This window comes from Streptomyces antioxidans (genome assembly GCF_000968685.2).
In the GTDB taxonomy this organism is placed as follows: domain Bacteria; phylum Actinomycetota; class Actinomycetes; order Streptomycetales; family Streptomycetaceae; genus Streptomyces; species Streptomyces antioxidans.
Genome location: NZ_LAKD02000030.1, coordinates 1 through 57,671, shown reverse-complemented (window position 1 = coordinate 57,671; position 57,671 = coordinate 1). Strand labels below are relative to the sequence as shown.

40 protein-coding genes and 3 pseudogenes (1 of these 43 running past the window's edge) are annotated in these 57,671 nt (G+C 67.8%); 17 read left to right on the top strand and 26 right to left on the bottom strand.

Going from position 1 to position 57,671, the window contains the following annotated elements; all coding sequences use genetic code 11:
- Positions 1 to 1,085 carry the 5' portion of a hypothetical protein gene (locus VT50_RS12690; protein ID WP_206269401.1) on the bottom strand. The gene continues 937 nt to the left of window position 1, outside the view, so the window shows 1,085 of its 2,022 coding nt (coding positions 1-1,085); the start codon lies at positions 1,083 to 1,085; its stop codon lies beyond the left edge, outside the window.
- 696 nt (positions 1,086 to 1,781) lie between these two features.
- Here VT50_RS12690 and VT50_RS12685 point away from each other — a divergent pair.
- Both VT50_RS12685 and VT50_RS12680 read left to right on the top strand, forming a co-directional pair.
- Positions 1,782 to 3,305, top strand: coding sequence for a hypothetical protein (locus VT50_RS12685; protein WP_158083203.1), 1,524 nt, complete (start codon positions 1,782 to 1,784; stop codon positions 3,303 to 3,305).
- A complete protein-coding gene (locus VT50_RS12680; RefSeq protein ID WP_143645213.1) occupies positions 3,298 to 5,961 on the top strand; it encodes a hypothetical protein in 2,664 nt (887 codons plus the stop codon). The genes VT50_RS12685 and VT50_RS12680 overlap by 8 nt, the downstream gene beginning before the upstream one ends.
- A gap of 155 nt (positions 5,962 to 6,116) precedes the next feature.
- Here the strand turns inward: VT50_RS12680 and VT50_RS12675 are convergent, their stop codons facing one another.
- From VT50_RS12675 to VT50_RS12650, 6 genes are all read right to left on the bottom strand, one after another.
- A complete protein-coding gene (locus VT50_RS12675) occupies positions 6,117 to 9,920 on the bottom strand; it encodes a CHAT domain-containing protein (protein ID WP_078840707.1) in 3,804 nt (1,267 codons plus the stop codon).
- An 88-nt stretch (positions 9,921 to 10,008) separates the two neighbouring features.
- On the bottom strand, positions 10,009 to 10,944 hold the full coding sequence (locus tag VT50_RS12670; protein WP_046086182.1) for a hypothetical protein: 936 nt from the start codon (positions 10,942 to 10,944) through the stop codon (positions 10,009 to 10,011).
- A gap of 148 nt (positions 10,945 to 11,092) precedes the next feature.
- Positions 11,093 to 11,335, bottom strand: coding sequence for a hypothetical protein (locus tag VT50_RS12665; protein WP_046086181.1), 243 nt, complete (start codon positions 11,333 to 11,335; stop codon positions 11,093 to 11,095).
- 253 nt (positions 11,336 to 11,588) lie between these two features.
- The gene (locus VT50_RS12660) at positions 11,589 to 12,530 is read right to left on the bottom strand and encodes a beta family protein (protein WP_240529151.1); all 942 of its coding nucleotides are present in this window, start codon (positions 12,528 to 12,530) and stop codon (positions 11,589 to 11,591) included.
- A 320-nt stretch (positions 12,531 to 12,850) separates the two neighbouring features.
- Entirely contained in the window at positions 12,851 to 16,015 is a 3,165-nt protein-coding gene (locus tag VT50_RS12655; RefSeq protein WP_158083202.1) for a type ISP restriction/modification enzyme, read from the bottom strand.
- 667 nt (positions 16,016 to 16,682) lie between these two features.
- Complete coding sequence (locus VT50_RS12650) at positions 16,683 to 17,159, bottom strand: ATP-binding protein (RefSeq protein ID WP_078840706.1); 477 nt, start codon at positions 17,157 to 17,159, stop codon at positions 16,683 to 16,685.
- 296 nt (positions 17,160 to 17,455) lie between these two features.
- Here VT50_RS12650 and VT50_RS12645 point away from each other — a divergent pair, with 296 nt between their 5' ends.
- A complete protein-coding gene (locus tag VT50_RS12645) occupies positions 17,456 to 18,331 on the top strand; it encodes a helix-turn-helix domain-containing protein (protein ID WP_053048556.1) in 876 nt (291 codons plus the stop codon).
- A 3-nt stretch (positions 18,332 to 18,334) separates the two neighbouring features.
- A complete protein-coding gene (locus tag VT50_RS12640; protein ID WP_075200342.1) occupies positions 18,335 to 18,559 on the top strand; it encodes a DUF397 domain-containing protein in 225 nt (74 codons plus the stop codon).
- A gap of 151 nt (positions 18,560 to 18,710) precedes the next feature.
- On the opposite strand, the gene VT50_RS12635 is transcribed toward VT50_RS12640, so the two are convergent.
- The 3 genes from VT50_RS12635 to VT50_RS12625 form a co-directional block, all read right to left on the bottom strand.
- Positions 18,711 to 21,038: an ATP-binding protein gene (locus tag VT50_RS12635; RefSeq protein ID WP_078840704.1), complete on the bottom strand. Its 2,328-nt coding sequence runs from the start codon at positions 21,036 to 21,038 to the stop codon at positions 18,711 to 18,713.
- 94 nt (positions 21,039 to 21,132) lie between these two features.
- A complete protein-coding gene (locus VT50_RS12630; RefSeq protein ID WP_046086177.1) occupies positions 21,133 to 21,768 on the bottom strand; it encodes a DUF6879 family protein in 636 nt (211 codons plus the stop codon).
- Complete coding sequence (locus VT50_RS12625; RefSeq protein WP_046086176.1) at positions 21,761 to 22,030, bottom strand: hypothetical protein; 270 nt, start codon at positions 22,028 to 22,030, stop codon at positions 21,761 to 21,763. Before VT50_RS12625 ends, VT50_RS12630 begins: the two co-directional genes overlap by 8 nt.
- Before the next feature lie 250 nt (positions 22,031 to 22,280).
- Between VT50_RS12625 and VT50_RS12620 the strand changes: the two are divergent.
- Positions 22,281 to 22,697, top strand: a pseudogene (locus VT50_RS12620) (hypothetical protein); the annotation flags it as partial.
- Between the two features lie 49 nt (positions 22,698 to 22,746).
- Here VT50_RS12620 and VT50_RS12615 read toward each other — a convergent pair.
- The 8 genes from VT50_RS12615 to VT50_RS12580 form a co-directional block, all read right to left on the bottom strand.
- Positions 22,747 to 22,995 carry a hypothetical protein gene (locus tag VT50_RS12615; protein WP_046086175.1) on the bottom strand — a complete coding sequence of 83 codons (249 nt, stop codon included), beginning with the start codon at positions 22,993 to 22,995 and terminating at the stop codon, positions 22,747 to 22,749.
- The gene (locus VT50_RS12610) at positions 22,992 to 27,338 is read right to left on the bottom strand and encodes an RHS repeat-associated core domain-containing protein (RefSeq protein WP_476714037.1); all 4,347 of its coding nucleotides are present in this window, start codon (positions 27,336 to 27,338) and stop codon (positions 22,992 to 22,994) included. Before VT50_RS12610 ends, VT50_RS12615 begins: the two co-directional genes overlap by 4 nt.
- Positions 27,335 to 27,709 (bottom strand): hypothetical protein, encoded by a 375-nt coding sequence (locus VT50_RS12605; protein WP_046086174.1) that lies wholly within the window; start codon positions 27,707 to 27,709, stop codon positions 27,335 to 27,337. The genes VT50_RS12610 and VT50_RS12605 overlap by 4 nt, the downstream gene beginning before the upstream one ends.
- A gap of 727 nt (positions 27,710 to 28,436) precedes the next feature.
- Complete coding sequence (locus tag VT50_RS12600) at positions 28,437 to 29,735, bottom strand: restriction endonuclease subunit S domain-containing protein (RefSeq protein ID WP_046086173.1); 1,299 nt, start codon at positions 29,733 to 29,735, stop codon at positions 28,437 to 28,439.
- Entirely contained in the window at positions 29,735 to 31,210 is a 1,476-nt protein-coding gene (locus tag VT50_RS12595; protein ID WP_240529144.1) for an N-6 DNA methylase, read from the bottom strand. Before VT50_RS12595 ends, VT50_RS12600 begins: the two co-directional genes overlap by 1 nt.
- Positions 31,211 to 31,236: 26 nt before the next feature.
- Positions 31,237 to 31,407, bottom strand: a complete 171-nt coding sequence (locus VT50_RS12590) for a hypothetical protein (RefSeq protein WP_240529152.1) — start codon at positions 31,405 to 31,407, stop codon at positions 31,237 to 31,239.
- Positions 31,408 to 31,764: 357 nt separating this feature from the next.
- A complete protein-coding gene (locus VT50_RS12585; RefSeq protein ID WP_046086171.1) occupies positions 31,765 to 33,102 on the bottom strand; it encodes a 7-cyano-7-deazaguanine synthase in 1,338 nt (445 codons plus the stop codon).
- Complete coding sequence (locus VT50_RS12580) at positions 33,099 to 33,710, bottom strand: hypothetical protein (RefSeq protein WP_046086170.1); 612 nt, start codon at positions 33,708 to 33,710, stop codon at positions 33,099 to 33,101. The genes VT50_RS12585 and VT50_RS12580 overlap by 4 nt, the downstream gene beginning before the upstream one ends.
- Before the next feature lie 704 nt (positions 33,711 to 34,414).
- Between VT50_RS12580 and VT50_RS12575 the strand changes: the two genes are divergently transcribed.
- The 5 genes from VT50_RS12575 (at position 34,415) to VT50_RS12550 (ending at position 44,255) form a co-directional block, all read left to right on the top strand.
- Positions 34,415 to 35,167, top strand: coding sequence for a hypothetical protein (locus tag VT50_RS12575; RefSeq protein WP_143645211.1), 753 nt, complete (start codon positions 34,415 to 34,417; stop codon positions 35,165 to 35,167).
- 613 nt (positions 35,168 to 35,780) lie between these two features.
- Complete coding sequence (locus tag VT50_RS12565) at positions 35,781 to 37,409, top strand: TIGR02677 family protein (RefSeq protein ID WP_046086168.1); 1,629 nt, start codon at positions 35,781 to 35,783, stop codon at positions 37,407 to 37,409.
- The gene (locus VT50_RS12560) at positions 37,406 to 38,731 is read left to right on the top strand and encodes a TIGR02678 family protein (protein WP_046086167.1); all 1,326 of its coding nucleotides are present in this window, start codon (positions 37,406 to 37,408) and stop codon (positions 38,729 to 38,731) included. The genes VT50_RS12565 and VT50_RS12560 overlap by 4 nt, the downstream gene beginning before the upstream one ends.
- Complete coding sequence (locus VT50_RS12555) at positions 38,728 to 42,984, top strand: TIGR02680 family protein (RefSeq protein ID WP_046086166.1); 4,257 nt, start codon at positions 38,728 to 38,730, stop codon at positions 42,982 to 42,984. Before VT50_RS12560 ends, VT50_RS12555 begins: the two co-directional genes overlap by 4 nt.
- The gene (locus VT50_RS12550; protein WP_046086165.1) at positions 42,981 to 44,255 is read left to right on the top strand and encodes a TIGR02679 family protein; all 1,275 of its coding nucleotides are present in this window, start codon (positions 42,981 to 42,983) and stop codon (positions 44,253 to 44,255) included. The genes VT50_RS12555 and VT50_RS12550 overlap by 4 nt, the downstream gene beginning before the upstream one ends.
- A 685-nt stretch (positions 44,256 to 44,940) precedes the next feature.
- Here the strand turns inward: VT50_RS12550 and VT50_RS41335 are convergent.
- Positions 44,941 to 45,591 (bottom strand): annotated as a pseudogene (locus VT50_RS41335) (DUF72 domain-containing protein); the annotation flags it as partial.
- A 523-nt stretch (positions 45,592 to 46,114) separates the two neighbouring features.
- Here VT50_RS41335 and VT50_RS12540 point away from each other — a divergent pair.
- The gene (locus tag VT50_RS12540; RefSeq protein WP_075200340.1) at positions 46,115 to 46,783 is read left to right on the top strand and encodes a lytic polysaccharide monooxygenase auxiliary activity family 9 protein; all 669 of its coding nucleotides are present in this window, start codon (positions 46,115 to 46,117) and stop codon (positions 46,781 to 46,783) included.
- Between the two features lie 60 nt (positions 46,784 to 46,843).
- On the opposite strand, the gene VT50_RS12535 is transcribed toward VT50_RS12540, so the two are convergent.
- The 4 genes from VT50_RS12535 to VT50_RS12520 form a co-directional block, all read right to left on the bottom strand.
- Positions 46,844 to 47,938, bottom strand: a complete 1,095-nt coding sequence (locus tag VT50_RS12535; RefSeq protein WP_046086163.1) for a beta family protein — start codon at positions 47,936 to 47,938, stop codon at positions 46,844 to 46,846.
- 214 nt (positions 47,939 to 48,152) lie between these two features.
- The gene (locus VT50_RS12530) at positions 48,153 to 48,614 is read right to left on the bottom strand and encodes a hypothetical protein (RefSeq protein ID WP_046086162.1); all 462 of its coding nucleotides are present in this window, start codon (positions 48,612 to 48,614) and stop codon (positions 48,153 to 48,155) included.
- 120 nt (positions 48,615 to 48,734) lie between these two features.
- Positions 48,735 to 49,133 (bottom strand): DUF427 domain-containing protein, encoded by a 399-nt coding sequence (locus VT50_RS12525; protein ID WP_046086161.1) that lies wholly within the window; start codon positions 49,131 to 49,133, stop codon positions 48,735 to 48,737.
- A 72-nt stretch (positions 49,134 to 49,205) separates the two neighbouring features.
- On the bottom strand, positions 49,206 to 49,817 hold the full coding sequence (locus VT50_RS12520; protein WP_046086160.1) for a MarR family winged helix-turn-helix transcriptional regulator: 612 nt from the start codon (positions 49,815 to 49,817) through the stop codon (positions 49,206 to 49,208).
- A gap of 121 nt (positions 49,818 to 49,938) precedes the next feature.
- Here VT50_RS12520 and VT50_RS12515 point away from each other — a divergent pair, with 121 nt between their 5' ends.
- A complete protein-coding gene (locus VT50_RS12515) occupies positions 49,939 to 51,456 on the top strand; it encodes an MFS transporter (RefSeq protein WP_046086159.1) in 1,518 nt (505 codons plus the stop codon).
- 929 nt (positions 51,457 to 52,385) lie between these two features.
- Here the strand turns inward: VT50_RS12515 and VT50_RS40385 are convergent.
- Positions 52,386 to 52,625 (bottom strand): annotated as a pseudogene (locus tag VT50_RS40385) (glyoxalase/bleomycin resistance/dioxygenase family protein); the annotation flags it as partial.
- Between VT50_RS40385 and VT50_RS12500 the strand changes: the two are divergent.
- The 5 genes from VT50_RS12500 to VT50_RS39955 all read left to right on the top strand — a co-directional run bounded on the left by VT50_RS12500 (position 52,616) and on the right by VT50_RS39955 (position 55,593).
- Positions 52,616 to 52,966 (top strand): ArsR/SmtB family transcription factor, encoded by a 351-nt coding sequence (locus tag VT50_RS12500; RefSeq protein WP_046086157.1) that lies wholly within the window; start codon positions 52,616 to 52,618, stop codon positions 52,964 to 52,966. The pseudogene VT50_RS40385 and the gene VT50_RS12500 overlap by 10 nt on opposite strands.
- A complete protein-coding gene (gene arsB, locus VT50_RS12495; RefSeq protein WP_046086156.1) occupies positions 52,963 to 54,069 on the top strand; it encodes an ACR3 family arsenite efflux transporter in 1,107 nt (368 codons plus the stop codon). Before VT50_RS12500 ends, arsB begins: the two co-directional genes overlap by 4 nt.
- Complete coding sequence (locus VT50_RS12490) at positions 54,062 to 54,481, top strand: arsenate reductase ArsC (protein ID WP_046086155.1); 420 nt, start codon at positions 54,062 to 54,064, stop codon at positions 54,479 to 54,481. Before arsB ends, VT50_RS12490 begins: the two co-directional genes overlap by 8 nt.
- Entirely contained in the window at positions 54,478 to 54,987 is a 510-nt protein-coding gene (locus VT50_RS12485) for a GNAT family N-acetyltransferase (protein ID WP_046086154.1), read from the top strand. The genes VT50_RS12490 and VT50_RS12485 overlap by 4 nt, the downstream gene beginning before the upstream one ends.
- Before the next feature lie 327 nt (positions 54,988 to 55,314).
- Positions 55,315 to 55,593, top strand: a complete 279-nt coding sequence (locus VT50_RS39955) for a hypothetical protein (protein WP_046086153.1) — start codon at positions 55,315 to 55,317, stop codon at positions 55,591 to 55,593.
- 109 nt (positions 55,594 to 55,702) lie between these two features.
- Here VT50_RS39955 and VT50_RS12475 read toward each other — a convergent pair whose 3' ends face one another.
- Together VT50_RS12475 and VT50_RS12470 are read right to left on the bottom strand one after the other, a co-directional pair.
- Positions 55,703 to 55,957 (bottom strand): hypothetical protein, encoded by a 255-nt coding sequence (locus VT50_RS12475; RefSeq protein WP_046086152.1) that lies wholly within the window; start codon positions 55,955 to 55,957, stop codon positions 55,703 to 55,705.
- Positions 55,958 to 56,061: 104 nt separating this feature from the next.
- Complete coding sequence (locus tag VT50_RS12470; RefSeq protein WP_075200339.1) at positions 56,062 to 57,321, bottom strand: MFS transporter; 1,260 nt, start codon at positions 57,319 to 57,321, stop codon at positions 56,062 to 56,064.
- Positions 57,322 to 57,671: the final 350 nt, after the last annotated feature.

The following is a 57,671-nucleotide window of genomic DNA, read 5'->3' as shown; positions in this document are numbered from 1 at the left end:
ATATCGGCCAGTAAGACCTTGCCCTCCGCCGCCGAGACGGGACCGCGCGTGAGCGTCCACAGCGCGGGACGGTGGCCGGGACGGAAGGGCAGGACCCCGCCGGGAAGCGCGATGACCGACTCGACGATGTTCTCACGCAGGAGGGCGGAGCGAAGCTGGGCGGCCTCGGTACTCTTCAGTTCGTCGACGAGCGCGTCGGCCGGTCCGAGGACGATGGCCGTGCAGCCGGGACGGAGGAGGTAGGCGACGCGTTCGAGCTCCGTCAGGGCGGCGAGCACCGAGCGGTCCTCGCCGGGGCGGTACGGGAGCTGGGTGACGACGAGGTCCGGGTCCGCGAAGCGTTCCTCCAGATCGGTGCCGGTCTGCACGTCCAGGTCGAGTTCGCTGACGCCCGCCAGCAGGAGGCGGCGGCGGGTGATGCGAGTGAGCCGCTCGTCGGGGTCGGCGGCCAGGACGGTGACGCGGTCGCGGTCCTCCGTGGCGTCGAGGAGCGCGGCGAGCAGGTCGCCAGCCCCGGAGTGTGGGTCGGCGAGGGTGAGGGACTCACCTTGCTCAAGGCGGATGCGGAGGTCGGTGAGCTGGGTGAACAGGCTCCGCAGCTCCGGGGTGACTGCGTCGGCGGCGAGGGAGTCCAGTCCGAGCCGGGAGCGGGCGGCGAGCAGCCACTCGTACGCGCCGCGCTCATCGTAGGCGGACTCGATCAGGTCCTCGGCGAGGCGGGCGAGCGGGGCCGCCGTGGCGTCGATGGCGCGCAGCTCGCGGAGTACGAAATCGTCCTCGGCGTCGATCCGTTCGGCTCGGCTCAGCAGCTCGGACCAGAGTGCCTCGTCCGCTTCGGCGTCGGGCGGGAAGGCGTTCGCGCCGCCGTCGGCCAGTGGCCTGCCGTCGAGCCGGCGCAAGCACAGCAAGCTACCGAGCGTCTCGACCAGCTGCCACGGCGTGAAGCGGTCTCGCAGTGCGACGATGCCGAAGAGGGCCAGCTCGGATCGGAGCTCCGTCGGGGCGGCGTTGCCCAGGCCGGAGGTGATCAGCCAGTCGGTTACCTGGGCGCCGTCGAACAGCGGCCGTCCCGAGTTCTCGGACACGGCAGCGGGGAAGTCCGGGTGACGTCGGCGCCATGTGGACACGACAGGGCGCTTCACTCGGGCGAAAGCCGCAATATCGGACATCGATACCAGGAGGAGCAGTGACGCTGGAGGGCGAAGCGCCGGGTCCGGCAGGCCAGTGACCACGGTGTGCATCCCTCCCCGCTCATCTATCGTCGCATCAGCCGCTTCGGCCGTTGGACCGGGCGTTGTCTCACGTCACGGCTCCGCTTGCAGCGGATTCCCGTCCGACGCCACAAGACGATACGCGGATCCAGGAGGCAGGGGCACACCTTCCCCTGATAACGATGGTTATCAGATCTGCTCGACTCACCCACCCTGCCAGGCGCTCCCGTAGTCGAGGGTCGATGACGATCAGGACTCTTCGTGCAGAACCACCATCCACGACTAAGCGCCACAGTCCCATCGAACCGTTCCATCCGGCTGGGTGAGTCGCACCCGAAGTACCGATGCCCCCGTTGAGATACGCCAGAATGACGGATCAGTTTCCCGACTGAACAGCATTGAGGAGGTGGCAGCGGGAAATGGCCGAGCGCAGCCGTGGTGCAGCCGGATTGAGGCAGCTCCGTTCCTCAGCAGCCGTGACGCCCACATGGGTGGGAGGACCGTCTTGCCGCAAAGTGCTCGCTACGCGCCACACCCACCGGCCGGTGGCGCCCAGCTCCTCTCGCTCCAATGGTTGAGCGGATGATCGCCGTCGGTGGGAAGGAACAGGCACCGGAGCTCGTGTGCGGACCGGGCTGGAGCCGTCCTGGGTTGGACGTCGCCGCGGGCCGTTATCCGCTCTCGGTGGAGCGACATGTGATGCGCATGGTCGACCACCTGGTGCCCGGAGTAACCGCGGTGACGCCGCACTCGCGTTACTACGCTCTGCACGGGCTGATCGCGGCACAAGCCGCTGCGGATGACCTGACGGTCCCGGCCGCCCAGACTCTACTGCGACGTGCGGAAGTGGCGCTAGCCGCCGTGTCGTTCGCCCATCATCAGCAGGCTCTGGAATGGCTGCCGCGTGCTCATGGGGTCGATGCCCTGGCCCGGCGGCTGCACGCCGGGACGATCAGCATGTCCGAGGCCGAGGTTCCGGGCAAGGACGGGTACGTAGGCAACTCGTGGGGGTTCTGGGGACCGTACGCCGGATCCGAGGTCGCGCTCGGCGTCCTCGACACGGGCCCCATGCCGGTTCCTGGACCGCGGCTCGAGACGGCGGCACTACGAGCCGGACTGGGCGGGTTGCTCGAGCTGGCCGCCGAAGACACGCTGAACGTGGATGATCTTGCCTCTTTCGGCGACCGGCTGTGCGTGTGCATGGGCGGCGAGCACCCTGACGGGGCGTGGCTGGCGAACCTGATGTGCGAGCCCGGCGCGCCGGACGAAGCAGGCTCCCGCTCGGCAACACGACGACAGACGATTCAGCTTCTGGCTCGTGTGGTCGCCACACATCCCGTCCGACATTTCACCCGCGACATCGGTCATGTGCTCGCCTTCGGCGATTTCCTGACCGCTGATGCCGTGACCCGCGGCATCGACGCGGCTGGTGCCTGGCGCGGAGTGGTGCTGCGGAACTACTCCGTCGGAGCGTGGCGCCGCCTGTGGTCCTGGCTCGTGGAGCAGGTCGACGGGCTGCTACCGATCGAGGAAGTGGCCGACCGCTTCGCTGCGGAGCTGCCCGACATGACGGTGGACGCGTTCCTGTCCTCACTTCCCGCGACGCAGAGCACGACCGGTGCGCCGTTGCCGGCCGAGCAGGACCTGCGTAGGGAGAGTGATCCCTTGCCCTTCACCGAGCTGCGGGTGCTCGCCACCAGTGCCCGTCGGGTGGACGAACTCACCGGCCGGGTCCGGGACGCGTTTCTCGGCCAGCGCGGTGTAGAGCTCGGCCCGGAATGGGTCCAGCGGCGGCTTGACGAAGCCCGGCCCATGAAACTGCACGATGTCGCCCGCCGACTCACCTACGACCTGGTGGCGCGGTCGCAGCGGATCGCGCTGGCCAAGGCCCGTCGACGGGCCGACGGCACGCTGTGGTTACCGACCCGGCTGCACGAGCGGGGCGGGCTGCTGTACCGGACCAGCCAGGAGGGACGCGGTGACGTCGGCCTGCGGCTGGACCAGCTCGGGACCGTCCTGGCCACCTGCGGTGTACTGCATTACCAAGACCAGCACTGGTCGGTGACCGCTAGCGGGAGGGCTCTCGTTGGCTGAGACCGCACCGGCACCGGAAGTGGTGGAGCCGGCCATCGCGTTCGCCTCTCCGCTGTCCCTCATCCTCGACGAGGAGCACAGGGGTGGACAGAGGCTGGAGGAAGCACTCTTCCTCAGCTTCACCGCCGATCTCGGCTTCTTCGAGGAGGTAGCCCTCGGCGTCACCCAGGCCACCGGCGCAAGGGTCACGGTCGCGGGAGATGTCTCCATGGCCCGGAACGATCCCCGCTCCGTCCGACGGGCCGGCCGCAGCTACCTCGCCGGTCTGGCATACGCACCCGGTGCCGCGTTCCACCCCAAGCTGATGGTCCTCGCCGGACCGGAGCACGCCACCATCGCCCTCGGCTCCGGCAACACCACGCTGGCCGGCTGGCAGGCCAACGCCGAGCTGTGGACGGTTCTGCGAGTGGACGGCGAGCGGAGTCCCACCGCGGTCCCGGAGGTGGCGGCATGGCTGCGCGGCCTGCCGGAAAAAGTGAGGTTCTCCGCTGGTGTGCCACAGGCGCTGGGTCGGGTCGCAGCGCTGCTGGACAGGCTTCACGGCGAGAGGACACCCACGGCGCCGCAGGTCCGCGTCGTCAGCAGCCTGCATTCGCCCATCATCGATCAGCTGCCGCACGGGCCCGTCGACGAACTGGCTGTATTCGCGCCCTTCTACGACCAGCGGTCCATGGCACTTCGGCAGCTGCTTGAGCGCTTCCGTCCGAGCCGGTTCACCCTCGCCTACCAGCCCGGACTCAGCGATCTCGACGGCCCGTCCATCGCTGCCCTGGTGAAGGCATACGACGGACGCGTCATCAGCGACAACGACCAGCGGTACCGCCACGGGAAACTCGTCCAGTGGGCCTCCGAGGGGCAGCGATGGGCCCTGACCGGCAGCCCGAACCTTTCCGCCGCAGCCCTGCTGCTTTCCCAGGGCGAAGGCGGCAACTGCGAACTCGGCGTTATCGCTCCCATCCCCACCACCCTCCTTCCGGACGGCATCGAAGAGCCCACCGCCCGGCTGCGCTCGGCCGCGCCCCTCCCTCGCCCTATCGTCGGGCATGGACCGATGCTGCTTGGTGCCCTACGCGTATCGGGCGGCCTGGAGATCAGCGTGGCCCGGCCCCTATCCGACGCCGCTCAACTGGAGTTGTCTCAGGCGACAGCACCGCCGGAGGCATGGGAGCGCATCGCCGACATCCCGCCCGGCCAGGCCACGCTGACGGTGACGGCTCCCGCGGACGCGGGTAGCCGGGTGCGCTTGGTCGTCGTCGACAGCGACGGCGTACCGAGCTTCGGCAACATCGTGTTCGTCGTCGACCCTGACCGCGCGCTGCGCCGAATGACCCCGGCCCAGTCCCAGACCCCCACGACACGGCCACCCGACCTGTTCACGGACCCCCGGCTCGCCGAACGGTTCCTGGGCGACCTGGAAACCCTCCGTACGGGGTTGATCTCCACCCCAGCGGGTGTATCCGCGAGCAGCAGCACTGACGGTACGGTCGTAACTGCCCCGCCGGACGACGACGAGAACGGCTGGGAGCGTTATCTGGACGAATGCGCCGGGCGCGTCGGGCACCCTCTCATACGCTTCGCACTCGGGCTCCCCATGCCCACCGACACCGGCACGCCCTTTCAGGACCTGCTGCCCGTCTCCTGGGACGAGCGATTCACCGACGACATCGAAGCCGCCCTCGACGAGGACGACGCCGAGGTCGTGGCCGCGGAGCACGACCCCGAGGCAGCCGGTGCCGAAACGGGCACTACCACACTCCCTGACCTCGGGCAGACCGACCAGGAAGTCCGCCGCAGATACCGGCGCTGGGTGGAACGCCTCGTCGCCATCGCTCCCGACCTGGACCCTCCGGAACGCATGCTCGTCGTCCGGCTGACCCTGTGGACCGTCGCAGCAGGCGCCTGGCCTCCGGCACACACCGACTGGCTGCCACTGCTGTCCCGCGCCGTCCGCGCACTGAATCGGAACGATCTCCCCGAGCGGATCGAGCCCCAGGTCGGCAGCCTCGCCGCAGTCGCCCTCGCCGTACTCCGAAGCCACGCCCCACGCTACGAAATCACCCCTGAAACCCTCGCCTTCAACGAAGCCTCCCAGGCAGTCGGCCACCTGCTTCCCGCAGTGGATTCCGCGTACGTCACGGAGTACACGGCGCTGCTCGACGCAGCCTTCGGCCCGTCCGTCAACCAGGCAGCGGTGCTCGATGTCGCGTCGGACGTCGTCCAGGACGACCCCCTCACGGATGCCGTATGGACTCTCACCGAGAAGAACCGCGACGTACACCGCCACGGGAAGTCGCTACTCCACGTCACCGGCCGCTTCAGCAACCCCGCACTGGTGGCACTCGAAGCAGTCGGCGCCGCCGAAGACGCGCCCCTGGTCGGAGCCTGGGCTGGCTCGGACTCCGGCGAGGGAGCCTGGGCGCTGGTCATCTGGCGTCGACCCGACCTCATCGTGGTCGATGCCCGCCGGCCCACTCCACTCTGGCGGCACCACCGGCTCACCGGCCTGGTCGGGCCGAGAGCTCTCGCAGCACAGCGCAGCTTCGAATCCGCCAGCTCCGTACCCCACGGCCCCCGCAACCAGCCCTTCGAACTGGCCAGCCAAGTCCTGTCGGACCTCAGCTTGGCCGGACCCCGACCACCGCAGTGTGGGCTATAAGCCTGGGAAAGTCTCTGCGTGTCCGTCTCGGAAGGTCCGTGTCACGGACACCCGATCACCACGCACGCGCGTCCAGTCGTGGCCAAGGTGCGAGCGGCATCGGCAGCAATGCGCATGTCGGTGCCGCGGCTCAGCAGCCGCGGCACCGCCCGCTTTCAGATCCCGGCGTGCAGGTGGGCCGCCCAGAGATACGGGGACTTTGGATATCGATCACGGACCTTACGCACGGTGTGGTGCAGAGCACGGGCCGCCGTATCTGTGTCGAGGCCACCATGCTGGCCGGTGACCCCGCCGAGCTCAGCATAGAAATCAGCTGCCATATGCGAGGCCACCTCGTCGTTTATCTCCCAGAGGGTGCCGATCACATGAGGAAAACCCGCGAGCTGGAAGGCCGATGTGAGATGGATGGCCTCGTCGATCAGCTCCACGGATCCCATGAACGCCGTTCGGCACGCTGACAGGTAGGCCAGTTGGGCCGAGTCCATCCTGATTTCTGCAAGGCTCGCCACCGTGAGCGGATCACGTTCGTGGTCGTGCAGAAGCAACAGGCTCTGGGACGGATCGTCGGGATCGTGGGCACCGTGGCATGCGAAATGAACGATTCCGCAATCGGAGAGGGTCTTCAGGACCCGAGCCTTGGTCGGTCGTGTCTCCGGCCCTGGGGCGGTCATGTCGTCAGCCTCTGTATCCGACTCCATAAGGAGCGTCGGCTCGGGCAGTAGGCCGCACAACAGTGCGGCTTCTTCCGAGACGTGGTCCAAGCGGCCTCGGACGCCCGGAGTTGTGGGCATGGCCACGATCAGTGACCGGCTCACAGTCGGCGTAGAGGTGAGATGACGGCGCGCGTGGTGAAGTGCGCGGATAGTCGTGGTGTATGAGGAGACGACGCGGTCCATGACTGTCCGCGGTTCCCTGTCTTGCAAGCCAGCCCGGGGCGGCTCGAGGTGATGGCCAGCAGCGTGCAGGGGTAGCAGTGAGAGGAGACCGCCAGGCGCCCACCAGACGCGGGGCCACGACTGTCCGGGAGAGGGCTCACCGGTAAAACCGAGGCTATGCAGGACCGGTTCGGCCGCCGTGTCCCATAGCCACTCCAAGACAGCGTGAAGCGTCGCTTGCCCCTCTCTTCGCGCGAGGGGCATCGCGTGCGGATCCGCAACGGTTCCCAGGGCCCTGTGGAAAGTCTGGATCCGGTCGATGACGAGGTCGTACGTGAGATCGGGCAGGTTCAGGGACTCGATTCCATCGGACGTCAACAACAGCGCATCGCTGCGGTAGTGGCTTATGTTAAAGCTCACCACAGGACCGAAGGCGGCTTGTGCCAAGAGCTCACCGACGGCGGGAGGACGAGCGAAACTGGCGAATCCGTCCTTCGCTCGAATGCGGTCCAGCGTGACCTGGAGCTGGCCGACGAGGCCACGTCGACGTTCCTCGGCGTCGACCGCACGTACGGCGGTGCTGATTTGCCCCATGGGATCCGCGGGGAAAGCTGTCGTGTCCGTGGGCCGGTCCAGCTCGTCCCGGAGTACCTCAAAGCGACGGGCCAGGTCGGGATGGCACTCACGAAGCTCAGCAAGGTCGCTCCGCATGTCCAACGCTTGGCTGTGGAGAACACCGCGACCCGCCTCGAGCAACTGGAGCGCCCGCACTGCCCGATGGATGGATGTGTCTTCGTGAGAAGCAAGAGCCAGTGCCGCAGCGTCTCCAGCCAGCCCGGACCATTTGCCCATGGCGTGCTGCTGGTCACCACGGCTCAGTCGGCGGTCTGCCACTTCGGGCAGCAGACGTATGGCACCGGCCAGGAGATCGGCTGCAAGATCAGGATCCGCCCGTCCGGTCAGTGAGGCCGCTGCCTGAGCGGCCCGAATCCGGGTCGAGGGCCTGGCCCCGTCGGCTCGCGCGCCTTCCATGTGTGCGGCCAGGGCACGATCAAAGTCGTGTCGCGAGTGATTCCGCTCATACCGGCTTTGCAGAGCTGTCCCGAGCTGGAACAGGTAGTCGGTGCGCTCCGGATGTTCTGCGGGCGAGATGTCGAGCGCGGCCTGGCACGCAACCACCGCGTCATCGAGATCCGCTACAGACCCGGTCGCCTCGAACCTGACGGTCAGCACACCTCCCAGCAAGGACAGGTACTTCGGGCGCTCAGGATTATGGGACGGGACGTTGGCGGTCGCGTCATGTCCCGCCGCGACCGAATCGTTCAGGTCCCCAAGGTTTCCAGTGCGCTGGAAGCTGGCGTGCAGGGCGGTGCAGAGATTCGCAAGAAAACGAGGACGGTCGGGACTGTCTGCATCCACAATCCTGAGGACCTCGCGGTTCTTTCGGATCACCTCGTCGAGGTCTTGTGGGTCCCCGTTCCGTTCGTAACGTTGCAACAATACAGCACCGAGATTGGACAGCATCGCTGCAAAGGCGGTGTGTTCAGGAGATGCTGTCTTCACAGCTCTATGCGTGAAATCAATCGCGGCGTCCAGGTCCGGCAGCGCCCCGGTGTGCTTGAACCGAGTCCATAACATCAGACCGGCATTGGACAGACGAGTCGGCCGGTCGACATGACCGTCCGCAGTGGCCTCGGCAGAAGCGCGACTGACACTGATCGCTTCGTCCAGGTCGGACATACGGCCAGTGCATTCAAATCGCTGTCCCAGAGAGTTGGCCAGGTTGTTGAGAACCGCGTTGAACTCGGTCTTTTTCGGGGAGAATTCCTGGGAGGCGGCACGGTTCATCTCAATTGCCGCATCGAGGTCAGACCTGTCCCCACTAAGGCGGTACCGCGTCAGGAGAGCTTGGCCCAGGCCGGAGAGGCGAAGCCCTCGAGCCCGGTGGCCGGGCGGGAGCATCCCCAGAGCTTCCCGGAAAGCGTTGATGGAACACTCCAGATGGCCTGTTTCTCCAGTACGCTCGAATCGTGTCAGGGCGGTACTGCCGAGCCCGGACAGAATTATGGCGCGCCCAGGATGTTCCTCAGGGGCAGCCTCGACGGCGGCCTGGCAACATTTCATCGCGTTCTCCAGATCCGCCGGGACACGGGTGCTTTCGTATCGGTCCCGCCATGCGATCCCCAAATTGTAGAGAACTCCCGCCTTGTCGTGGTTCTCGACAGAGAGGTCTGCCGCCTCCTGGAAAGCATGTATCGCCGCGTCCAGGTCCGACAATACGCCTCTCTCGGTAAACCTAGTCTTCAGAGCAGTGCCCAGGTTTTTGAAGCCGCCAGCCCGGTCACCAGAGGCAGCCACTGCCGATTGGACTGCCAGGCGACCAGTCTCAATCGCATCGTCCAGGTCTGCCGCCGTACCTGCATGGGTGAAACGCTCCATCAGCACACCTGACAGATTGAACAGCATGACCGACCGGTCCGGGTGTCCTGTTGCCGCACTTTCCACCGCGCCCCACGCAGCGTCGATCGCCGCGTCCAGATCGTCCAGTTCGCCACCGGCATCGAAGTGGGTTTTCAGAATAACGGCGAGATCGGATAGCGTTTGTGCGTGCTCGCTTTCGCCACGCGGGATAACGGCCGCGATTCGCCGCAGGAGATCGGTCACCCTTGCGCGCAGCTCCGGGCTTGGCAAAGTGGTCATTCCTTGCTGGCTTCTCCAGACGAAGCCGAGCGCGTGCTGGGCTATATCTGGGAGTAGTTCGCCGGGCAGATCCTCCACGCCGGCACCGTTCACGAAGCAGTGCGTAAACCTCTTTAGGGCCTCGCCTTTGTCCGGCTGTCCATCCCCTTCGGGAAGTGCCATGTACCTGAAGATATGCAACCAACCGAGGGCGTAATGACCCTCCAGGTCGGACACGCCGTTTCGGAGAATCGCGGCAAGTCTGCGGGCTTCGGCGGATGCTTCCGGTTCCAGCACCACACCAAAGTCTTGCTCGCGGGCCACCCGGTCCAGCCGTGCCCCCACTACGGCAATCCGTCGCTCCAGTTCCTCTTCCCTTGCGAAGTCCTGCTCACGACCCTGCATGAACCGTCCTGTCACTTCCCGTTCTCCGGTAGATCTGTTTGCTGCACCGTTCAGGTCCGGCGAGCCGAGCCTCTGAATTTGCCGGAGCTCACGAAGCCGGTTCCGACACGGCCACCGAGCCGTTCAGCCGTCGCATGACTGCGCCACCGAGGGGAGGGCCCATCGGCTGTTCCTCGATGCGCAGCTTGTCGGCCAGGTCCGTTAGGTGAAGGCGCACGGAAGCCTCCAGCAGCGTGGCGTAGGTGTCCGACGCAGCACGGAGGCGCCGTGCCGAAATGACCACCAGCGTGACGGCGAGCGGCACCGCTGGCCACCACCACCAGGCCAGGGGCAGATAGAGCAGGGCCCATCCGCCAAGGACGGCAGCTCGCGTCAACGTGGCGCGCGCCCTGCCGATCTCACCGCGTATCTCTTCCGGCAGCACGAGCCAGAGGTGTGGCCAAAGGATGAGGAGATTGACATGTGCGTCTCGGTCCAGCCGGACAGCGGTGGCGTGGATCCGGTCACCACTCCACGTCGGCCGTTCAGGCCGCTCCACGGAGATACGTTCGCACCTGTGCGCGGCACGGTGACGCTCCCAGGGCCTGGGACGGTCGGCCGGTCTCGGAGCGCGCTCCCGAAGCCGTAGGTCTTCGTATTCCGCCCGTGCCGCGTCCCAGCGACGCTGTCGGCGTGCCACGTGACGCTCGGCCAACTCGCCGAACAACCAGGGCCATGCGCCCCAACCGGCAGCCAGGGCCACACGCTCGACAACGGAGCCGAGGGACTGGGCGGCCAGACCAGTGGCGGCCGCACCGGCCAGGATGGCAGCGAGAAGCACGACCTGGCCGCCTACCGTGGTCACCTCAGGAGCCCGGGCAGCGTCCGAGATCACGTGGGTAAGCCGCCCCACGTCCAGCGCGGCGCTCTGCCTGAGGGTGTGTCCGGCCGCGACGACCGTCAAGTAGAGCGCGCCTGGCAGTACGAGGAGAGTCAGCCACCGCTCGGCCAGCTTCTTGCTGAGTTCACTGAGCAGCCCTCCCACTACGGGAGCCTCTCCCGGATCAGCGCCATCCGGGCGGGGGCGAACTGGCAGCGTGGCTCGTCGTCGTCCACTTCATGACCGGATCGACCGATGCACAGCTGCAAGGGACACCGGTACACGATGTCCACATGAGCAACACCGGCCGGCGTCACACTGCGGCCCGTTTGTCCATACACCCCCGTCGGGTCGCCAGCGCGTCGAACCGCTGCGTGCAAGGCGTCCAGGCCGTGAGCGAGACATAGTCCGCAGCCGGGCTACCGACTGCGGCTTCGACAGCACGCAAGGCGTCGTCGTCCTCATCGAGGATCGCAGCGAGTTCATCCCGATGTCCACACACGTACGACAGCGCCTTGGCCGTCCTCAGGCCGACTACTTCCGCCTGGCTGGTCATGCAGAACTCGCCCCCTGTCCTTGTTGATCCACCAGGCAGCCATTCTGCTCCAGATGTGAAAGCGCACGCCCGGGTTCGGCAAACCACCCCAGGCAAAGGTAGAGAAGGGGCACACGATCTATCGGCAACATTCTGTCCCCGCTGTCACACCACGTGCGGGAGGTCTTCCTTCGACGGTACGTACGCCACGAGCTCAACGGAGACGCCCGTCCAGACACCTGACGACGAAGGTCATATGCTGAACGTTTCCTACTCAGTTCCACACGGAGTGGTTGCCGGTGCTGACGGATCCCTGGGCGCGCTCGCGAAGCCAGCCTTCCCCTGTTACGGCCGACGGGCGGAAGTCCGCGAGGCGAGTGAGGCGCCGCGCGGCGTCGCGGTTGATCGCATCGCGGTGCTCGCCGCGCTGCAGCACCTTGGCCAGGAAAAAAGAACGGGTGGTGGTGTAGCGGAGGAGGCCCCACGACGGTCCGCCGTTGCCCGAGGCCGGGGTCTGGGCTGCGTACCCGGCGGGGAGGATTCCGTAGTCGCCGTATTGCAGCAAGGGGAGGTAGGAGCGCCCGCTGTGGTGGATCTCGTGCCATGTGTCCCAGTCCGGTCGTGGGGCCTCGTACCAGCCGCTCTGCAAGCAGCCGTCAGGCGGCTCGGGGAAGCCACCTGCCGCGACGACCACCGTCCTCCAAGGGGCGGCGGGACCAGCGCGTCGAGAGCGCTGAGAGCTTCTTTGGCGGCGTCCCGGCGAGAGGGCAGTACGGCGCCCAGATCGAGGAACAGGTCGACGGGGTCGATGGAAGCGGCGCGGTCGAGCAGTTCGCGTAGCCCATCGATATCCCGGTCGTGCCACTCGCCCGGGACCTGTACACGTATACCTAGACCGCCGCCGTGCCGCCGAGCCGCCGCCAGTGCCAGGGGATTGCTGAGGGACGGGGCGACCCGGGCCGATCACCGGGCGCAGGTTCCGCTGGGCCCACCACTCGGGCGGCAGGTTTCGGCCAGGACAGCGGCCTCGCTCTCGTCGGTGAACGGCGCGTCCAGCCAAGCCGACTGATAGCGGTGCGCGGTGGAAACCCGGCCCGCATCCTTGCGAAGTTCCACGGCCAGGAGGTCCGGCAGCATGCCGGGGCGGGGTGGCAAGGTCCACAGCGGGGCAACCCTGGCTTGAATGTCCTGGCCGCAGTCCCCGGTAAGCGGCCATGGCATGCGGCCGGGTCGGTAGCACGGAAACATACAGCGGCTCGGACATGGCGGCTCCCCCTCAGCTCAGACCGTGTCGTCTCCCGACCTTCAGGGTGAATTGGGTTCCGGAGTCCGGAAAGGGCGCCAATCAGCCACGCGGCGCGTACGTGTCAGGAGCGAAGCGCTGAGAACCACCCTGGAGAGACCCGCCGCACCCTGATCGAGTATGAGGAGGTGATGCCAGCGCAACGTGGGGGCGCGCAAGGCGCTCCCGGTCGGCGGGATGGCCTATCGCCGCTGTCGATGCAGGCTGGTAATCGCCAGCACCTGATCGCCCCGTCATATCAACGTTCCCTGGCCGTTGGGCCCTTCTTGCGCCGGAGATAGCGGCGCGATCGGCCCTCTTACGCTTTTGGGTGCGGGGATTGCACCGGCATCCACGAGGTCAGAAACAGTGATCTGCGGTCCGGCGCAAATACGTTCAAGGAGTTCTGTTTGCCTTGGCTGAATGTCAACACAGCGGCCGATGACGTTGAGAAGTCGGAGTAACTCTGAGGTGTAGTGAGATGGCCAAGTCTCGGGATTGATGTCGTCCAGGAGCGAGGAACGGCGCCCAGCAGGTTTCCGTTTCCGATAGCCAAACCATTTCGCGACGACCTTCATGCCCGCCACCTGATATTCCCACACCTCGTGCGGCACTGGTGCGATCTTCCCTGCGCCGACATGCAGAGTTTCACTTGAAGGGACATAGGAGATGGCATCCGGCATGCTCTGTACACTGGTCGGTATACCTACGATCACCCTTGGCCGACGCCCATCCGGCAGACGAGGTGTGGTACGAGGTCGGTCGGATCTTGGATCCGCAAACCGCTGACCGTAGGTGTGCAGCCAGAGGGCTTCACGGCCTACGTCAACCGCCTCTTGCCACAGTCGAGGATCTGCTGTGAGCGGCACACGGATTCCGGGAGACTTGAGGTCCTCAGCGAATCGAGCCGTGTAGGCCGGGTGCGCAGTGACTGCCGCGATGTAGGCCAACATGTCTTCGGCAGCCCGAGACGATTCTCCCGACAGGCTCAACCTCTCATCAATTAGGCGCAGTAGTCCTGGTGCCAGGTTGGGCATGGTCCCTGACGCGTCCCGATACAGAGGAAGGACACGGCCACCGCGGCCGTTCGTGTGGTCCATATCCGGGATCTCTGCGGTGAAAGTGATGCCAGGGCCATCCGTGAAGTGGTGTGCGTGTTGCTCAGTGACGTAGAGCTGCGCAGGTCCGGCCACTTGCCACAAGGGCGGGCTCGGGCGGTGATGAAGCCGGGAATCTGGGATGATCCACTGCCGATCGAAGGCGCGATAGGCTACGCTTACTGGTTCGGGGCAAACTCCGGTCTCTTGCCCAAACGACCGCCCAGGGTTGGGATAACCAGGTAGCGGAGCAGGGCACTTACGGAGGTTAGAGGAGTCGGTCTCTTTGAACAACGCCGCCTTGTCGGCTTCTGGGGCGTTCACCAGTCGTCGCCAACGCCTCCTAAGGGTGTTTCGGTCTGGTGCGTACACCCAGGTGCGATTGGGCTTGACACCTGGCGCCTGCCAGGGCATCAGGTCCCCCAGCTTAGGGTAGCGTGCCCAGTCCTCCCCAGGCTCAGGGAGAAAGCGCTCCTGCCACTGTGGAACGCAGTCACGCCACTCGGCGTCATCCAGCGTTACGGATTCCAGGCGCTGGAATTTCTTGTCACGGAGTCCTTGCACAGCGAGGTAGTGCACTGGTGCTGGATCATCGGCGCACCGTGCCCCGTATCTCGCGAATATCCCAATGCAGAGCGGCTGCTGGACCCCAGGGAAGGGGCGAGTAGCAACAGGCGGCTGGTGCCCCTCAGGCGTAAGATCGATTATCCAGCCTTCATCGCAGTTACGCCTTAAGTACTCGCGCATCCCCGCAAAACCAGGCCCGCTGATGTATCCCGAAGTTGTAATGAAGGCGACTATGCCGTTAGGGGCCGATTCATGTGCGTTGAATACCTTCCACGTCGCCCACCTCCAGAAGTATATATACAGGTTGGACAGAACGTACTCCAACCCACTCTTTCCTGGGGCTCGAAATGCACCCAAGAGGGGCTTCTCCCCCACCTGGGCGTTTCCACTCTCGACCCAGCCCCCCATACCTTTGGCGCGTTCCCGATAAGGAGGGTTACCGATTACCACCATGACCGGCTCTTCCCTCTTGACACGGTTTGCTTCTCTCCGGGAGCGGGCGATCACTTGCCACTCCATCGGGAGCCAGCTTTGATCCTCTTTCGGGTCTCCAAGCGTGTCTGATACCAGCAGCTTGAGTCCCTCTTCGGGCGCTTCCGCACGATGGCGGTTGATCGCCTCGTACGCGCGCAGCTCAGCCACCGCGAAGGGTCCGGTCTGAAGCTCAAAGCCGATCAAGCGGTGCGCCAGCTCGGTGACGCGGGCTGGTACAGCTTCCCTGCCCTCATCCTCCTCGACCGTCTGTGCGACCCGGTCGATTACGTTGAGCAGGTAAGTACCTGTACCCACTGCCGGGTCCACGGTGACGACCTCCGGCGAAGCGAAACCGCCTTCCTGCCCCAGTCGCTCACGCAAGAGATCATCGCAGAAGCGGACCATGAACCTGACAATTGCATTGGGCGTGTAGTAGGTACCCGTCTCTTTCCGCAGCTCGGGGTCATAGAGCTGCAGGAACTCTTCATAGAGGTGTAGGTAAACATCAGGGGAGCCGTCGCCCAGCGCTGCCCAATCAACCACGGATACGACACGCACCAATGTTTCCGTAGTCTGGCTCAGCCGGCCCAACGATTCGTCGGTGAGCACCTCCAGGGCTTTGCCCATTAGGGAATGCTCCTTGCCTAACAGGCGAGCTATCTGGCCGATGTCTCGCCCTTCGAAGGAGATACCCTCTACACGAGCAAGCAACAAAGCAAAGGTCACCGTTTGCGCATACTGATCGGCAAACTCTGCATCGGTCGCCTTAGGGAACAGCAATCGGCGCCAATCCACGGCCAGATGGGTAAAGTGCTCCGGCTGTTCACCCGCGCGCTCCCGCCATATGCGCCCGAGCACCTCTTCACGGAGCAGTCGACATAGGCCGGCTACCGATCGCACAAGATCTCGGATACTCCTAGGCGGACGTGGGTTCCAGTACAAGAACAACGCCAGCATCTCAGCAAAATAGGCGTCACGAGACTCAAGCGAGTCTCCTGCCACCTTCAAATCAGGCTCCAAGCGAGCTATAATCGCGGCAGAGTCCCCAGAACGGTAAAGTCCCCATGACTGCCCATCGGAATAAATGAGGTTCGGCAGGGACTGAAGACGCTCCCACTGACGCCTGTCGTGGCTCGCCGTGGACCACAGACTAGGGTCTGCCCCTTTTCCTGGAGCTTTGAGTTCAACGTATCCCACGATGGCGCCGTCGACGGCGACTGCATAGTCGGGACGAACTCCCGACTCGCTGAGCCGCATTTCTCCGTATAGAACGATCTCCAACCCCAAAGCGGCACCGACCATGGCGAACAGGCGCTCTACCGGAGCTCGTAGGGCATCCTCAGGTTCGCCGGGTCCTGCAAGTTTGGTCTTGGTCTCCACCCCGAACTGCCTGACAGCAGCCGCAACGGCGCTACGGTAATCCGCCGACAACACCGAACCGCTCCCTGACATGCCTACCCCCCAGTAACTACATGCCAACCACACCAAACGGAGAGTAGTTGCGCATTGAATGGCACACTAGGAGTAGCACACAAGACCGTGACAAATGCATATACAATTCGTGCTTAACTCATGCTCCGATGAGTGAGTCTCGTGCGTCCAATGACCGAGACACCGAGGGCGAACTTCGGCCGACCGAGCAACACGGCCGCATCGAGCAAGCAGCCTGACTAGTCGATGAGTCACGGTCACCGAATCAAACCGATTGGGGTCTACATGCTTAGCGCCCTGCCCCAGTCCGCTGAAGGCTGACGCCCGTGATCGGCTACCCCTATCCCCACTCCTGCCCCTCTTCTCGGCCTGAGGAGGGCGCGCCAGCGTCTCGGACGGTCAGCGGCTCGGCAGCATCGATCCGCACTGCCGATCCGTCATCCAGGGCTAGCACCACGGTGAGCCCACCCGATGTGCGCTGCTGGCTTCCCACGCTGCGGACGGTGCGCCACTCACCTCACACCCGTACGCACTGACCCGCTCGGACCGTCAACGCGGCGACCTCCACCCCGTCCCGTTCCGGCACCAGATCCGGGGCTTTCAGCTCGGCCCAGACAGTCTTCCCGATCCCGCACGCGCGCCTTTCACAGCCCCAGCGATGGGCCAGAGCCTCCACGAGCAGCAGCCCTCGCCCGCCTGTCTCGTCCTCTTCCGGCTTCCGCACCTCCGGCTTGCCCTCGCCGGCGTCGCTGACTTCGAGCCGTAGCACGCCCTCATCCAGCAGCCGCGCGATCCGCACCTCCACCAGTCGGTCATTGGGCACACGCACACGCAGGGCATTGGTCACCAGCTCCGACAACACCAGCTCCCCCACCTCCGCGGCCTCCTGCCCGACACCCCAGTCGGCGAGCACGGAATGCAGCAGCGCCCGCGCCCACGGAACGCTGCTCCGTCGACGGGGCAGGCGAAACTTGACTTCGTACGGTTCGCTCACGACAGCTCCCACCGATCCAGCGAGCCGTTCGAACTCCCCGGTGAGAGCGGGAACGTGCTCGTTCGTCAGTTACCCGTGCCTCTGAGTCGTTGCACGGAGTATTGCCACGCTCAGCGTTCAGTTGAGCGCATAACGTCATGAACGCTAAGCTGCACCCCACGGCCGGGCACCGTCAAGTCACACGTCATGTCAATTGACACGACGTTGCTTATTGATCGTTCTTGGCCACATCGGGATCGAGAATGTCCCTCACCCGCCCGGTCTTTGAGGTCAACTCGCGGGCACAAGGAGAAGCAATGACCAACAGCAATAGCACCTTGCTGATGTCACGCGTCACGTTCGGCCGGGCTCTGCGACGTCTGCGCCACGAGGCCAATCGCTTCACCATCGCGGAAGTTGCGGCGGCGCTCGGCTGCGACGTCTCCTTGATCAGCCGGATCGAGAACGGAAAGCGGGTCTGCTCCCAGCGGCACTTCGCCCAGCTCATGGACCTCTACGAGGTCTCCGCTGACCAGCGTGACGAACTTGCCGAGCTGCACGCATCCGCCCGGGAGCGACGCCAGCCGTGGTGGGCGCCGTACAGCGAAGTGATCAGCGCGCAGTACGAACGCTTCCTCGGGTTCGAGGCGGCAGCCTCGACTGTCCACGAGTATCAAGTCGGCATCGTGCCAGGGCTCTTGCAGACAGAGGCTTACGCGACGGCGGTAACCGGCGTGGGCTTCGCCTCACTGGGCCCAGACCAGATCGAGGCGCTTGTCGAGGTACGCAGCCTGCGTCAGCGGCATTGTCTCCACGAAACGACAGCTCCACTGGAGTGCCACTACGTCATCGCGCAGGCGGCCCTGGACTTCCAGGTCGGCGGTGCACGGACGCACCAGGAACAGTTGGGGCATCTGGTGGAGATCTCAGCGCATCCCAGCGTCGACCTACGCGTCATCCCCTACGAGAAGGGCGAACAGGCCGCTCAGATCTCAGCCTTTAGGATTCTCCAGTTCTCAGACGAAGACGTGCCCGACGTGGCCTTCGGTGAGTCGGTCGCTGGTAGCTTGACGATGGACGACCCACGGGACCTGCGACGCCTGCACCGACTGTTCCGCAGTCTCACCGATGCGGCCCTCTGTCCAGAGGAGAGCCGCGACGTCATCGCTCGTACGAGAAACAGGGGAAGCTAACTGATGGAGAAGATAGACCTCTACTCGATCGACCCTGCATCCCTCGCCTGGCAGAAGAGCAGCTTCACCGCGAACAATGGTGAGTGCTTCGAGCTGGCTCCCCTCCCCGGTGGAGGGGTGGCTGTTCGTGATTCGAAGAACCCATCCGGTCCGCATCTCTGCTTCACTTCCGGTGAGTGGCGAGCCTTCAAGGCAGGCATGGCCGCAGGAGACTTTGACAATCTATAATTCGATCTTTCGGAACAGCTCACCGGTTCAACTTGCGGATCTTTCGGCTGATCGGCCGGAAGGCGGAGGCGGGGAAGCCGCCAAGAAGATGAGCGCCGCCGAATCCGCGGCCCCGCCCCTGTCCACGTCGGCCTCCGTCTCGATCGGTGCTTCAGCTAGTTTCGGTTAGTCCACGTTCGATGGTCTCGCGCACCGCTACCGCGCGAGGGTCATCGAAAGCGGCGAGGAACCTCAGCGCCTCTGTCCAGTGTCGACGGGCTTCCGCTGGGTTTCCGCCGAGCAGGGCCGAGGCCAGGCCATCGAGGGCCAGGGCCTGGTGCCACTCATCACCGAGATCGCGGTGCGTCGAGGCAGCCTGACGGTGGAAGTCGGCCGCCTCGGCATGACGCCCGAGTCGGCGGTAGACCTCGCCGACGCCCTGCCAGGCCAGCGCCTCTCGGCTGCGGTCGGCGAGGCGTCGGTGGAGTGTGGCGGAGCGCTGGTAGGAGGTCAGGGCCTCGGCGTACTGGCCCTTCGCCTGCTGGGCACCGCCGAGGGTCAGCAGCCAGAAGCCCTCCAGGCGGAGGTTGCGGAGGGTGAGAGCGATGTCGAGGGCGGCCTGGGCTGAGACCAGGGATGCCTCAACGTCGCCCTGTTCGCGTTGGACGTCGCTCAGCACGCGCAGGATGTTGCCCTCGCCGCGCTGATCTCCGAGGGTTCGGTGCGCTGCCAGGGCTTGGTCGATGACGGTCGCCGCCTCCGGAAGCCGCCCGGCGCGATAGTGGGTGGTCGCGAGGTTGGACAGCGCAGTGGCGGCCCAGTGGGCGGCGTCCTGCTCCTGGAAGGCCGAGATGGCCTGCTCGAAGCAGCGGGCAGCGGTGTCGAGTCGTCTGCCGCGAAGGTGGTTCAGCCCGATCAGGTTGAGTGAGCGTGCTTCGCCAAGGCGGTCGCCCAGGTCGCGCCGGATGGCCAGCGCGTTCTCGTGGGATTCGAGGCTCTCGGTCTGGCGGTTGAGGCGGGTGTAGGCCATTCCGAGGTAGGTATGGGGTGCGCCTTGTGCGGCGCGTTCGTCCAACCGTTCGGCTGCCTCCAGGCCGATGCGGCCCACGGCCGGCCAGCTTGTGCCTGAGACGGAAGGGAACTGCGCGTTCCACAGGACTGTGGCCATCTGCCACGTCAGTCGGTCATATCCGGCATCGGCGGCCGTACGTATGGCCTGGAGGAGGTTGTTGTGCTCCCGCTCGGCCCAGTCCACGGCGGCGTCGTACTCGGATAACGTCAGCGGGCTGACGTTATCCGGGGCAGGCGTGAGGGGCACACGGTCCTCGGCGGGGTTGATCCAGCCCTGCGCGGCGTCGGCGGTGTGCAGGTACCACTCCAGCACGCGTCGCAGCGCTGCCTCCCGCCCGATCGGCGGCTCCTCGTGCTGGGCCTGGTCGATGGCGTAGGCACGCAGAAGGTCATGGAACTGGTAGCGGTCCGGGGCGGTCTGTTCCAGGAGGTGTGCGCCGACCAGAGAGTCCAGCAGTTGCCGGGACCGACTGATGCTGGTCGACCCTGCCAGGGCCGAGGCCGCCTGCAGCCCGAACTCGGGTCCGGGGTGCAGGCCCAGCAGGCGGAACAGTCGGGCGGCTTGCTCGGACAGGGCTCGATAGGACCACGCGAAGACGGTGCGGATGGCTTCGGCCTCCTCGTCGTCGCCGGTGCTCAGAGCGTCCCAGAGCGCCGATTCGTCACGCAGGTCGGCGATCAGGTCGTCCAGCCGCAGGTGGGGGTGACTGGCAGCGCGTTCCGCGGCTATCCGCAGAGCGAGCGGAAGTCGTGCGCACAACCGGGCCAATTCGGCGAGCTTCCGTTCGTCATCGACCGGCCGGTATCCCGCGGTGACGACGCGCAGCAGGGCAACCGCCTCCGGCTCCGGCAGCACGCCAAGCGTGAGCCGACGGGCCCCATCACGGACGGCGAGGCCGGACAGACGGCTACGGCTGGTGACCAGCACCAGGCTGTGTGCGCTCCCGGGCAGCAACGGCCTGACCTGGCCGACGGTGGCCGCGTTGTCCAGGACAACCAATACCCGGCGGTCGGCCAGCAACGAGCGGTATAGCACGGCGGCCGCGTCGAGATCCTGCGGTACGGCTTCGGCCGGGACACCGAGCGAGGTCAGCGAGCGGTGCAGGGCCTCGCGTGCCGCGACCGGCTCTCCGGGGTCGTAGCCGCGCAGATTGGCGTAGAGCTGGCCATCCGGGAAGCGCTCCCGGACCTGGTGTGCCCAGCGCAGTGCCAACGATGTCTTTCCGGCGCCGGCGGTGCCGGCGATCACGTATACCGAGACGACGAGCGGACCGCCGTCCTCGGTGGTGAGGACGGCATTCAACTGGCCAAGCTCATCGGTTCGGTTGACGAATCCGCCCACGTCGGCCGGTAACTGGCGTGGGACGGGGCTGGAGGAGCTCCCCGCGTCCGGTGTGCCCTCCGCGTGGAAGTGGATGCCCCCGTGCACACTTCTCGCCTGGACGACGTCACGTGAGGATCCCGACAGCTCGGAGTGGGTGCTGCCGAAGTGCTCGTCCTGTCCGCCTGGCGATGTGATCGGTCTACTCCCTTCCCGCGCTCAGGGTCGGCGGATCAAGGTGCGCCACCTCGCGGTCGAAGTAGGAGATCACCTCTTCACCCACCGCGTAGAGCGCCTTGATGTAGTTCTCCCAGCGCTCGACAAGGTCACGGTCGGTGTAGCGGATCGCGCCGTTCGCAATTCCTGCTTCGGTGTACAGGACTTGGAAGAGGGTGCGGCCGCCCAGCACAACCACTTCCGGAAGCGGGCCGGTGTCCTCCGAGGCGGCTACCTGGGCGGCGGGGACGACCCTGATTCGCTGCCCGTACTCCGCACGCTGCCGCTGGGAGTGGAGTTCCCACTGCACATACGGCGTCAGTGGCTGCTCGACCACCCGCACGCGGTGAAAGGCATACCCTCTGCGCTCGTCCTTCTGGGCGGTCGCGGCCAGGGTGTCGCGCCGGTCGGCGAGCAGCCGAAGCGCCTCACCCCAGTCACCCCGGCGGAGGGCGTCCCGGCTCGAACTGCCCTGCTCCTCGAAGTGCTGTCGGCGCTCCAGCTTCCAGGAACTCCCGTTACGGACCGCGTCCTCCCGTTGCCGGAAGTCCTGCTTGTAGGCGGTGCGGGTGAGCCGATCGCCCTGCTCGGGAACGAGATCGGGAGCGAGGAGGTCAAGCATCGGGGATGTCCTTCTTGGCCGCGCTGAGCATGTTCCCCGGGATGACGACCAGCCGCTCGTCAGGAGCGAGGTTCACGCCCTGCGGCAGGCGGGGACCGTAGACGGCCGTCAGATCCCGGCCGATCACAGCCACATCACCGTTGTCGAGCCGCCAGATGTCCGGACACTCGTCATTGCCATCGGAGTTCCCGAGCTCTTCGGCCGACTTCCCCAGCCGACGCTCGAATAACGCGGACGGGTCAGCCTCCCAGGCACGGGCCATGTCTGCCTCCGATCGAGGTGGTCAAGCACGCTGTGGCTACCCACTGTATCCAGGACCACACCCATAGGTGAGAGGGTCGCCCCACGCCCGAGCCGCCGGGTGGTGGCGCAGAAGCCGTCAGGGGCAGCTCCCCGTGCCGTCGGAGCGCCGGTCAGCTACGTGCGAGCTCACGTCACCGGCACCGGCACGGCCGTCTGGACCACCAGCTCACCGCCCAACAACGGCTCGGTTCGTCCTCATTTGCCGCGTCCCTCGCCCCTCCTTCCACTCCGTCGCGGGATTCGTCGCCGGTCACCCCAAGTGGTGGTCGCAGTCGTACTTCGGCGCGGTCGCCCGCCGGGTCGACCAGATCGCGGTGATGTCCTACGACACGGCGATGCCCATATTGAGCCTGTACGTAGGCTATGTGGCCCAGCAGACACGGCTGGCCATCGAGGCGGCCCCACCCGGCACCGACCTGCTGATGGGCCTCGCCGCCTTCCACACCAACGACATTGGCCACCACGAGTCGGCCGAGACGGTGACGGCGGCCGTCCGGTGCGCCCGCCTCGGGCTGAGCCGCGAGGACGCGCGCCGCGAGCGGTTCGGTGTCGCGCTGTACGTGGACTTCGCGGCGACGCCGGGTGACTGGGCCGCGTACCGGAGGGACTGGGGCGCGCCGAGCTGACGATGCCGGAATGCGTTCACAAAGGTCGAGCACATTGGTAAAGCGCTGGTCACTCGGTGAGCCCAAGCCCTTCAGGGAGGTCCACGAGAACTTGCCGACGATCCTCGTCCCCGGCTTCTTCAGCCATCTGGGCAATGGTCGAGATCAGCTCCGCTCGCTCGGTATCCGACAGAGCCCCTAGCGAAGTGGCGGCATCCTCGGCAAGAGCTGCCGACGCCTCCACAGAAATAGACTCTTCGTCGGACAACTCAAGGGATACAAGCAGCTCGATCAGCGCGCGAGCAATGATGGCATTCATGGCGAAACTATCCTCACCTTGATATTGATGATGTTCTGCTGCCCGAGCATTCTAGTGGCTCGCCGGTACGCACGCTGATCCGCGACCTCCCAGACGGCTGTTCGCCCATTCTGGGCGAGAGCCATGGATTGCCTGGTCGCGGCCAGCTTCGACTTCGGAGTGGTAGCGACACCGAGTTTCCGATCGATCAACTGGCCATCACGGAGCCCATCGAAGCGAACCGCCCCAGGAGTGCCATCTGCTTTGACATAGTCAAGCGATGGGACAAGCCTCTTCCGTGAGGAAACCTCACTTCGAGCCCCATGTGCGCCAGATTCATACGCATCTGCGGCTGCCGATCGAGTTGTACCCTCAGTAACCCAATTGACCTTTCCAACTTTGCATCCCGCCAGGCCCAACGGGTCAATCCAGCTGAGCGGATCAGCAACATACGCATAGTTATTTAGCGCCGGTTCGATGCCTAGCGGATCGGGAGTGATGTAGCGGGCTGTCTCGGCGTCGTAATGACGGTGATAGTTGTAGTGCAACCCGGTTTCTGCGTCCGCGTATTGGCCGGGGAAGCGGAGGGGACAGTCGGCTGACGATGTGCTCGCCCCGGAGGGGAAGTGAGTGCCCCAGAGGGTGGTGCGGTGTTGCCAGGACAGGTCACCGGCCGCGGTGAGCAACTCCGTTGGGGTGCCGACCAGGTCCGTGATGATGGCGTGGAAGCGGGGCGTGGTGTCGTCATCGGCGCCGGTGAATTTCTCTATGAGGGATTCGCCGGGCTCGCGCACCAGTGACGTGTGGTCGGTTTGGGTCAGGGGGCGGTGGGTGTCCGGGGCGTAGTCCCAGGTGGTGTGGTTGCCCTCTGGTGTGGATTGTTCGGCCAGGCGGGTGTCTTCCCACGCGAAGGTCAGCGATTCCGCGACCGTGCCGTCCTCGGCCAGGCGTTGTTTGGATATGCGGCGGCCGAGGGGGTCGTATGTGTAGTGCCAGTGGTCGCCGTCCGGGGTTGTCGCGTCCGTCAGGCGGTCTTCCGCGTTCCAGGTGTAGGTCCAGGTGCGGGTCCGGCCGTTGAGGAGTTTGCGGGTGCGGCGGGTGAGGCGGCCCTGGGCGTCGTGTTCGTACGTTGTGCGGCCCGCTCGGTGGATCACTGCGCCGGTGAACTCGCGCTTCCCGGGGGACGCGTGGGCAGGGGCTGTGGCGTGCGTCAGGTTGCCCGCCGTGTCGTAGGCGTATGTCTCGGTCCAACCGTGCGCGTGGACGGCGGTGACGCGGCCGACCGGGTCGAGGTCGAAGCGGCGCGTGCCCGACGTCAGTTCGCGGATCTCGGTGAGGTAGCCGTCCGGGCGGTAGGCGTAGGAGCGGTGTTGGAGGATTCGGTTCGCCTCGTTGCCACGGCCCTCGGCGATTGTCTGGGTGGTCAGGCGGTCTGACCCGTCCCAGGTCTGCGTCAGTCTCACCGCCTCGCCCAGGCGGCGTTCGGTTTCCCGTCCCGCCGCGTCATACGTGAAGGAGAGGGTTCCCGAACCGTTGTCGAGGCACGTAGGGCGGCCTGCCTCGTCGTACGTCCACTCGCTCACGATGCCGCTGGGAGTTATGCGCTGGGTCCGGCGGCCCACGGCGTCATACGCGTACGTCGTCGTGCGGCCGTTGACCGTTTCTGACAGGACGCGACCTAGCGCATCGCGTTCGATGGTCAGCTCGGCGTCCGCGTTAGTCGCTTGGGCCAGTTGGCCGACGGCGTTGTAGGCGAAGGTCGTGGTCTCGCCCGCGTCGTCCCACTGCTCGACGGCACAGCCCAGCGCGTCCCAGGTGAACCGCATCGTTTCGCCGGCGCCGTTGGTGCGGGTCAGCAGGTCACCTGCCGCATCGTGGGTGTAGGCCACGGTACGGCCGTTGAAGTCGGTCTCGGAGGTGAGCCGGCCCGCCGGGTCGTAGGTGTAGGTCCAGGTCAGGCCCTGGGGGTTGGTGACCTCGGTCAGGCGCAGTTCGGTGTCGTAGGCGAAGGCGTACCTCGCACCGTCCGGCTCCGTACGGGTCGCGGGGACGTCGAAGTGGGTGGACGTCTGGTGGGTGGTGTGGCCCGCCGGGTCCGTGTGGGTGAGGAGGTTGCCCTCGCCGTCCCAGGTCCAGCTCTCCCGGGCGCCGTCCGGCTCCTGGCGCCACGCCGGTTTGCCCTCGGTCGTCCAGCCCATACGGGTCGTATGGCCCAGCGGATCCGTCGCCTCCACCACCCGGCCGAAGGGGTCCCGGCGGATGCGCGTGGTGTGGGCCAGCGGGTCCGTTACGGCGATGGGGAGCCCGGCCCCGTCCGGGGTCAGGTGCGTGGTGTTGCCCAGCGCGTCCGTCACCTCGGCCAGGTGGCCACGGTCGTCGTACGCGTAACAGGTGGTCGCGCCCGTCGGGTCCGTGGTGGCGGTCAGGTTCCCCGTGTCGTCATACGTATGGCGCCATGTCCCGCCGCCCGGCTCGGTGACCTCCACCGGCAGGCACAGGTCGTTGTACGTGGCCTCCGCCCGCGCCCCGTCCGGCAGGGTGACACCGGTCAGGTTGCCGTCCTCGTCATACCCGTAGCGGGTGGTACGGCCCAGGGGATCCGTCACCGAGACCTTACGGTCACCGCGCGCGTCCCACTCCGTCAGCGTGGTGTGGCCCAGCGGATCGGTCTCCTCGACCAGCTGCCCGTCGGCGCTGTACCGATACCTCGTCGCGTGGCCGAGCGAGTCCGTGTAGACCGTCGTCCGCGCCTCGTCGTCGTACTCCAGGCTGCCGTTGAAGACGCCGTCGCTGCCCTCGGTGCGCACCACCTTCCCGTCCGGCCCGTAGACGTACCGGAACGACGTGCCGTTACGGTCGGTCCAGGACGTGACCCGCCCCTCGCCGTCGTAGGTGAACCACATAGGTGTGCCGCTTGAGTTGATGACCTCGGTGAGGTTGCCCGCCTCGTCGTAGCCGTAGCGCATCACCACCATGCCGCTCGCACGGTTCGTCTCGGGCTCGTAGACCGACGGTGGCTCATCGAGGAGCCGGAGCGCGGTGATCCGCCGGCCCTCGGTGTCGATGGCCAGGTAGTAGCCCCCGGAGTGGCGGATGGCCAGCGGGTTCCCGCCCGCGGCGCGCTCGATCTCGATGCGCGCGCCATTGCGGTCCTGCAGGCTCTCCAGGACCAGGTAGACCGCGCCCGGCTCCTCCGTGGCGGCGGGACGGACGAACGTCCGCACCACACCCGCCTCCGGATCGGTGACCGTCATGACGCCATCAGGTTTGCCGTCCCACTCCAGCGGCCACCGCGCACCCTTCGCGGGCAGCGTCGGCACCCCCGGCTCCGGCACCGGATACACCAGCCGCATCCCGTCCGCGGCGGCGAACACCACGCCCTCCGCGTCCAGCTGGACCCGCTCGTCCAGCAGACTGGCCCACGTCGGGCCGAACCACACCCCACCCCGGTACGAGGACACATGAGTACGCTCAAAGACCAGCGGCAGCGAACCCGGCAGCGTCAGATCAGTCTGCTCCATCAGCATCGCACCCGTCGCGATGTCGACCGGCTCACCCGTGCACGGGCACTTCCTGGCCGGGCGGGCGGCCGGACCCTCCTCGATGAGGTTCGGCCGCATCGAGGGCACCTTCGGCGGCTTGAGCAGATCCGGGACGCCCGTGAGCTTCGGCGTCACACCGGGCTCGAGCACCCCCAGCCCGGCGCCGAAAATACCCCCGTCGACCATGCCGTCCTTGGCCGCCTGGTTGACCTCGTCCAGGCTGAAACCCTTCTGCTGCCCCAGAGCGATCTTCACCGGCTGGGCCACCGCCGCGTCGATCGTCACCGACAGCACGCTGGTGAAGACCGCACCGGTGAAGATCTCCGCGGCCAGCGTCGCCACCGCCTCCTCCACCGCGATACCCAGCCCGCTCGCCATCGCGATGATCTCCGCGGCCACCTCGTCCGAGGCGCCCCCGGTGAACGGGGTCAGCAGGAGACCACCGACCAGCGCGGCCGCGTCGATGGCGATCTGCGCCTTCAGCGCGTCGATGGCGTCGTCGACCTTGTCGGCGAACTTCTCCAGGAACTTCGCCATGTTCCGGGCCGACTTGGCGAGATTGCTCAGCCAGCCCTCGTCCTTGCCCTTGGCGTAACGCCCCCAGAAGGTCTCGAAGGCGTCGATCGCCTCGCCCTTGTTGTGGTGGATGAGCGTCGTGGCCGCCTTGTTGGTGGCGACCCGCACATCGTCCACGCTGTCGGCGAACGTCCGCCAGGCGTCGGCGGCATCGCGCAGGGTGCCGGAATTGGCGTCCGGCCACCACATGCCCAGCTTCATGAGGAGGGCCTTGGCCTTCTCCTCGATATCGCTCCCGAAGCTCACCGATGGCCGTCCGCGCCCGGACCCTGGTCATGACCCGAGCCGTGCTTGGCCTTGGTGAACATGCCCTCGATGAGCTTGTCGTTGTCGACATGACCATCCGCCATGTCGTACATCGCCTCGTAGATGCTGGTCAGGCCGAGGACGAGAATGCCGGCCGCCGACTCGATGTGCTTCTGGTTCGGCTTGTACTGCTTGCCGAAGTCCTTCCCCGGCTTGTCGTCCCCCCACGGCTCGCCATAGCCGTCCAGTGTCGAGATCAGCGTGGTCAGCGCCTCACTCAGCTTCACCGCCTGGTGGTGGAACGTCGGCGCGACGGACTTGATGTCCGCCACCTTGATGTCCAGAACCTTGCCGCCGCCCCCGGTGCCCATGCGACGCCCCCCTCGACCGAACGAACGTATGGCAAAAGGTTCATCATATGAAGGTGTGAACGAGGCTCGACCAATCTGGGGTATGGCATGTGCAAAGCCGCGGTCATATGTGTCAGCCAGGTCGAGCACTCGCTGTCTGCTGCCATGGGGTCAGGGGTAGGTTCAATTCCTGTCGTCCCGAGGTGTGATCAGCGGGTTTGCCCGAAACAGCAGGCGCGCTGGTGATGTTCGTGTGCCCCGTGGCGGCAACGTGATGACCCAGCTCTTCGGCCGATCTCCCCAGCCGACGCTCGAATAACGCGGACGGGTCAGCCTCCCTGGCACGGGCCATGTCTGCTCCGGTTGAGGTGGTCGAGCGCGCCATTGCTACACAGTGCAGCCAGGGCCGTACCCGACGGTGAGAGGGTTGCCTCACGACCAAGCCGCCTGGTGGTGGCGTGGGAGCCGCCTGAGGTGGCTCCCACCCGGTGCGGGCGGAGCGCCGGTCGGTTACGTGCGCGTTTGAGTCACTGGCACCGGGAAGGCCGTCTGGATCACCAGCTCACCGCCCACCAATGGGTCGGTTCGCTCCATGTACCGGATCCGTCGCCACCCGCAGTACTCATCGCCATGTCACGAATCACCGCCGCACTCGCTAATGAATCGTGATGGTCTAACCGCAACACCGAAAGAAGGCCCAACAGCATCCCGCCAACGGACAATATCCCCGCCGTCTTCCTTCCGAAGTTCACGGATCAGGCCGATCATTGCCGGTCATACCCCGTGATGCGGGGCCCGCGGTGGGACGAGGAGCAGGAGCGCTCTGCTCTTCCGGCTCGGTTGTCGGTTCCCGGAGGACGCCGGCCTTCGCGGAGATGTCGCACAGGAGCGCGTCCCGCAGGGTGTGCAGCGTTGCGATCTTGGCGACAAGGAGTCGCGCCATGGCGTGCAGGGAATCGGCCATCGTGTGGAAGTCGGTGCGCGTGAACCGGTCCGGCCAGGTGACCTCCAGGCGCTTGAGGGCGCCGGCGGAGATTTCCCTGCCGTTCTGGCCCTGCGCAAGCCGCGTGATGTCGCTGCTCCTGCTCCTGAGTTCGTGAAGCAGCCACCAACCGTCCTCGTCCTCATTAGGTCGTACGGCCACGACGCCTCTGAGAGGTGTTGCTGGTCGGCTCGGCACAGCGATGTGTGCGCCGTCGGAACGGGTGCTCAGCATCAAGGTGCCGGGAGGATGTGCGTCGCCCTCGTTCGCTGGACTGCTCAGACGGAAACTCTGGACGTGGGGCACGGGGAGGTCGTAGAGATCTCTGGGGGCGATCACATCGGTTACATCGGTGGTGGGTTCTGCGGGCAACGGGGGAAGCGAGCGTTCGGAACCTTTGCCCGTCTTCGGTTTGGCGACTTTCGCGAGCGGCCGTGTCTCCCCCGGCGGAATCGCCGATGCCCAGTCGTCATGGAGAGCGTCGGCCAGTTCCACCGCCTTGCGGGCGGTCTCCTGGTAGAGGGCGGTCATCCCCTCGATGAGGCCGAAGGCCCGGTGGTATGCGGTGACGACGTCTGGCGGAGGCAGCGGAAACAGCATGCGGTGGAGGGTGCCGAGGCTGATGGTGGGCTCGACATGTGTCGTCACGTCCTCGTCGATATGAGCCTTCGCTGTGGGTGTCTGTAGCCAGATACGCAGCCACCGCACTATGTGCGGCTCAGCTCGGATGATGCCGATCGACCTGGTTGCTGTACATCCCGCGTGCTCGGCAGTGACCAGTGCGGAATCGCCCACCCGCCGGACGAGTACGACGGCCAGGTCGCCCTCCTTGAGGGTTGCCCTGCTGGGCGCGGAATTGCCCGGCCGACACTCCTTGGTCCTGGGCGAGAGGATCCTGCCGTTCTGGACGAACGTCGAGCTGACGACTCCTGCGGTCTGTTCGGCAGCCGCGTCGTCGAGGAAACCGGAGGTGGTGTAGATGCGCCTGCGGATCCGCTCGATTTTGATGGAGGTCGTCTGCCAAGCCGCTCTACTCGAGTCGACCTGGTCGGCGTTGGCTTCCATCAGATCTCCTCCAAGACGTCCAGCAGTCGGAGCTCCAGGTCGCGCATCTGCTCAAACTGATCGGCCAGTTCGAGCTTGAGCTGCTCGACCCGGTTCCGTGTGTCCCGCTCGGGGCTGGGAGGCTCCACGGCGTACGAGGTCGGCATCAGGCTGTACTCGCGATCGGCGATCTCCTCGGTGGAGCAGCTTCGGGACCAGCCGGCCGCGTCGTGGTACGGCGCGACCGCAGCACCGTCCTCGGAGAGGCCACGCCAGGCCGCCAGGGTGGTCAGGATCAATGCCGTGTTCTTGTCGCCCAGCCTCCGTGCTCTCGACTCCGGGACCGGTTCGAAGGCTCGCCGCGCGTTGACGAAAAGCACCTGCCGGCGACGGTCCAGGGCACCCCAGCCGTGGCGCGCGCTCTTGTCCCTGTTGAGCACCCACAGACAGGCGGAGGCTTTGGTGTGACCGAACACGCGAGGTGGCAGAGCGATCACGCACTCGACTAGATCGTCGCGCAGGAGGCGTTCGCGGAGCCTTCGGGGGACGGGCTGTCTGCTGTTGGCCACGCTATCGGCCATCAGGAAGACGGCACGTCCGGCCGGAGCCAGCGCGTGCGCGATGTGCTGAATCCACGCGGAGTTGGCGGACCCTCGGGACGGCGGTTCCTCCGGCCACCGGGGATCGGCAGGGAGCGGGGGACCCGACCGGCGGGCGCCCTGCTCCATCTTGTCCTCCGGCGCCCAGTCGCGCTGGTTGAAGGGAAGGTTGGCCAGGATAATGTCGTGGGGCTCGCGCTCGGGCTCCGCGAGGCTGTCCCCGGGCGGGAAGACGTGAGCCGTGATCCCCCGCACCGCGAAGTTCATGCGGGCCACCTGCGAGGTGTGGGCGTGCTGTTCCTTTCCATGCAAGGACATGGTTGGGTTCAGCTCGACGCGTTCGCGGACATAGCGGTGACTCTCGACGAGCAGTCCCCCTGAACCGCAAACCGGGTCCAGCACTCTGTGCCGGTCGCGGGGGACGGCCGCACCGACCATCAGACGCACCATGTCACCCGGCGTGAAGTAGTGGCTGCCGTCTGCCTGGTCCGCCGAGAGATCACGAAGGCACTGGTCGAGCAGCGGCCCGACCCGCTGGGTGGAGCCGATGGCCTGGACGAGAGCGTGCAGTGGTCCTTCGGAACCAGGGGGCGGAACGGGCATCAGGCTCCTCATGTCCACGTCTGCGCTCTGTTCGTCGGCTGCGGGAAGCCAGTGGCTCAGACACTTACTCACGGCAGCGCGGATACCCGAACCGCGCCCTGCTGGCTGCCCCAGCAACCACGACCATGTCGGTACGCCGGTGCCGGGAGCGGCGTGCGCGGTCCGGCTCAGGTACAGCAGCCCGAGGACGAGGCGAGTCGCGTCATGGGCGTTCATCAGCCGCGAAAGGTGCGTGCGGTGTCGGCGCACCTTCGCGAGCACTTCGTCGAGCGAGGAGGGACCCTCGGCCTGCACGTATCCTCCAAGGGCACCCACGTCACTCACGAGCCCACCACACCCAGGGCGCCCATAACCACGAAAAGCAGCGTCAGGGAGCCGGCGAAGGCCAATGCCCCGGTCTTGAAGGCCGCCGTGGGACGCCCTCCCTCGACGATGGTCACGACGCTGCCGACCAGAGCGGCGACAAGCGCCGCGAGGACCGCGATGATCACGTACATCATCCTCAATTGCACGGGTTTCCTTCCTGAGGTCGGGGGATCTCCCAGTGGACGAGTGAGCCGGTGATCCCTGGCTTCAGGAAGGACAGTAGAAGATGTAGGCCACACGCCACTGGGTGCACGCCGTTTGGGATTTCTTTGGACTTGCGTCGAGAGTTCAAGCACTTTCGTCGAGTGCACGTCGTTTGGGATTCAGCCACGAGTCGGTGAGGCGGTGTGTCCAGGCCTTCGACTCACGATCCGAATGGGTAGGCGAAAGGGCCTTGACCCAGATCAGTCGGCGCTCTGCGCAGGTACTGCGTCCAGGACACCTCGACGATGCCGCCCCATGACCACCAAGGCGGCCTGGTGCTAGCCGGATCTCACCTGCGCCGCGCCAGCTGCCTCCGTCGCATCCGCGATCTGAAGCAGCCGGGCCAGCTCTTCCCGCCCGCGCCTGATCAAATCGAACGCCACCGCTGGGTCCGTGTCCGGCGGCAGCGGGGTATCGGTGAAGACATCCGTAAGGGTGTACGGGCCGAGCAGCCACCGCTGCAATGCGCGCCAGTCGACGCCCCGGTCAAGCGGTAGGCCGCCCGCCCACGGCAATGCCTCGTACCGGGTGCCGTCGCTGCCGTTGGCGTGGAGTAGCCCGGAGCGGCGCACGAGACACGGGAAGCAAACGCCGCAGTTGGCGATAGGAGGGCCGCCGCTTCGGCGGGTTGGAGGCTTGCCGCAGCTCAGGGTGGACTCCAGGTCGGACAGGGTGAGCCCCGCGTCACGTCCGGCCTTGCACACCTCGCCTTTCGTGAGCTGTGCCAAGGGGTTGACCACCTGCACTGTTCTCTCCGTGTCACTCACGGCAGTCAACAAGGCGTTCAGACTGCCCAGCGTCCGCGGGTGCACGGAACGCGTGGAACAAGCGGCCGAACGCGCTGGTGTCAGAGGCGGATTGAGGGCGAGCTGGCCGTTCTCGGGGATGTGGACGGTGCCCACCCCGTGCGCGGTGGCAGCGCGGATCGCGCCCGCCGCGTACAGCAGACCACGTGTGCGGGAGGACGTCTCCAGCCGTGCCCCCGAGCCGTCGCCCGCCGGGGTCTGGCTCATCGGCAACAGCAGCACCGGCCGTGCTCTGACCAGCCGTTCGACGGCCTTGTACACCCGCTGCTGGAGACGCAGCAGGCCGATCTCGCGGAACATCACGAGCAGCAGCGGGCCGGAGTCGTCGGCGCCCGAACGGGTGGCGGCCCAGCTGAGGGAATCCAGTCCGCCGGAGAACAATGCGACTTCCGAGGCACGCGGCTCGTCCGGAGAGACGAGCGCGTCCTCGACGTAGTGACCGGTGAGGGGCCGGAAGTCCACATTCCATAGGTCCCCGGTGAGGACTTGGAGGAGCGCGGTGAGGTGGGTACGGACAGCTGCGCTTTCCCACCGCTCGTGTTCCGTGACGGGTACGGCGAGGCTGATGCGGCGGGTCCACCGGTCCCCTTCTCCGGTCCGGCGTACGTACTTGTCCGCGATGAACGCGGCCCTGGCGACGCGGAACAGATCCTCGGCCCAGTCGGAGACCGGACCGGGCAGGTGGTGTCGGCCGGTGATGCGGCGCTCCTTTTCTTGGAAGGCTTCCTTGCCGATCTCCGTCCAGCGGTCATCGCGAGGCCGATCCCCGCGGTGACCGCGCCACCACAGGAAATGGTCGGAACCGGTCATGCCGCCGCTCCCTCTTCTCCGGTGGTCTCCTCAGTGATCAGGCCGAGTATCTTGCCGACCGCCTGCGGTACCAGCGACTCGGCAATCTTGGGCAGCGCGGTCGAGGGATCCTGCGCAGCGCCCACCACCGATTGCGCAGTGTCCACGGCTTGTGCGAGGTCCGTCGCTTCGGCGGACTCCTCGCAGGGGTTCGGCGCCAGGTCCACCACCTTCTCCGCGACCCAGTCGGCGATCCTGCCTTCCGGATCGGTCGCGATGAGCACCGGCACTGCCAGGTTGACGTGCTCGGCAACAGCGGACCGGAGGAACTCCCCCACCATGTCGGCGAAGAACACCTGGTAGAGATCGCACAGGATGTCCCAGGCAAAGCCGCCGCCCGCGCCACCCCCGTTCATGGCGTCGTCCATCTCGGGATGCATGGCCCGGACATCGCGGACCGCCGCGGCCATCCCCCTGCGCACCGCGGCGTCGGCGAGTGTGCCGCCGTCCCCACCGACCTCCGAGACGAGACGTGCGACGAGCGCGTCCTCCGACTCCGCGCCCTCGGCGGCCAGCGACCCCAGGGCCCCGGCGAGCCGTTCACCGGCCGCACAGGCCGTGTCGTACAACCCGAAAGCCGATCGATCGGCACGGAGCGTCTCATGCAGGGCGCTCAGGTGGTCCCCAGCGATCTCCTCCAGCCGCAGATCCGCGTTTCGTGAGTCCTCCCGCCAGCGCGCCAGCCGCCTCCCGGCAGAGCTCCACCGATCGCCGCTCGGTCCCTTCCATCGCGTGGATGTCCCCACATCGCCCCCAACGATGGTGTCCCAATCTGCGCTTCCTCCATGGCATCAGACCGGGCGATCCCCAGGTAGGGCGGAACTCGGCCAGGGCCCCGCGAACCAGCCAGGTGCTGAAACAACCAGGGGTATCACTTCCCGTGACGCCTACGCCTAGATGCGTGACCAGTCGTAGCGCTGAGTCACAGACGCCCTGCAAGTCCCGGTTCGGGGCAGGTCACGGGCTGGCAAGATTGGCCCTTGCGCCGCGTGTCCTGTTGTCCATGCGCTCTGCGGAGCATCGGGCCGACTCGGCGAGGCTCAGCGGAGGGGCAGTCTTGCCGACGACCCGATAGGGACTCACTGACAGCGTCTCAAAACAGCAACATCTGACCGCCTGCACCAGAGGACATCAGTCGCCTGAAGGCCGATTGCCATCCAACTCCGGTCAAAAGTCATCATCCGGCACACGGGCCGCCGACACTCGGGGCGGCCACGCCAGCATGGATTCCGCGGTCGTACACGAGAACCCGGTGCAGCGGAGGGTGAAGCCCATGGCAAAGCTCACGGAGGAGCAGAAGCGCCAACGAGCGGCCAAGCGTGCTCTGCGCTCAGCCCTCGATGCCGAAGCGGATGACCGGCGGCGTCGTGAGCAGGATGAGCGGTGGAAGCGAGAAGGTACGCGTCTCAGCTGGGCGGACTTCGTGGCCGGTGAGCCCTGTCGGGGCTGCGGAGAGCCCATGCAAGACGGGCTGGGGGACTGGTATCCCCTCATGAAGTTGTCCGAGTCGGAGAAGCGTGAGTACGAGGAAGCCGACCGGAGGTTCCGCGAGCGGCACGCCGACTGCCGGGGTGGTCGGTGGGGCATCAGCGGTTCTCGGGTGACGCATTGCAGCTTCTGTTGCCCACCACCGCCGATGGGCCCGAAGCAGCTGGAGAAGCTCGCCAGGCTGTTCGCTTCCTGGCCCTCACGGGAGGAGCGCAAGAAGGACCTCGATACTTGGGACCTCACTCTCCGTTGCGACCATGTGGTGCCCCACATTCAGCATCGCGAGCACAGCCACGTTTCCGCCCGCGTCGTCGACTGCCCGGAATGCGGAGAGCGTCGCGGGGTAGTGAGCAGTGAGCGGGTAGGGCCCGCGTACCGCGACGACGAGACTATCCGTGAGCGGGCGGCAGCTGATCGAGAGCGGCTCGCCCGGGAACTGGCGGCCGCCGAAGCGAAGCTGACCCGTCAGCGGAAGAACGCGGCGGCAATCCAACGGCGCATCGCCGAGCTCCAGGAAGAGCTTGGCAGTGAGCCCTGATGAGACGAAGCGCAGTCAGCTACACCGGGTCGTGTCCCGGCCTCGCTTGCCATGGGTTGGCGGCCGGGAGCCCTCGTGTACCGAGGTGTCAGGGCCTGGCGGCCGAATCACGCCCCGGCCAGTGCTTCGGCGGGGCGGCGTCCGGGCCCGTGATCTGAAGACGCTTCTCCCGCGTCGGGTCGATCGATGTCAGGGAGACGAGGCGTTGGCCGTCGGCTGCTTCGAGTTCGGACAGGGCGTGGGGAAGAGCCGCGCAGACGGTGGCAATCCCCGTGCCCAGGCCCACCAGGCAGCCGTGCTGATGCGCACGATCTCAGCCATGGGGCGGGGCTCGTTCTCGTCGAGCAGCAGCTTCAAGCAACGCCCTGCCGGGGCTCGCTGCTGCCATAGCTGTCGACATACTCGCAGCGCGGTCGGGCTCGGCCAGATAGATGCTGTCCGGGCCCGCGACGAGTTTGTCGAGGAGAGGTGCTCCCACTCGCCAAGGTCTTCCCGGCGGGTGTTCAACGCGCTCGCAGGAGTCACTACGGGAATCGCTACGGGCCGGCACACGTCCGTGGCAATTTCGGCCACCCACCGGCGGCGCCCGTATGCGCCGCGTAACCTCACGGGCATGGGAGCATCAGCATCCGGTGCAGGTCAGGACGCCGACGAGGAGGCGTGGCGGCGACTGAATGCGTATACCTACCTCAGCGCGCCCGAGCGGCTGGAGCATGTCGCGATCATGCGGGTCTTCTGCGGAACGCTGCTGGCGGATCTGGCCGTCCCGGACATCATGGCGAAGCTACGCCAGAGCGGTGGTTCCGCCGCGGGGCTCGACGCCGACACTCTCACAGTCCGGCTGGAACAGCTGGTGACCTGGGGAAACCTGCTGCGCAGCAGCCACACCGTGAAGGCGTCCAGCATCAGCGAGTACCAGCGTTCCCGCTCGCGCTACCAGCTGTCGAAACTAGGCGAACGCATCCAGCGGGACGCCGACGGGGTCCTGGCCAAGGCCGACGCCGCCCGCGAGGTGAGCAGCGAACTGCTGGCCATGGTCGAGCGCGGCCTGCGGGAGCTGGCCGACCTCGTGACCGCGCCGGGCGGCATCGAGCCGCAGGACGGGCTGGAGCGGATCAGCACGCTGTTCGTGCAGTTCAGCGAGTTCGCGGACTCCATACGCGACTTCTACGCCTACCTCGGCCAGGTGCTGTCCCGCTACGACCTGGACAGCGCCGAGTACCAGGGCTTCAAGGAACTGCTCCTGGACTACGTCGAGGCGATCACCGAGGACGTGGCGTTCCGCGCGCCCCGGATCTCGGCGGCGCTGGACACCCTGTGGCCGCACATCCCGGCTCTGCTGGACCGGCTGGACGCCCACGCCCAGGGGCTCACCGGGCTGTCGGCGCAGGGCGAAGGCCGCCTGGAGGTCCGGGTGCAGCGCAGCCGGGGACGCGAGCTCGCGGACTGGGAGGGCCTGCGCGGCTGGTTCAGAGACACCGACGGTCAGGGCAGCCAGGTCGAGCAGTTGCGGGACGCCACCCTGCGAGCGTTGCAGTCGCTGCTCGCCAACGCCAAGCGGATGCTGCGGTCGGCCACCGGGGAGATGTCCCGGCGCAAGGATCTGCTGCGGCTGGCCCGCTGGTTCGACGAAGCGGCACCGCAGGACGCACACGACATCGCCGTCGCCGCCTTCGGACTGTACGGCGCCCGCCATCTGGGCATACCCCCGGCCACCGACCAGGTGGTACCCGCCTACACGAGCTGGTGGACCGGTCCGGTGGTCGAGGTGCCGGTGGCCCTGCGGGAGAGGGGCAGCCGCGCGCAGCGGGGCCGGGCCTCCGCGGTGGAGGACCACTCCGCGCAGAAGGAGCGGCTGCGGGAGGCCGCCCGGCAGCGGGCGACGGCCAGGGCAGCGGCAGCGGACGAACTGCGCAGCGCATCGGGTCGGTTCGCCGACGTACGACTCACCTCGGCTGCGCTCGGGCTGCTCCTGGAGCTGCTGGCGACGGCACTGGGAAACGCTCAGCTCAGGAGGCGCGCCGGCGCGGACGGGGAGGGGACAGCGGGGTTCGACCTGGACTCGGCGAGCAGCGAGGACGCTGAACTGGGTATCCGGCTCACCGTGCGCCGGACGGAGGGCACCCGGACGGTGCTGGACTCGGCAGACGGCGACCTGCTGCTGGACGACTTGGAGTTGAAAATCGGTCGTACCTCGGCGGCGGCCGATGGTGAAGCGGAGGCGGAGGTGAGCGTGTCATGACCCTTCCCTCCACTCACGACGTAGCCCTGGCAGCCGAGCGTCGAACCGCCGCCCGGCTGCTGCTCGCCCATCCCCTAGTCGCGGCCGACGGCCCGCATGCCGACCTCTTCCCTCTGATCCGCAGGCACGCCGACTGGCTGGGCAAACGGTTCCAGCAGGTGCTCGGCTACCGCCTGCTGGTCGACAGCTCCTTCGCCCGGCTGTTCAAGGCGGGGCTGGGGGCGGGATCGGGACACCGGCTGGAGCGCTCCACCGGCACGCCCTTCACCCCGCACACGTACGCCTGCCTCGCGCTGGCCCTCTCCGTGCTGGTGACCGCCCCCGAGCAGATGCTGCTGTCGCACCTGGTCACCGACATCAGGGCGGCTGCCGCCGACGCGGGGATCGAGCTGGAGGAGACGGGCCGGGCGGCCGGGAAGCGAACCCTGGTAGCGGCTCTGCGCCAGCTCGTCGAGTGGGGCGTCCTCATCGAGACCGAGGGCCAGGTGACCGCGATCGCGCAGGAGGCGGGCGGGGAGGCCCTGATCACGGTGGACCGGGAGCTGGCGCGCGTGGTCGTCGCCGGCCCGCTCGCACCGGCCCGGGACGGCGCCGACCTGGTCCGACGGGCAGCGGACCCGGGGTTCAGCGGGCCGCGTACCTATGTGCGCCGAATGCTTGTCGAGACACCTGTCGTCCACCTCGACGAGCTGACCGACGCCGAGCGCGACTGGCTGCGCACCCGGCAGCGCCGGGAAGGTCAGGCTTTCTCCGAACTCCTGGGCCTGGAGATGGAGATCCGCGCCGAAGGCGTAGCGCTGGTGGACCCCGAGGAGGAGCTGACGGATCTGCACCTGCCGGGCACCGGGACAGTCGCACAGGCCGCGCTACTGCTGGTGGAACGGCTCGTGGAGCGGCTTCGGCCCCAGGAACCGGGGCATCCGGCGACCGGCGGAACGCTCGTCATCGGGGTGGCTGTCCAGGACGGCCTGGTGGACGAGGTGCTCGCCGGGCTCATCGCCGAGTACGGGCAGCGCAGCAACTGGCAGCGCGGCTACCTGGAGGACCTCCCCGCCCTGCGGGAGGCCGTGCTGGACATGCTGGTCCGTATGCGGCTGATGGCCCACGCCGGACGGCTGCGCGCCGAGGGCGAAGGGCTGCCGGAGGGGTACGTCGAAGATGTGTCGGAAGGACGCACGGTGACCGATGTCCATGGCGCACGGCCCAGCGGCGACGGCTGGGTGCTGCTGGCCGCAGCGGCGCGCTACGCCACCCTCGTGACCGTGCGCCCCGCTGCGACAGCGTGCCAAGGAACCGACGTGCAAGAGGAGTTGCCGCTATGACCACCGACGCGCGTGGCCTCGTTCCGCTGCCGCGTTCCGGCCCTGCGACAACCGCCGCCCCCGCGACGACCACCGGCACCCGTTTCCGGCTGCACCGGGCGGGCATCCAGAACGTCTGGCAGTACGACACTCAGGACTTCTCCTTCGGCGACGGACGGCTGCTTCTGCGCGGCAAGAACGGCGCGGGCAAGTCCAAGGCCCTGGAGATGCTGCTCCCGTATCTTCTGGACGGCGACTCCCGGGCACTGGACGCGACCGGCACCGGCCGCACCACTCTCGCCTGGCTGATGCTGGACGGGTTCGAGCAGACCAACCGTCTCGGGTACCTGTGGGTGGAGTTCCGGGGCACGACCGACGACGGCAGCCACCGTTTTCTGACACTCGGTGTCGCCATCCGTGCCTCGAAGTCGACGCAGAAGGCGCTGCCGACGTTCTTCGTCACCTCCCTGCGGGTCGGTGAGGACCTGCACCTGGTCGAGGGCGGAAAGCCGCTGCCGGTCGACCGGCTCAAGGAGATTGTCGGCTCCGACAACACGACCGAGCGGGCGGTCAGGCACCGCTCCCGAGTGGCCCGGGACCTGTTCGGCATCACCGACGCGACGCGCTACCGCAACCTCACCCAGCTCCTCCACCGGCTGCGGCGCCCCACGGTCGGGGACCGCATCGAGCACGGGGGCTTGGCCTCCCTGCTCAGCGAGACCCTGCCGGGGCTCGACGAGGACGTGGTCGAGCAGGTGGCACGCAACCTCCACGACCTCGACGCCGTACGAGACGAACTCGGCCGCCTGGAACGCACCGACACAGCACTGCGCACGTTCCTCACCAGTTACCGCGGCTACCTGGCCGGCGTCCTGCGCGCCTCCGCGCAGCGAGTGAGCCACGAGCTGGGCGTCCTCGCACAGCGGCGCCGGGCGGCCGGAGACGCCGCACAGCGGACGAGCGACCTGCGGACGCAGGAGCACGAGTCAAAGGGCCGGTTGGAGACCCTGCGCGACGAGGAACAGGCCGCCCGGACCGACCTGGCCGCCCTGCACGCTAGTCACGCCTACCGCAGCCTGCGCGAACTGTCGGAGCGCCGCGGCACGGTGGAGGCGCTGCACACCGCCGCCGTGGCCGCGTTCACCACCCTGCGCAACGCCCACGACACGGAGGAGAGCACGGCGGAACGGCTGGCCGAAGGGGTCGACCACCTCGGGAGTCGGCTGGCCGAACTTGGCACAGAACACAGGGAGTTGCTGACGCACGCGGAGAAGGCTGGGCTTCCCACCGGCCATCTCGGCGAGACGGTGGCCCTGTCACGCACGGTCCTCGCCCCGGCCACCGAGACGGAGCTGACGACTCCGGATGGGGAGACGCGCACCGTACGGCACCGGTCGGCGGCCCGGGCGGACACGGCCACCACACAGGAAGGACTGCGGTCCTGGCAGAACCAGCTGGAGGATGCCGAGACGGTCGCGAGAAACCGGGCCCGGATGGTCCAGGAAGTGACCCGCCTCATCTCACGGGCCGACGCGGCCCGCGCCGGAGCGGCTCAGGCCGATGCCGAGCGGGAACGGCTGGAGGGCGAGGCGGAAGAGGCCGCCGGCCGTCTCGACGTCAGCCGCCAGAAGGTCGCCGAGGAGAGCGGCACCTATGCCCGCCGCGTCGCTGAGTGGGCGGCGCACACGCGGGCCGCGTTGGGGCCCGACTGCCCGCCGCTGGACGCCGTCCATTCCACGGTCGGCCACGAGACCTCCGCCGACGCGCCGTTCGCGGACCGCACGCTGCCACCCGACATCGACAGCCAGGCGTGGCGAACCGCTCAGGCCGCACTCGAACCGTACGGCGAGGAACTCACCGGACGCCGGGACGCACTGGCGCTCAGCGTCGGCCGACTCGATGAGGAACTTGGCCGCCTGACGGAGCAGAAGCGGGACTGGGAGCAACGTACCGACCCTGAGCCGTCGGCCCCGCACCATCGCGTCGCCGAGAGGACGCCGGGCAGCGGAGCCCCCTTCTACCGCCTCGTGGACTTCGCGGACGACCTGGCACCGGCCGACCGGGCCAGTCTCGAAGGGGCGCTGGAAGCGAGCGGAATCCTGGACGCGTGGGTAAGCGCGGACGGTGTCCTTCTCGACCCCCGCACCCGGGACACCCTCCTCCAGCCCGGTCCCGTGCTGTCGGATGGACCGACTCTCGCTTCGGCCCTGCGCCCAGCCCCTGAACCGGAGTGCGGCGTGACGTCCGCGCGCGTGGAGCGTCTGCTGGCCTCGATCGCGCTCACACCGGCAGCGCACAACTCCGCACACAACGCGGTCTACCACGACGGCAGTTGGCGTCTGGGTGTGCTCAGCGGCCGTCATGACAAGGGCGACACCGAGTACGTGGGCGCCGCCGTACGCGCCGGGACCCGACGGCGCATCCTCGCTGAGCTGGAGGAACGGATCACGCAGACGGAACAGCGGCTGGCCGACGTCCGCGAGGAACTCGCCGTAACCGATGCGATGCGTCGGGCTCTCACACTCGCGGAACGGGACTTCCCCCGGGCACAAAATCTCGCGAACGCATGGAGCAGGACCGAATCAGCCGAGAGGACCCTACGTGACCTGACCACAATGGCGACCCGGGCGGCACGGCAGGCCGAGGAAGCCCGTGCTCTCGCGGTATCGGCGCGTGCCGAGGCGGACGCCACCGCGACCGCTCACGACCTGCCCAGCGACCCCGATGCCTTGGACCGCATTCGCACCGCACTGGCTGCCTTGTTCAGCGGTGTCGGGCATCTACGCAGGGCGGTCGGCGGCACGGGCGAGCGGCTCGGCGCGAATCAGACGGACGCCGAACGGTACGAACGTGCCCGAGAGGATCGCCTGGCCGCGGAGGAGAGCTACCGGGTCCACCTCACCGGACTGCGCACCGCTGAGCAGGACCTGCGGACCCGCGAGGAGGCCATCCGGTCGTCCGAGGAGGAAATTCTTACCCGTGAGCAGGAAACCAAGCTGCGCATCGCGAACGCCGTCCGCGCCCTGCCTGGGGCGCAACGAGCCCTCGATGACCTCCACGACCTGCGCGTGCGCGCGGAAGAGGACGAGAAGCGTCTGCGCGGGACGCTGGCGGACCAGGAGACGGCGGTCATCGACACCGGCAGCGCTCTTCGCGGTGCTCTCGGCCGACCGGAGGTGGTGCTCGGCGCCGGCCTTGACCGGTCCTCGCTGCCCGAGTACGTGTCGGACGATCCCAGCGTGGACGTCCGCAGCCGTCTGCGCGCGCTGCGGGCCCTCGCCGGGGCCGTGGAGCAGGCACTCGGCCGCCCGAAGGGCGAGGTATCGGACAGCACCCTGCTCAACCGGCACACCGATCTGCGCGACCAACTGGCCGGCGGGTTCGACGCGCAGCTGGAAGAACGCGACGGGATCAAGGTCTGCCGACTGGTCGACGACCACGGGTCCCATGACGTCGCGGCCGTCGGCGAGCGGATCGCGGTCCAGGCCGCGGAAGCCCGGGGACGGCTCACCGAACGCGAGCGTGAGGTGTTCCAGCGGTTCCTTACCGGCGAACTCGGCGACCACCTCTCGGCACAGGTCATCACTGCGGCGAACCTGGTCGCGGCTCTCAACGACACCCTGCGGACCGTGCGCACCTCCCACGGTCTCGGTGTCGAGCTGCTGTGGAAGCTGGACGCGGACGTGGACGCGGACGTCCGGGCAGCCGTGGACCTGCTGCGCAGTCCGTCGAGCCTCCGGACGCGCGAGGAGACCGAGCAGCTGCGCGAAGTACTGCAACGCCGGATCGAGGACGCCCGACGCGCCGACCCATCAGCCGGTTACGCCGCCCATCTGCGGACCGCCCTGGACTACCGCGACTGGTTCCGTTTCCACACCTTCGTGGTTGAGGACGCGGCCCCTGGCCGCCGTAGGAAGCTGACCGGCCGGACCGGGCTCAGCCAGGGCGAACAGCGTGTCCTCTCCTACCTCGTGCTCTTCGCCGCGGCCGCCGCCCACTTCACGAGCCTCGCCGAGTCGGCACCGCACGCGCCACGCCTGATCCTCCTGGACGACGCCTTCGCCAAGGTCGACGAGCCGACCCATGGCCGACTGGGCCGTATCCTCGTCGACCTCGATCTCGACTTCGTCCTCACCAGCGAACGGCTCATGGGCAACTGGCCCGAGGTGCCGTCCCTGCACATCTACGAGTGCCTCCGCGACCCCCATGTGCGCGGGGTGGCCACCCTGCACTACACCTGGAACGGTCGGCACCGGCGTCTGGTGTCCGTATGAACGGACTGCCCCCCGCGACCCGCGACTGGCTGACCGGACCGGGACTCACCCGGCTCTGGGAGGGCATACGCAAACGCCTGGAGAGCAACGGTGTACAGGCCACCGGTTCGCTCCGGCTGGCCGCGCTGAACATCCAGGAACGCAACGACCTGTCCCTCCTCCTGGGCAAACCCCTCACCGGTGGCGCCGTGACCGTACGGCTCGACGTGCTAGACGCACGGCTGCGCGCCTCGGCCGCCGGACTCGGCCTCAGGGACACCCTGGAGGAACTCGGCCCGCCCCTCACCGACCGCCGTGCCGTCCGCGCGGACGCGACGGCACGGCGGGAGCAGGTGTGGTCGTCCCTCGCGTCGTCTCTGGACGCCTCCCCGCTCGCCGGCCAGGAATGGCCCAGGCGGTGGTACGACCTGTTGCGCCGGGCCGGGGTTCCGAGGGGAGTGACGCACGATGCGGCGATCTGGACACTCCAGCAGGCGGTCCAAGTCCTCGCCGTTCTCCTCGGTCCTGAACGTAGCGGCAACGCCCTCGGCCGAGGAGAACTCGCCGCCATGACGACCGGCTCGGCGCACGGCCTGGACGACGGCACTTGGCTCGCACGCCTCGTCCAACGCGGTGTCTCCCTCGCCCATGGCACCGAGTTCCCCGACGACGCGGCCGGCCGACGCACTCTGTGGCGGCTGGTGTCCGTAACGCCGGACGAGGTCTCCAGCACAGTGCTGACCTACGGGCTGCGCCCCGCTGGCGAGGGCTGGCGGGAGTGTGCCCTGCGGGAGCGGGCCAAGCATCACGCCGAAACGCACCTGACGCCGCGCGACCTGCACTCCCTGCGGCTACGTCTCCCCGCCGCAACGCTCATCCACATCTGTGAGAATCCGCGCGTGGTGGAAGCCGCGGCAGACGCGGCCTGCGTCCGGCCCCTCGTGTGCACGTCCGGCAGCGCCGCAACGGTGGTCGTCACGCTTCTCGACGCCCTCGCCGCCACAGGTTGTCGCTTCGCCTACCACGGTGACTTCGACTGGCCAGGAATCGTTCTGGCCAACCGGGTCATCCGCCTCTACGACGCCGTGCCGTGGCGCATGGGCACCGCGGATTACGAGCACCTGGCCGCTCGCAGCCAGGCTGAGGGCATCCCTCAATTGGCGCTCGACGGCCAGCCGGTCAGCGCGGACTGGGACCCGGATCTCGCCCCTGCCATGACGGCCCTCGGCGTCGCACTCCACGAGGAGGCCACTCTCGACCTTCTGGTGGACGACCTGTCACGTCACACGTAGGGGCGTCGGCACCATGCTGGGCACTGGGAGCCATCTGGGAGCCGACCCGCTCCCCAAGCCCCTTCGACACCCGCCGAAACCACCCCACACCAACGCCCTGACCAGGCAAAGCAGCAAACCATCCGGTGTCGATCCCGCCCGAACCTCGTTCGAGACGAAGAGTCGTGAGTTCACATCCCGCCCCAGCTGAAGGAACAAGTCAGATCGGGGAAATACGTCCGATGCGCCGCCACCGGGTCAGCAGTGAACAGCCGTAGTTGTTGGTGCCTGCGACGCGGTCAAGCTCAGCAGCGTTCGGGATGCGACCGGAGGCCTGCTCTCGTTGGAGGTGGGCCCACATGATCTGTTCCGCCGGGGGCCTGTTCGGCGGACTGGAGCCCGCCTTGTCCGCGACGAGAGTGACCGCTGGGTCGGGCTCTCGTTCGGTCTCGGTGTCCTGGCCGTCTCGGACTTCGCACTTCGGAGAGTCGCCCCACGGCTGCCACGCGGATGGTCGCTACCGGTAGCGGCGGCCCTGTCGATGGCAGATCGCCGGTCCTGGTGCCACACCTGGCCGTTAGGAGGTCCCACCGAACCACGTAAGTGGCAGAGTTCCCTGGTTCTTTTACCGCTCGGCGGCTCCTCCGAGGCGCGGCAGGGAGCCTCGAAAGGCGGCCCCGTGCGCAGCGGCCGAAGCGCCGGTCGGTTACGTGCGGGCTCGAGTCACCGGCACCAGGAAACTGGTCTGGATGACTAGCTCACCGCTCACCAACGGATCGGTATGTCCCCATTTACCGAGTCCCCCGCCGGGGGCACCTTGAGGAAGGTGCCAGCAGACCCCGCCATCAGCCCAGTCGCTGAGTGCGGGGTCTTCGCATATGTGCGGCCGAACACCGCCGAACGCGGCCCCATGGCAGTGATCACGTTGTAAGGGTCGGAAGAGGTCCGTGGGTCTGGAGGGCCAGGGGGAATCTGGCGCGGCCGCCCCGTTCGAGCACGACTCACAGCATGTGCTGAACAGGGCGTTAACCTCGTCGGCCTGTTCGGCCGTTGCGTGGAGACGGGGGATCCACACCGTCAGCTCCTCCGTGGCGTAGGTGTAGCGGAAGCGCTCCTCCTTGGCGCCCGTGCGCCAAGCGTCGTTGCGGCCTTGGAAGCGGGCCACCGCCAGGCGGGGTGAGGTGACTAGGGTGGCCGGAGGTAGCGAGGTGGGCAGGTTCTGGGTCATGTCTACGGCCACGACGGACATGTCCCAGTCCTTCAGCGCCGCCGCCTCGGCCTTGGCTCGCTCGTCCTCTTGCCGCCAGGTGGGGTGCCGGAATTTTGCGGCGACGGGCCGGCCCGCCGTGCGCCGGGCGCATTGGGCGAGGGGCGCCTTTGAGTGTGCGTCGCCAGGACTTCAGGGGTTTCAGAGCTGCGCTGAAGCGCTGCCATACCTCGTCGGGCAGCCCCGGGGCGATGTCTGCGGGCCTTGGGGGTTCGCCCCTTCGTCCGGTCAGTGCGTCGGGCAGGTCGGTGGGCAGTGCGGTCGGGGACACTCGGTTCACAGGGGGCTGTTGCGGGTGCTGGGCAGGGAGTCGTACGTGGCGTCGACCTCCACCACCGGGAACTGGGCGGCGTAGTGCCACAGTTTCCCCTCAGCGTCACGCGGTCCCGGCGGACAGGGCTGTCTGGTGATGGATGACGCGATGACCCGTCAACCGCTGCTGAAGCTGGGGAGGGCTGGCGTCTCTGGCGGGTGGGGCCGGTGCTTGGCGCGGCTTGCCTGCGCCTTCATTTCGAGCTCTGCGTTTCGTGGGGTTCTTCTCGGGGAAGCTCCCACCTATGGGAGCGCTCCCATCACTCTCTCCCCCTCTAGGACGATGGAGGAAGATCACGCAATGATTTGTCATGTACGCGGCAATTCCTTATGTTGGGCATCTCGCACCCTCGGCCTGCTGGCCGTTGCGCTGCTCTGTCTGATCCCGTGGTCCAGCACCGCGAGCGCCCATGGATCTGTCGTCGACCCCGCGTCCCGCAACTACGGCTGCTGGCTGCGCTGGGGAGACGACTTCCAGAACCCCGAGATGGCACAGTTGGACCCCATGTGCTGGCAGGCGTGGCAGGACGACCCGAACGCCATGTGGAACTGGAACGGGCTGTACCGCAACGGCTCCGCGGGCGACTTTCCGGCGGTGGTTCCGGACGGACAGCTGTGCAGCGGTGGCCACACCGAGGGTGGCCGATACAACTCGCTGGACACGCCGGGCGCCTGGCAGACGACGACGATCGGCGGCAACTTCACCGTCAAGCTGTACGACCAGGCCAGCCACGGTGCGGACTACTTCAAGGTGTATGTGACCCGGCAGGGGTACGACCCCACCACCCAGCCGCTGAAGTGGAGTGACCTGCAACTGGTCGCCACCACTGGCAAGTACGGCCCCAGCAACGACTACTCGATCGACGTCAGCACCTCCGGCTACACCGGCCGCCACGTCGTCTACACGATCTGGCAGGCGTCGCACATGGACCAGACGTACTTCCTGTGCAGTGACGTGAACTTCGGCTGAGCGCCCCACAAGCCAGGCACTCACACCACGACCCCGCCGGACGTTGCCCCTCCGGCGGGGTCACCTCGTGTGGGGCAACTGCCGTGCGACGTAGTTCATGTGCTGGAGATGGCCGACCTGGATCCACTTCTCGGCGTTGCCCGATCCGGCCGAGCCGTCGCCGTAGGCGCAGGTGTGCAGCCAGCGTTCGGCGTCGCTGGAGGTGGTGTCTTCGATGCCGCGGAAGGCCTCGTACGTCACTATGCGCCGGGCCATGGCACGAACGCGGTCGGCCCGGTCGGGGCCTCTGAGGGGCGCTCGGGCGATGAGGAAGTCGTGCGGTGCGGTGTAGCGGAGCAGACCGTAAGGGGGGCCGTAGGGGCGGGCGGAGATGTTCGCGCTGTGTGCGTGTTCCACGGAGTAGTCGCCGTAGAGCAGCGGGCCCGGGAGCTCCGGGCGGGCGGCGCGGACCGTTTGGTGGATCTGCCAGTCGTGGCGTTCTGCGATGCGCGTCGGTCGCACCTCTAAGTGCTCCCGGTCGCGGGGGAAGGCTCCCGCGGTGAGGACGACCGTGCGCCAGGGAACCAGGGCGCCGAGGACGTCGACACCGACGAGGGCGAGTTTGGTGGCTTCGATGGCATCCGTGACCATGCCGACGTCCAGGATGAGGTCGAGCTGGGCCGGGGGGAGGCAGAGGCGGGCGATCAGGTTCAGCAGGTCCGCGGGGCTCGGTTCGTCCCGCACGGTGTCCAACAAGACGCGTATGCCGATCCCTCGTCCGCTGAGGAACGCGAGATCGGCGGCGTAGCGCTGGAGGGTCGGGGCTCGTTCCGGGCCGGTGACCAGGCGTAGCTCGCTTCTGGTCGCCACGTGCCACAGCCCGATGGCCGACGCCTCGACGTGCCGTTCGACATGGACGGGGTCCACCCAGCCGGGGAGGCCGTCCATCGCCCGGATGAGGTTGTCCATGCGTGTGGTGAACCAACGGCCCAGGTCCGGCGAGTTGGTGTCCGGGTCCGTCTCGGGGGGCGCCCCTCTGGTGCGCTCCGGCCCGACGCGGGGGACGACCGTCCACAGCGGTGCGACGCGTCGCCGTACGTCCGCCTCCAGGCTCGCGTAGGCGTCCCATGCGCTCCGGCGCGTCGGCAGTACGGGTACATAGAACGGCTCGACCATGGCGGATCCCCCCTTGGCCCCGCTGAATCGCTCCTGGTTGAAGCGTGAAGAGGGTCGCCCGGCAGCGAAAGGGGGCAATTCCGGCCAGTGATCGCCCATGGCGCATGGGCGATCACTGGCCGATGTGGTTCGCCATGGCGCGCATCGGGCTGCGTGCCGCTCGGCGGATGGGTGACCGCGCCGGGGAGAAGGATCGACGTTGCCTAGTTGCCGGTCAGGTGAGGGGGCACGGCAGGGCCGGGGTCCAGGGGTTGGGGGTGCAGGTCACCAGGGCGAGGGAGAGGAAGGACGTGCGGCCCAGGTAGAAGCCGAAGGAGACGTCCGTGCCGTGGGTCAGGCGGGCGGTGGCTGTGGTGACCAGGCGGGACAGGCGGGCGGTGTCGGCTTCCTGGTGGGAGAGGAAGCCGGGGGCGTGTGCGGTCAGTTCACGGCCCAGCCAGGCGGCGGCGTCCTTCGGTTCTTCGAAGGTGGCGCGGATCAGGGTGGGGGACTTCAGGAGCCAGAGGGACGTTTCCAGTGGCGGGAGCTCCGAGCGGCGGAACGTTTCCAGGAGCGTGCGGTAGCGCTCCTCGTCCTCCGCCGTGACCGGCGGGTGGGGGCGGTCAGGTGGGCGGCGAAGGGCCTCCCGGTCGAACAGCTCCTTCTCGCCCAGCCACGAGTACGCGTGGATGTGCACGCGTCAGGGGTTCCCCCCGGGGGGTTTTCGGAAGGCCCCTGACCGGGTGATGGCCTGCTGGGCGTCCTGTCAGGCCCATTGGTGTTCTCTTACGTCTACCTTTTACCGTGCTACGTCGATTTACTGCGCTACGTCGACCTTCGCTACCTCGTCGTAGAACGACAGGTGGTCCTTGATCTCCGACACCTTCTCGATCGGCTGCGGGTACGCCCACACCACGTCCGGTCGCGGCTCCGTGCCCGCGCCCGCCGGGCCGCGGTAGGTCCAGTAGGCGGCCTCGCCCTTGAAGGGGCAGGTGGTGTGGGTGTCGGTGGGCTCGAAGAGGGTCAGGTCCACGTCCTCCGCGGGGAGGTAGTAGCGGACCGGGAGCCCGGTCTCGTGGACCAGCAGGGGGCGGGTCGACTCCGCTACGACGCGGCCGTCGATCGTGACCGTGACGTGCTGCGTGCCGCGCTCCACGTCCACGCGGTGTCCGCCGCTCGTGCCGGTGGTCTGGGGGTGGGAAGCGGGGGTGGGCATTTCTTCCTGGCCTCCTTGGTGGGTGTGACAGAGGTCATGCCTTTGTCTGTCGCAACGCTCTTCTCGGCGTCCTCATTCCGCGGTGCGGGCCGCCCCGTCCTTTTCCCGTGGCCAGGCCCGGCCCTCCTGGCGTTCCACCTCGCGGTTGAAGCGGGTCAGGACGTCCTCGAAGCGGGCCACGTCCTCCGGGGGCCACGACTCCAGGAGCCGGGACAGGTCGGTCTGCCTGCGGGTCCGTTCCGCCGCCAGGCGGTCCGCGCCCCGCGGGGTGACGCGGAGCTTGCGGGCCAGTCCGCCCTCCGGGTCCGGGATGCGTTCCACGAGGCCGGACCGGAGCAGGGCGCCGGTCTGGCGGTTGACCGTCGATACGTCCAGCTGGAACGCGTCGGCCAGCTGGCCGATGGTCATCGCGCCCTCGGCGTCCAGACGGGAGAGGAGGAGATAGCCGGAGCGGTCCAGGCGGGTGGGGGCGGTGCAGGCCTCATCGGTGCGGCGGTCCGGGTGGGGTTCCTTGTGGGCCGCCCCGCGAGCGGCCGGGGTGGTGTCCGGCTTCGCCGGAGGGTTCTCCGCCGGGGGGTTCTGGTGGGCCGTCGTCTGGCCCCTGCGTTCGCGGGGGGTCAGGACTGAGCACCTGGCCACCAGCATCAGCTCGCGTTCCAGTCGCTCCAGCCGACGATCCAGCACGATTCCTCCTCGCCTCCCCCGTACCCCTCAATGGAAGTGTGCACGATACACACCCTGTGTAGGATGCACATCTCTCATGCGTCCATCAATTTCCTGAACCTTCTTTGGAGGCGGCATTCGCATGCCCCGGTCAGCCCCACCTCGCGTCGCGGAACCTCTGAGCGCCACGCCCTCCGGCACGCCGCTCCCGCGGGAGGTCGGCGGCGGCCTCGTGGCGGTGCTCGCGTTCTGCGGCATCGCCGTGTCCGTGATGCAGACGCTGGTCGTTCCGCTGGTCGCCGAGTTGCCCCAGCTGCTGCACACCACCAGCTCCAACGCATCCTGGGTGGTCACCGCCACCCTCCTCGCCGGTGCCGTCTCCACCCCCGTCATGGGGCGGCTCGGAGACATGTTCGGCAAGCGCCGGATGCTGATGGTCGCACTGGCACTGATGGTCATCGGCTCGCTGACCTGCGCCGTCACCTCCGACCTTGTGGTGATGGTGATCGGCCGGGCCATCCAGGGCGGGGCCATGGGGGCCATCCCGCTCGGCATCAGCGTCATGCGGGACGAGCTTCCGCCGCACAAGCTCGGCTCGGCGATGGCCCTGATGAGCTCGTCGCTCGGCATCGGCGGCGCGCTGGGGCTGCCCGCCGCCGCGTTCGTGGCGCAGCACACCAACTGGCATGTGCTCTTCTACGGGGCCGCGGGGCTCGGCGCGATCTCCATCGCCCTCGTGCTCGCCGTCGTCCCTGAGTCCTCCGTCCGCACCCCCAGCCGCTTCGACGCCATCGGCGCGCTCGGGCTGACCGCCGGTCTCGTCTGTCTGCTGCTGCCCATCACCAAGGGCGGCGACTGGGGGTGGACGAGCGGCACCACGCTCGGGCTGTTCGGCGCGTCCATCGTGATCCTGCTGCTCTGGGGCGTCTTCGAGCTGCGTACCGCCAAGCCGCTGGTCGATCTGCGGACCACGGCCCGGCGCCAGGTGCTGCTGACCAACCTCACCTCGATCATGGTCGGCTTCTCGTTCTACGCGATGTCGCTGATCCTGCCGCAGCTGCTGCAGCTGCCGAAGGCCACCGGATACGGCCTGGGCCAGTCGATGGTCATGGCCGGGCTCTACTTCGCCCCCATGGGTGTCTCGATGATGCTGGTCTCCCCGCTGTCCGCGCGGATCAACGCCGCGCGCGGGCCGAAGGTCTCGCTGGTCCTCGGGATCCTCGTGATCGGCGCGACGTACGGGGCGGGGCTCGTCATGATCGACCACATCTGGCAGATCGTGGTGCTGTCCACCGCGCTCGGCGTCGGCATCGGCATCTCGTACTCGGCGATGCCCACCCTGATCGTCAGCGCCGTCCCCGCCTCCGAGACGGGTGCGGCGAACGGGCTCAACACCCTCATGCGGTCCATCGGCATGTCCACCTCCAGCGCGGTGGTGGGCGTGATCCTGGCGCACCAGACCATCGACTTCGGTGGGGTGACGCTGCCGGGCAAGGACGGGTTCAAGGTCTCGTTCCTGGTGGCGTGCGCCGCCTCGGTCGGCGGTCTGCTGATCGCCCTCTGCTTGCCCGGGCGGCGGGGTGCTGAGCGGGGTGCGGGGTGGACGGCGGGCTCGGGGCCCGACGCCACGTCGGCTCCGGGGGGCGATTCGCGTGACTGAGCGCCGTAGTTTGCGTGACTGAGCGTTGTAGTTGGCGGGCGGGGTAGCGTCGGCGTGGCGGGTCCGGCCCCCATACGGGCGAAGTCGACAGCCTCGTGGTTCGTGAGCGCTGTGCTGGGGCCATGGGACCGTCAGCCAGCACCTGTGGGGACAAGCTTGGGCCGGTGTGGTCGCACATCTGTGGGCTAAACGATTTCCTGGTCGTCGCGGGAGAGTCGGGCTGGCTGCTGGATGTCCGGCCCGCTCATCTGATCAAGGAACGGGATGGTGCTTCGGTTTGCTGCGGCCGAGCGGGCAGCAGCGGCTGTGGGGTGGAGGTACACCGTGGTCACCGGCTGGCGTCGTCGGGTGTTGACGGGCCCAGATGCGTTGTCCGCTCGCCGACGAGCGCTGACTGACCGGCTGGGTCTGCGGGCCGAGCTCCTGGAGGGCGTACGTGACCCGACCCCGCCGCCTGGAGGAATGGGTGGAGACCACCACGCTTGCGGCGGCTGCTCGGGCTCATCTCGTCCATTTGCCGTGGCATCGTCGCCTCGCGACCGATCTGGGGACGTGCGGGTGCCGCGCCACACGACGTTGTCGAAGGTCTGGAAGGAGTGGTTCGGGCCGCAAGGGGTCCGGCGGCGCTATGTGCGGTCGGCCGCGGCGGTGGAGACTGGCAGGCCGAAGGTGGTGATCTCGCGCCCTGGTCAGGTCGTGGTCCTGGATATGACTCCGCTGCTGGTCAAGCACACGCATTCGCTGGTCGCCTTCCGTCTGACACCAGCGTCGGACGCCTCGGTGGAGGCGGCGATGCTGCTGCTGGAGCTCCTTCTCGGCTACCGGGGTGTGGATGTCGCGGACCGCGGGGTCGCTCCGGAGGGCGATGCGGAGGGCGATGCGGTCCGGACGCTGGAGGACGGTCTTGAGGATCGGCCGAGGTCCACTCCTCAGGCCCCACACCCACAGCCCGCACCGACCGCGTCAGGCTTGCCGCCGTCGTCCTGCCCGCCACAACAGCCGCCAGGGCCGTTCTCGAGGGCAGGGCTCTGGCCCATCTGCTCGGTGTCGGCCTTGACGGTGTAGACCTCCCAGGGCTCCCCGCCGGGGCCGTGGACCCAGACCTTGTCCTGGAGCGCGTAGCAGCACGAGGTGTCGTTCTCCTCGAACGTGGCGAGCCCTGCTGACCGCCCCGCTGGACGAGGACCAAGCGGTGGAGCTGGCGAAGGTGTTCAAGGCCCTGGGCGACCCGATCCGGCTGCGGCTGCTGTCGATGATCGCCTCCCGGGCCGGGGGCGAGGTGTGCGTGTGTGACCTGACCCCCGCCTTCGACCTGTCGCAGCCGACGATCTCCCACCACCTGAAGCTGCTGCGGCAGGCCGGGCTGATCGACTGCGAGCGCCGGGGGACGTGGGTGTACTACTGGCTACTGCCGGAGATGACCGACAGGCTCGCCGGGATCCTCACCCGTCCGGCAGGGACACCGCTCCCCGAGCGGACCGGGAAGACCGCCGCCGGGGCGGCCTCGTGACCGCCGAAGCACCGCAGACCGGGCCGGTGGCAGCCCGGTTGTCGTTCCTGGACCGGTTCCTGGCGGCGTGGGTTCTGATCGCGATGGCCGCCGGTCTCGGCCTGGAACGGCTCATCCCCGGCCTGGGAGATGCGCTGGCTGAGGTGACCGTCACCGGCGTCTCCCTGCCGATCGCGCTCGGCCTGCTGGTGATGATGTACCCGGTCCTCGCCAAGGTCCGCTACGACCGCCTGGACACCGTCACCCGCGACCGCCGCCTGCTCATCCCCTCCCTGGCCGTGAACTGGATCGCCGGACCGGCGGTCATGTTCGCCCTGGCCTGGCTCTTCCTGCCCGACCTGCCGCAGTACCGCACCGGCCTGATCATCGTCGGCCTGACCCGCTGCATCACCATGGTCATCATCTGGAACGACCTCGCCTGCGGCCACCGCGAAGCCGCCGCCGTCCTGGTGGCCCTCAACAGCGTCTTCCAGGTGATCGCCTTCTCCGCGCTCGGCTGGTTCTACCTCAGCGTCCTGCCCGGCTGGCTCGGCCTGGAACAGACCGGACTCGACATCAGCGTGTGGGAGATCGCCCGCAGCGTCCTGATCTTCCTCGGCATCCCCCTGGCGGCCGGGTTCCTCACCCGCCACCTGGGCGAGAAGACCAAGGGGCGGGCCTGGTACGAGACGACGCTCATCCCGCGCATCGGACCGTTCGCCCTGTACGGGCTGCTATTCACCATCGTCCTGCTCTTCGCCCTCCAGGGAGACGCGATCACCTCCCGCCCCGTCGACGTGGCGCGCATCGCGCTGCCGCTGCTGGTGTACTTCGCCGTGATGTGGGCCGGATCCATGGCGCTGGGACGCGCGGTCGGCCTGGACTACCCGCGGGCGGCCACGCTCGCCTTCACCGCGGCGGGCAACAACTTCGAACTCGCCATCGCCGTCGCGGTCGCCACCTTCGGCGCCTCCTCGGGACAGGCCCTGGCCGGAGTCGCCGGCCCGCTGATCGAAGTCCCCGTGCTGATCGGCCTGGTCCACGTCGCCCTGGCCGCTCGGCGCTTCTTCCCCGCCCCCGCCGTTCAGCCAGCCACCGCTCCGGAAGGTTCCGCCCGTGTCTGATGTCCGCAAGCCCTCGGTGCTGTTCGTCTGCCTCCACAACGCGGGCCGCTCGCAGATGGCCGCCGCCTTTCTCACCCACTTCGCCGACGACCACATCGAGGTCCGCTCCGCCGGATCCGCCCCCGCCGACACCGTCAACCCCGCCGTGGTCGAGGCGATGGCCGAGGCCGATATCGACATCGCCGCCGAAACCCCCAAGGTCCTCACCACCGAGGCCGTTCAGACATCGGATGTGGTCATCACCATGGGCTGCGGCGATGCCTGTCCCGTCTTCCCCGGCAAGATCTACCTCGACTGGAAGCTCGACGACCCAGCCGGACAAGGAGTAGCGGCGGTGCGACCCATCCGCGACGACATCCGCGCCCGCGTCCAGAACCTGATCAACGAACTCACCCCAGGTACCACCGCATGACCACGACCACCGGCGCCCTCCGGATCACCGAGCTCACAGCAGAGCACGCTCAAGATGTGCTGGCGATTTACCAGCTCGGCATCGACGAGGGCAACGCCACCTTCGAGACCACCGCACCCACCTGGGAGGCGTTCGACGCAGCCAAACTGCCCCGCCACCGGCACGTCGCGCTCGACACCGACGGGCGTGTCCTCGGCTGGATCGCCACCGCGGAGGTCTCTGACCGCTGCGCGTACGCGGGCGTGGTGGAGCACTCCGTCTACGTTCACCCCGAAACCCGCCGGCGAGGAGCCGGGGACGCCCTCCTCAAGGCGCTGATCGCGTCGACCGAAGCGGCAGGGATCTGGACCATCCAGTCCGGCATCTTCCCCGAGAACACCGCCAGCCTCCGCCTCCACCAGCAGGCAGGCTTCCGCGTCATCGGCACCCGCGAACGCATTGGTCGCCACCATGGCACCTGGCGCGACGTCGTCCTCATCGAACGCCGCAGCCCGACCATCACCTGACCAAGGGCGCGCTTCCGGTTCCGTGGGCGGTCCTGCGGGCGTTCCGGCTGCCGTTGCCGCTCCCGCCTCTACGGTCACCGAGGGCACGGCCGGGTCCTCGGCCCCGGCGACACCCCGTTCGCCGACGCCCCGTTCGCCGACGCCCCGGCTGTCAGGCGGGGGCGGCGGGGGCGGGCTGACCGGGTCCGTACGGGCCGTCGGCGGGGAGCCGCTGGCCGGTGCGACCGCCACCGCGACCGGGCCCGAGGGTGAGGTCGCGGGGGCAGTGGCCGCCGACGAGAAGGGCGATTTCCCGCTGCCTGCGCTGGCCCCGGGGACACGCTGACCGTGGCCGCCGCCGGGCACCGGCCGTACGCCACCCAGCTCACCGCCGGTGAGCCGGTGCGCGCGGGCGCCGAGCTGCTGGACGCCTCCGGGGACGTGGTCGGCCAGGTCATCACCGGTGCGGACGGGTCCTTCGGCTTCGTGGCGCTCACCGGCGACCACTGCACGGTGGTGGGCAGCGGCCACGCCCCGGCGACCCGCCAGATCACGGTCGGCGGCGCGGCGGGCACCGAGCGGCGGGACGTGGACTTCCTGCTGGGGCACGGCGACGGCGAGGAGTGAGCCCCAGCGCTCAGCGGCAAGGCTCCGGGAGGGCGTGACGTAAGAGGCAGCAGGTAGTGACGTAAGGGGCAGTAGGTAAGGGGCGGCGTCCATGGGCGCTGCCCCTTACTCATTCGTCCTCCTCTGACAGCCCCTCCTCCTCGGGGAGGCTCTCCCACGCCTCGCCCTTGCGGTACAGCTCAAAGCCCTCCTCGTCCGCGATGGACTCCGCCTGGGCACGGCTGCGGAGGGAGATCTCGTACGTATGGCTGTCGACGGTCGCGTGGACGCCCGAGCCGTCGGTGACCGTCTCGATCGAATGCGTCTCGTAGATGACGCGTCCCGGCTCGCACTTGCTCCAGACCACGTGCATGCTCACTGCCATCGGACCCACTCCCGCCGACGAGTCCCCTGGTTTCAGGGTCTCACCTGATCGCCGGGTCCACATGGCCTGACGTGGCTCTCGTGGCCTCCGTACTTCCCCTGGCCTCATCGCCTCCGTCTGCCGGACAGCACCACGTTCGCCAGGGCGAGGACCACCAGCGCGCCCCCGAACCACATCACGCTGGGGACCGCGATCCCGTCCGCCGCCCGGCCGCCGAGCAGCGCTCCCAGCGATATCGCCACGTTGAAGACGCCGACGTACAGCGCCGACGCCGCCTCCCGCGCGTCCGGCGCCGCGTGCAGCACCCAGGTCTGACAGGTCACCGACACCCCGCCGTACGCCAGGCCCCACACCAGCAGCAGTACGGCCGCCCCCGCCGCCGTGGCCCCGGCGACCGGGACCAGCAGCTCGGCCGCCGCCAGCAGGGTGAAGATGACCATGAGGGTGCGGCGCGGATCGCCGTGGGTGGTGGTGCCTGCCAGGAAGTTCCCGGCGACGCCCGCCACGCCGTACGCCAACAGCAGGGCGCTGATCAGGCCAGTCCCGGCCCCGGCGACCTCCTCGAGCACCGGGCGGACGTAGGTGTACGCACCGAAGTGGCCGGTGACCAGCAGCAGGGTGGTGACGAGGCCGGTCCGCAGCCGGACGTTGCGGAACAGCCCCGGCACCTCGCGCAGCCGGATGGCGCCGGTGGCGGGCAGCGGCGGCAGGGTGACGGCCATGGCGGCGGCCACGGCCAGCGACAGGGCGGCGAAGGCGGCGAACGCGATCCGCCAGTGGACCAGATCGCCGATGAGCGTCCCGGTCGGCACCCCGAGCACCGAGGCCACGGCGATACCGCTGAAGATCAGCGTGGTGGCGCGGCCCGCCGATCGCTCGGGCACCAGCCGCACCGCGAGGCCGCCCGCGATGGACCACACCCCGCCGATGCTCACCCCGACCAGCACCCGGGCGAACAGCAGGACGGGGAAGCCGGGCGCGAGCGCGGACAGCAGATTGGCGACGGCCAGCAGTCCCATCAGACCGCACAGCACCGGCCGCCGGTCGCAGCGGCCGACGGTGACGGTGAGCAGGGGGGCGGCGGGCGCGGCGACCAGGCCGGGCACGGTCATGGCGAGCCCGGCCGTGCCGTCCGAGACCGCTAGCGCGGAGCCGATCGAGGGGAGCAGGCCGACTGGCAGCATTTCGGTGGTGACCACCGCGAAGGTGCCTACCGCGACGGCGACGACGGCAGGCCAGGCCCCTCGCCGGGACCCGGCGCAGGCCCCGAGCCGGGCCCCGAGCCGGGCTCTGAGCGGCGGGCGCGCCCCTCGCGGTGACCTGGACGTGCCTGCCGGAGCGGTGAGTTCCGTGCCGTTGGACATGCCCTTAGCGAACAGCTGTGCCCTTGTGGGTACAACGCCGGTGCCTTTCCCCTCCCCGCCCCTTCCCGTAACCAGGGGCTCCGCCCCTGGACCCCCGCGGCCCCAGCCAAAGAGCCACGGGCACGGGGGCACGGGGCCACGAGCCACGGGGCACTGGCCACGAGGGCACGGGTCACCGGCCACCGGGTCACGAAGTCACGGGCCAGTGGGCACCAGACCTAGCCGCGTGGCCACCAGGCCGGGCCCCGGGGCCTGTGGCCCCGGGCGGTCCCTGCCGCGCCGCGGGGCCCCGGGGGGGCGCGCCGCGGCGGCCAGGGCCTAGATGAATGAGTCCGATGTCTGGGTTGGCC

Excerpts from the sequence above, each read along its gene's own strand:
- VT50_RS12605 (WP_046086174.1), bottom strand. The coding sequence starts at position 27,709 with ATGGGCACCGGGGGCGGCGGCAAGGTTCTGGACATCAAGGTGGCGGAC.
- VT50_RS12615 (WP_046086175.1), bottom strand. The coding sequence starts at position 22,995 with ATGAATGCCATCATTGCTCGCGCGCTGATCGAGCTGCTTGTATCCCTT.
- VT50_RS12625 (WP_046086176.1), bottom strand. The coding sequence starts at position 22,030 with ATGGCCCGTGCCTGGGAGGCTGACCCGTCCGCGTTATTCGAGCGTCGG.
- VT50_RS12525 (WP_046086161.1), bottom strand. The coding sequence starts at position 49,133 with ATGCCCACCCCCGCTTCCCACCCCCAGACCACCGGCACGAGCGGCGGA.
- VT50_RS12540 (WP_075200340.1), top strand. The coding sequence starts at position 46,115 with ATGATTTGTCATGTACGCGGCAATTCCTTATGTTGGGCATCTCGCACC.
- VT50_RS12555 (WP_046086166.1), top strand. The coding sequence starts at position 38,728 with ATGACCACCGACGCGCGTGGCCTCGTTCCGCTGCCGCGTTCCGGCCCT.
- VT50_RS12485 (WP_046086154.1), top strand. The coding sequence starts at position 54,478 with ATGACCACGACCACCGGCGCCCTCCGGATCACCGAGCTCACAGCAGAG.
- VT50_RS12645 (WP_053048556.1), top strand. The coding sequence starts at position 17,456 with ATGACCAACAGCAATAGCACCTTGCTGATGTCACGCGTCACGTTCGGC.
- VT50_RS12550 (WP_046086165.1), top strand. The coding sequence starts at position 42,981 with ATGAACGGACTGCCCCCCGCGACCCGCGACTGGCTGACCGGACCGGGA.
- VT50_RS12565 (WP_046086168.1), top strand. The coding sequence starts at position 35,781 with ATGGGAGCATCAGCATCCGGTGCAGGTCAGGACGCCGACGAGGAGGCG.
- VT50_RS12475 (WP_046086152.1), bottom strand. The coding sequence starts at position 55,957 with ATGGCAGTGAGCATGCACGTGGTCTGGAGCAAGTGCGAGCCGGGACGC.
- VT50_RS12685 (WP_158083203.1), top strand. The coding sequence starts at position 1,782 with ATGGTTGAGCGGATGATCGCCGTCGGTGGGAAGGAACAGGCACCGGAG.
- VT50_RS12560 (WP_046086167.1), top strand. The coding sequence starts at position 37,406 with ATGACCCTTCCCTCCACTCACGACGTAGCCCTGGCAGCCGAGCGTCGA.
- VT50_RS12515 (WP_046086159.1), top strand. The coding sequence starts at position 49,939 with ATGCCCCGGTCAGCCCCACCTCGCGTCGCGGAACCTCTGAGCGCCACG.
- VT50_RS12470 (WP_075200339.1), bottom strand. The coding sequence starts at position 57,321 with ATGTCCAACGGCACGGAACTCACCGCTCCGGCAGGCACGTCCAGGTCA.
- VT50_RS12600 (WP_046086173.1), bottom strand. The coding sequence starts at position 29,735 with ATGGAAGCCAACGCCGACCAGGTCGACTCGAGTAGAGCGGCTTGGCAG.
- VT50_RS12660 (WP_240529151.1), bottom strand. The coding sequence starts at position 12,530 with ATGGCCGCTTACCGGGGACTGCGGCCAGGACATTCAAGCCAGGGTTGC.
- VT50_RS12630 (WP_046086177.1), bottom strand. The coding sequence starts at position 21,768 with ATGCTTGACCTCCTCGCTCCCGATCTCGTTCCCGAGCAGGGCGATCGG.
- VT50_RS12640 (WP_075200342.1), top strand. The coding sequence starts at position 18,335 with ATGGAGAAGATAGACCTCTACTCGATCGACCCTGCATCCCTCGCCTGG.
- VT50_RS12535 (WP_046086163.1), bottom strand. The coding sequence starts at position 47,938 with ATGGTCGAGCCGTTCTATGTACCCGTACTGCCGACGCGCCGGAGCGCA.
- VT50_RS12665 (WP_046086181.1), bottom strand. The coding sequence starts at position 11,335 with ATGACCAGCCAGGCGGAAGTAGTCGGCCTGAGGACGGCCAAGGCGCTG.
- VT50_RS12585 (WP_046086171.1), bottom strand. The coding sequence starts at position 33,102 with ATGACCGGTTCCGACCATTTCCTGTGGTGGCGCGGTCACCGCGGGGAT.
- VT50_RS12675 (WP_078840707.1), bottom strand. The coding sequence starts at position 9,920 with ATGCAGGGTCGTGAGCAGGACTTCGCAAGGGAAGAGGAACTGGAGCGA.
- VT50_RS12575 (WP_143645211.1), top strand. The coding sequence starts at position 34,415 with ATGGCAAAGCTCACGGAGGAGCAGAAGCGCCAACGAGCGGCCAAGCGT.